60 protein-coding genes and 1 tRNA gene (2 of these 61 running past the window's edge) are annotated in these 54,065 nt (G+C 57.0%); 19 read left to right on the top strand and 42 right to left on the bottom strand.

The features are described 5' to 3' along the window. Positions 1–449 carry the 5' portion of a molybdate ABC transporter substrate-binding protein gene (locus B9Z43_RS12195; protein ID WP_108325953.1) on the bottom strand. 355 nt of this gene lie to the left of the window's left edge, so the window shows 449 of its 804 coding nt (coding positions 1–449); it begins with the start codon at positions 447–449; its stop codon lies off the left edge, out of view. 271 nt (positions 450–720) lie between these two features. Here B9Z43_RS12195 and B9Z43_RS12190 point away from each other — a divergent pair, with 271 nt between their 5' ends. After that, positions 721–3,489, top strand: a complete 2,769-nt coding sequence (locus B9Z43_RS12190) for a DNA methyltransferase (protein WP_233250153.1) — start codon at positions 721–723, stop codon at positions 3,487–3,489. 56 nt (positions 3,490–3,545) lie between these two features. Next, entirely contained in the window at positions 3,546–5,180 is a 1,635-nt protein-coding gene (locus B9Z43_RS12185; protein ID WP_108325950.1) for an AAA family ATPase, read from the top strand. Positions 5,181–5,204: 24 nt separating this feature from the next. Here B9Z43_RS12185 and B9Z43_RS12180 read toward each other — a convergent pair whose 3' ends face one another. The 3 genes from B9Z43_RS12180 to B9Z43_RS12170 are packed head-to-tail and all read right to left on the bottom strand — an operon-like array spanning position 5,205 to position 7,591. Next, a complete protein-coding gene (locus B9Z43_RS12180; protein ID WP_255417099.1) occupies positions 5,205–5,369 on the bottom strand; it encodes an AAA domain-containing protein in 165 nt (54 codons plus the stop codon). Between the two features lie 7 nt (positions 5,370–5,376). After that, positions 5,377–5,577: a helix-turn-helix transcriptional regulator gene (locus B9Z43_RS12175; RefSeq protein WP_255417098.1), complete on the bottom strand. Its 201-nt coding sequence runs from the start codon at positions 5,575–5,577 to the stop codon at positions 5,377–5,379. 22 nt (positions 5,578–5,599) lie between these two features. Then, entirely contained in the window at positions 5,600–7,591 is a 1,992-nt protein-coding gene (locus tag B9Z43_RS12170) for an AAA domain-containing protein (protein ID WP_199222307.1), read from the bottom strand. Positions 7,592–7,800: 209 nt separating this feature from the next. Between B9Z43_RS12170 and B9Z43_RS12165 the strand changes: the two genes are divergently transcribed. Together B9Z43_RS12165 and B9Z43_RS12160 are read left to right on the top strand one after the other, a co-directional pair. Continuing rightward, positions 7,801–8,430, top strand: coding sequence for a glutathione S-transferase (locus B9Z43_RS12165; RefSeq protein ID WP_199222306.1), 630 nt, complete (start codon positions 7,801–7,803; stop codon positions 8,428–8,430). Between the two features lie 284 nt (positions 8,431–8,714). Next, positions 8,715–9,056, top strand: coding sequence for a response regulator transcription factor (locus B9Z43_RS12160; protein ID WP_108325940.1), 342 nt, complete (start codon positions 8,715–8,717; stop codon positions 9,054–9,056). A 21-nt stretch (positions 9,057–9,077) separates the two neighbouring features. On the opposite strand, the gene B9Z43_RS12155 is transcribed toward B9Z43_RS12160, so the two are convergent. The 4 genes from B9Z43_RS12155 to B9Z43_RS12140 form a co-directional block, all read right to left on the bottom strand. Beyond that, a complete protein-coding gene (locus tag B9Z43_RS12155; RefSeq protein ID WP_158270111.1) occupies positions 9,078–10,310 on the bottom strand; it encodes a tetratricopeptide repeat protein in 1,233 nt (410 codons plus the stop codon). 29 nt (positions 10,311–10,339) lie between these two features. Continuing rightward, positions 10,340–11,845, bottom strand: a complete 1,506-nt coding sequence (locus tag B9Z43_RS12150) for a DUF4384 domain-containing protein (RefSeq protein ID WP_233250156.1) — start codon at positions 11,843–11,845, stop codon at positions 10,340–10,342. Positions 11,846–12,152: 307 nt separating this feature from the next. Next, positions 12,153–12,578: a hypothetical protein gene (locus B9Z43_RS12145; protein ID WP_108325933.1), complete on the bottom strand. Its 426-nt coding sequence runs from the start codon at positions 12,576–12,578 to the stop codon at positions 12,153–12,155. Between the two features lie 70 nt (positions 12,579–12,648). Continuing rightward, positions 12,649–13,110: a hypothetical protein gene (locus tag B9Z43_RS12140; protein WP_108325931.1), complete on the bottom strand. Its 462-nt coding sequence runs from the start codon at positions 13,108–13,110 to the stop codon at positions 12,649–12,651. Between the two features lie 233 nt (positions 13,111–13,343). On the opposite strand from B9Z43_RS12140, the gene B9Z43_RS17065 reads away from it, so the two are divergent. Beyond that, a complete protein-coding gene (locus B9Z43_RS17065; RefSeq protein ID WP_146183959.1) occupies positions 13,344–13,571 on the top strand; it encodes a hypothetical protein in 228 nt (75 codons plus the stop codon). Positions 13,572–13,667: 96 nt separating this feature from the next. Here B9Z43_RS17065 and B9Z43_RS12135 read toward each other — a convergent pair whose 3' ends face one another. The 5 genes from B9Z43_RS12135 to B9Z43_RS12115 are packed head-to-tail and all read right to left on the bottom strand — an operon-like array spanning position 13,668 to position 16,361. Next, positions 13,668–14,108, bottom strand: a complete 441-nt coding sequence (locus B9Z43_RS12135) for a PACE efflux transporter (RefSeq protein WP_108325929.1) — start codon at positions 14,106–14,108, stop codon at positions 13,668–13,670. 23 nt (positions 14,109–14,131) lie between these two features. Further along, positions 14,132–14,989, bottom strand: a complete 858-nt coding sequence (gene queF, locus B9Z43_RS12130; protein WP_108325927.1) for an NADPH-dependent 7-cyano-7-deazaguanine reductase QueF — start codon at positions 14,987–14,989, stop codon at positions 14,132–14,134. Next, a complete protein-coding gene (gene yaaA, locus B9Z43_RS12125; protein ID WP_108325924.1) occupies positions 14,986–15,762 on the bottom strand; it encodes a peroxide stress protein YaaA in 777 nt (258 codons plus the stop codon). Before yaaA ends, queF begins: the two co-directional genes overlap by 4 nt. A gap of 10 nt (positions 15,763–15,772) precedes the next feature. Beyond that, positions 15,773–16,081 (bottom strand): hypothetical protein, encoded by a 309-nt coding sequence (locus B9Z43_RS12120; protein ID WP_108325922.1) that lies wholly within the window; start codon positions 16,079–16,081, stop codon positions 15,773–15,775. Further along, complete coding sequence (locus B9Z43_RS12115) at positions 16,068–16,361, bottom strand: toxin (RefSeq protein WP_108325920.1); 294 nt, start codon at positions 16,359–16,361, stop codon at positions 16,068–16,070. Before B9Z43_RS12115 ends, B9Z43_RS12120 begins: the two co-directional genes overlap by 14 nt. Positions 16,362–16,474: 113 nt before the next feature. On the opposite strand from B9Z43_RS12115, the gene B9Z43_RS12110 reads away from it, so the two are divergent. The 3 genes from B9Z43_RS12110 to B9Z43_RS12100 all read left to right on the top strand — a co-directional run bounded on the left by B9Z43_RS12110 (position 16,475) and on the right by B9Z43_RS12100 (position 19,701). Then, positions 16,475–17,218, top strand: coding sequence for a pseudouridine synthase (locus tag B9Z43_RS12110; RefSeq protein WP_108325918.1), 744 nt, complete (start codon positions 16,475–16,477; stop codon positions 17,216–17,218). Positions 17,219–17,571: 353 nt separating this feature from the next. Continuing rightward, positions 17,572–18,693: an NADH:flavin oxidoreductase/NADH oxidase gene (locus tag B9Z43_RS12105; protein ID WP_108325916.1), complete on the top strand. Its 1,122-nt coding sequence runs from the start codon at positions 17,572–17,574 to the stop codon at positions 18,691–18,693. A 36-nt stretch (positions 18,694–18,729) separates the two neighbouring features. After that, positions 18,730–19,701, top strand: coding sequence for a tripartite tricarboxylate transporter substrate binding protein (locus tag B9Z43_RS12100; RefSeq protein ID WP_108325914.1), 972 nt, complete (start codon positions 18,730–18,732; stop codon positions 19,699–19,701). On the opposite strand, the gene B9Z43_RS12095 is transcribed toward B9Z43_RS12100, so the two are convergent. Together B9Z43_RS12095 and B9Z43_RS12090 are read right to left on the bottom strand one after the other, a co-directional pair. Beyond that, a complete protein-coding gene (locus tag B9Z43_RS12095; RefSeq protein WP_108325912.1) occupies positions 19,688–20,284 on the bottom strand; it encodes a DUF3501 family protein in 597 nt (198 codons plus the stop codon). The two genes, B9Z43_RS12100 and B9Z43_RS12095, sit on opposite strands and share 14 nt — an antisense overlap. 9 nt (positions 20,285–20,293) lie before the next feature. Beyond that, positions 20,294–20,716: a rubrerythrin family protein gene (locus B9Z43_RS12090; RefSeq protein ID WP_108325909.1), complete on the bottom strand. Its 423-nt coding sequence runs from the start codon at positions 20,714–20,716 to the stop codon at positions 20,294–20,296. Positions 20,717–20,923: 207 nt separating this feature from the next. Between B9Z43_RS12090 and B9Z43_RS12085 the strand changes: the two genes are divergently transcribed. Together B9Z43_RS12085 and galU are read left to right on the top strand one after the other, a co-directional pair. Beyond that, positions 20,924–23,821, top strand: a complete 2,898-nt coding sequence (locus tag B9Z43_RS12085) for a valine--tRNA ligase (RefSeq protein ID WP_108325907.1) — start codon at positions 20,924–20,926, stop codon at positions 23,819–23,821. Between the two features lie 29 nt (positions 23,822–23,850). Next, entirely contained in the window at positions 23,851–24,729 is an 879-nt protein-coding gene (galU, locus tag B9Z43_RS12080; protein WP_108325905.1) for a UTP--glucose-1-phosphate uridylyltransferase GalU, read from the top strand. 6 nt (positions 24,730–24,735) lie between these two features. Here the strand turns inward: galU and B9Z43_RS12075 are convergent, their stop codons facing one another. From B9Z43_RS12075 to cysM, 3 genes are read right to left on the bottom strand one after another with little or no spacing between them, the layout of a single operon-like run. Further along, on the bottom strand, positions 24,736–24,963 hold the full coding sequence (locus B9Z43_RS12075) for a sulfurtransferase TusA family protein (protein WP_199222310.1): 228 nt from the start codon (positions 24,961–24,963) through the stop codon (positions 24,736–24,738). Then, positions 24,963–25,520: an NUDIX domain-containing protein gene (locus B9Z43_RS12070; RefSeq protein WP_108325901.1), complete on the bottom strand. Its 558-nt coding sequence runs from the start codon at positions 25,518–25,520 to the stop codon at positions 24,963–24,965. The genes B9Z43_RS12075 and B9Z43_RS12070 overlap by 1 nt, the downstream gene beginning before the upstream one ends. Positions 25,521–25,534: 14 nt before the next feature. Further along, the gene (cysM, locus tag B9Z43_RS12065) at positions 25,535–26,437 is read right to left on the bottom strand and encodes a cysteine synthase CysM (protein WP_108325899.1); all 903 of its coding nucleotides are present in this window, start codon (positions 26,435–26,437) and stop codon (positions 25,535–25,537) included. Between the two features lie 136 nt (positions 26,438–26,573). Here cysM and B9Z43_RS12060 point away from each other — a divergent pair, with 136 nt between their 5' ends. The 3 genes from B9Z43_RS12060 to B9Z43_RS12050 all read left to right on the top strand — a co-directional run bounded on the left by B9Z43_RS12060 (position 26,574) and on the right by B9Z43_RS12050 (position 29,027). Then, positions 26,574–27,113, top strand: a complete 540-nt coding sequence (locus B9Z43_RS12060) for an outer membrane beta-barrel protein (protein ID WP_108325897.1) — start codon at positions 26,574–26,576, stop codon at positions 27,111–27,113. A 66-nt stretch (positions 27,114–27,179) separates the two neighbouring features. Next, positions 27,180–27,264 (top strand) — tRNA-Leu (locus tag B9Z43_RS12055). Between the two features lie 449 nt (positions 27,265–27,713). After that, positions 27,714–29,027, top strand: a complete 1,314-nt coding sequence (locus B9Z43_RS12050) for a hypothetical protein (protein ID WP_108325895.1) — start codon at positions 27,714–27,716, stop codon at positions 29,025–29,027. A 168-nt stretch (positions 29,028–29,195) separates the two neighbouring features. On the opposite strand, the gene B9Z43_RS12045 is transcribed toward B9Z43_RS12050, so the two are convergent. Further along, the gene (locus B9Z43_RS12045; protein WP_108325893.1) at positions 29,196–29,849 is read right to left on the bottom strand and encodes an MAE_28990/MAE_18760 family HEPN-like nuclease; all 654 of its coding nucleotides are present in this window, start codon (positions 29,847–29,849) and stop codon (positions 29,196–29,198) included. Positions 29,850–30,094: 245 nt separating this feature from the next. Here B9Z43_RS12045 and B9Z43_RS12040 point away from each other — a divergent pair, with 245 nt between their 5' ends. After that, entirely contained in the window at positions 30,095–30,460 is a 366-nt protein-coding gene (locus tag B9Z43_RS12040; RefSeq protein WP_233253961.1) for a helix-turn-helix domain-containing protein, read from the top strand. A 460-nt stretch (positions 30,461–30,920) separates the two neighbouring features. Here B9Z43_RS12040 and B9Z43_RS12035 read toward each other — a convergent pair whose 3' ends face one another. From B9Z43_RS12035 to B9Z43_RS12015, 4 genes are all read right to left on the bottom strand, one after another. Next, on the bottom strand, positions 30,921–31,634 hold the full coding sequence (locus B9Z43_RS12035; protein WP_108325889.1) for a ribbon-helix-helix domain-containing protein: 714 nt from the start codon (positions 31,632–31,634) through the stop codon (positions 30,921–30,923). A 348-nt stretch (positions 31,635–31,982) separates the two neighbouring features. Further along, the gene (locus B9Z43_RS17060; RefSeq protein WP_146186075.1) at positions 31,983–32,978 is read right to left on the bottom strand and encodes a hypothetical protein; all 996 of its coding nucleotides are present in this window, start codon (positions 32,976–32,978) and stop codon (positions 31,983–31,985) included. Positions 32,979–33,196: 218 nt separating this feature from the next. Then, complete coding sequence (locus tag B9Z43_RS12020) at positions 33,197–34,543, bottom strand: integrase family protein (RefSeq protein WP_108325885.1); 1,347 nt, start codon at positions 34,541–34,543, stop codon at positions 33,197–33,199. Between the two features lie 300 nt (positions 34,544–34,843). Continuing rightward, positions 34,844–35,314, bottom strand: a complete 471-nt coding sequence (locus B9Z43_RS12015) for a hypothetical protein (protein WP_108325883.1) — start codon at positions 35,312–35,314, stop codon at positions 34,844–34,846. A 128-nt stretch (positions 35,315–35,442) separates the two neighbouring features. Between B9Z43_RS12015 and B9Z43_RS12010 the strand changes: the two genes are divergently transcribed. Both B9Z43_RS12010 and B9Z43_RS12005 read left to right on the top strand, forming a co-directional pair. After that, entirely contained in the window at positions 35,443–35,829 is a 387-nt protein-coding gene (locus B9Z43_RS12010; protein WP_233250118.1) for a rhodanese-like domain-containing protein, read from the top strand. A gap of 15 nt (positions 35,830–35,844) precedes the next feature. Then, the gene (locus B9Z43_RS12005; protein ID WP_108325879.1) at positions 35,845–36,192 is read left to right on the top strand and encodes a rhodanese-like domain-containing protein; all 348 of its coding nucleotides are present in this window, start codon (positions 35,845–35,847) and stop codon (positions 36,190–36,192) included. Between the two features lie 44 nt (positions 36,193–36,236). Here the strand turns inward: B9Z43_RS12005 and B9Z43_RS12000 are convergent, their stop codons facing one another. The 15 genes from B9Z43_RS12000 to B9Z43_RS11930 all read right to left on the bottom strand — a co-directional run bounded on the left by B9Z43_RS12000 (position 36,237) and on the right by B9Z43_RS11930 (position 48,479). Continuing rightward, positions 36,237–36,959 (bottom strand): DUF4395 family protein, encoded by a 723-nt coding sequence (locus tag B9Z43_RS12000; protein WP_108325877.1) that lies wholly within the window; start codon positions 36,957–36,959, stop codon positions 36,237–36,239. 24 nt (positions 36,960–36,983) lie between these two features. After that, positions 36,984–37,982 carry an MBL fold metallo-hydrolase gene (locus B9Z43_RS11995; RefSeq protein ID WP_233250117.1) on the bottom strand — a complete coding sequence of 333 codons (999 nt, stop codon included), beginning with the start codon at positions 37,980–37,982 and terminating at the stop codon, positions 36,984–36,986. A 68-nt stretch (positions 37,983–38,050) separates the two neighbouring features. Continuing rightward, the gene (gene soxB, locus B9Z43_RS11990; protein WP_108325871.1) at positions 38,051–39,787 is read right to left on the bottom strand and encodes a thiosulfohydrolase SoxB; all 1,737 of its coding nucleotides are present in this window, start codon (positions 39,785–39,787) and stop codon (positions 38,051–38,053) included. A 60-nt stretch (positions 39,788–39,847) separates the two neighbouring features. Then, positions 39,848–40,504, bottom strand: coding sequence for a sulfur oxidation c-type cytochrome SoxX (gene soxX, locus B9Z43_RS11985; RefSeq protein WP_108325869.1), 657 nt, complete (start codon positions 40,502–40,504; stop codon positions 39,848–39,850). Positions 40,505–40,518: 14 nt separating this feature from the next. Then, positions 40,519–41,262 carry a sulfur oxidation c-type cytochrome SoxA gene (gene soxA / locus B9Z43_RS11980; protein WP_233250116.1) on the bottom strand — a complete coding sequence of 248 codons (744 nt, stop codon included), beginning with the start codon at positions 41,260–41,262 and terminating at the stop codon, positions 40,519–40,521. Between the two features lie 139 nt (positions 41,263–41,401). Beyond that, positions 41,402–41,713, bottom strand: a complete 312-nt coding sequence (soxZ, locus tag B9Z43_RS11975) for a thiosulfate oxidation carrier complex protein SoxZ (protein WP_199222305.1) — start codon at positions 41,711–41,713, stop codon at positions 41,402–41,404. 48 nt (positions 41,714–41,761) lie between these two features. Further along, entirely contained in the window at positions 41,762–42,217 is a 456-nt protein-coding gene (soxY, locus tag B9Z43_RS11970) for a thiosulfate oxidation carrier protein SoxY (RefSeq protein WP_108325862.1), read from the bottom strand. A gap of 69 nt (positions 42,218–42,286) precedes the next feature. Further along, positions 42,287–43,363, bottom strand: coding sequence for a c-type cytochrome (locus tag B9Z43_RS11965; RefSeq protein ID WP_108325860.1), 1,077 nt, complete (start codon positions 43,361–43,363; stop codon positions 42,287–42,289). Further along, a complete protein-coding gene (gene soxC / locus B9Z43_RS11960; protein WP_233250115.1) occupies positions 43,347–44,711 on the bottom strand; it encodes a sulfite dehydrogenase in 1,365 nt (454 codons plus the stop codon). Before soxC ends, B9Z43_RS11965 begins: the two co-directional genes overlap by 17 nt. 22 nt (positions 44,712–44,733) lie before the next feature. After that, positions 44,734–45,039, bottom strand: a complete 306-nt coding sequence (locus tag B9Z43_RS11955) for a helix-turn-helix transcriptional regulator (protein ID WP_108325857.1) — start codon at positions 45,037–45,039, stop codon at positions 44,734–44,736. A gap of 129 nt (positions 45,040–45,168) precedes the next feature. Beyond that, positions 45,169–46,512, bottom strand: a complete 1,344-nt coding sequence (locus B9Z43_RS11950) for an OmpP1/FadL family transporter (protein WP_108325855.1) — start codon at positions 46,510–46,512, stop codon at positions 45,169–45,171. Between the two features lie 24 nt (positions 46,513–46,536). After that, positions 46,537–47,109: a DUF302 domain-containing protein gene (locus B9Z43_RS11945; RefSeq protein ID WP_108325852.1), complete on the bottom strand. Its 573-nt coding sequence runs from the start codon at positions 47,107–47,109 to the stop codon at positions 46,537–46,539. A gap of 127 nt (positions 47,110–47,236) precedes the next feature. Further along, the gene (locus B9Z43_RS11940; RefSeq protein WP_233250114.1) at positions 47,237–47,560 is read right to left on the bottom strand and encodes a hypothetical protein; all 324 of its coding nucleotides are present in this window, start codon (positions 47,558–47,560) and stop codon (positions 47,237–47,239) included. A 117-nt stretch (positions 47,561–47,677) separates the two neighbouring features. Next, positions 47,678–47,986: a c-type cytochrome gene (locus B9Z43_RS11935; protein ID WP_108325850.1), complete on the bottom strand. Its 309-nt coding sequence runs from the start codon at positions 47,984–47,986 to the stop codon at positions 47,678–47,680. A gap of 112 nt (positions 47,987–48,098) precedes the next feature. Beyond that, positions 48,099–48,479 (bottom strand): rhodanese-like domain-containing protein, encoded by a 381-nt coding sequence (locus B9Z43_RS11930; protein WP_108325847.1) that lies wholly within the window; start codon positions 48,477–48,479, stop codon positions 48,099–48,101. 210 nt (positions 48,480–48,689) lie between these two features. Between B9Z43_RS11930 and B9Z43_RS11925 the strand changes: the two genes are divergently transcribed. Then, complete coding sequence (locus B9Z43_RS11925; RefSeq protein ID WP_108325845.1) at positions 48,690–49,307, top strand: bifunctional 2-polyprenyl-6-hydroxyphenol methylase/3-demethylubiquinol 3-O-methyltransferase UbiG; 618 nt, start codon at positions 48,690–48,692, stop codon at positions 49,305–49,307. An 18-nt stretch (positions 49,308–49,325) separates the two neighbouring features. Here B9Z43_RS11925 and B9Z43_RS11920 read toward each other — a convergent pair whose 3' ends face one another. Then, positions 49,326–50,027, bottom strand: coding sequence for a Crp/Fnr family transcriptional regulator (locus B9Z43_RS11920; protein ID WP_108325843.1), 702 nt, complete (start codon positions 50,025–50,027; stop codon positions 49,326–49,328). Positions 50,028–50,078: 51 nt separating this feature from the next. Continuing rightward, on the bottom strand, positions 50,079–50,564 hold the full coding sequence (locus tag B9Z43_RS11915; RefSeq protein ID WP_233250113.1) for a hypothetical protein: 486 nt from the start codon (positions 50,562–50,564) through the stop codon (positions 50,079–50,081). Between the two features lie 96 nt (positions 50,565–50,660). On the opposite strand from B9Z43_RS11915, the gene B9Z43_RS11910 reads away from it, so the two are divergent. Both B9Z43_RS11910 and B9Z43_RS11905 read left to right on the top strand, forming a co-directional pair. Further along, complete coding sequence (locus B9Z43_RS11910) at positions 50,661–51,725, top strand: YeeE/YedE family protein (RefSeq protein WP_233250112.1); 1,065 nt, start codon at positions 50,661–50,663, stop codon at positions 51,723–51,725. 86 nt (positions 51,726–51,811) lie between these two features. Next, positions 51,812–52,918: a YeeE/YedE family protein gene (locus B9Z43_RS11905; protein WP_233250111.1), complete on the top strand. Its 1,107-nt coding sequence runs from the start codon at positions 51,812–51,814 to the stop codon at positions 52,916–52,918. A gap of 12 nt (positions 52,919–52,930) precedes the next feature. Here B9Z43_RS11905 and B9Z43_RS11900 read toward each other — a convergent pair whose 3' ends face one another. Together B9Z43_RS11900 and B9Z43_RS11895 are read right to left on the bottom strand one after the other, a co-directional pair. Then, positions 52,931–53,551: a c-type cytochrome gene (locus B9Z43_RS11900; RefSeq protein WP_233250110.1), complete on the bottom strand. Its 621-nt coding sequence runs from the start codon at positions 53,549–53,551 to the stop codon at positions 52,931–52,933. Positions 53,552–53,627: 76 nt separating this feature from the next. Beyond that, on the bottom strand, positions 53,628–54,065 hold the 3' portion of the coding sequence (locus B9Z43_RS11895; RefSeq protein WP_108325837.1) for an FCSD flavin-binding domain-containing protein. It continues 837 nt past the right edge of the window; the window shows 438 of its 1,275 coding nt (coding positions 838–1,275); the start codon falls outside the window, past its right edge; the stop codon is at positions 53,628–53,630.

Below are 54,065 nucleotides of genomic sequence, written 5' to 3'. Positions count from 1 at the left end.
AACAGCGCCCAGGCGTAGTCACCGGCCGGGTCGGCCTTGGGGGTGCTGGTGCCCACACGCACCGCCGGATCGAGCAAAGCGCCCAGCAAACGCTCGGGCGTGAGGTTGAGGTTCGCTTGGGTGATCGCACACAGTTGGTTGCGCACAAACACGCGTGGCGGGCTCCAACTGCCGGCGTCGGCCAGCTTTTGCGGGTGCCCCATGTCGGCCGAGGCAAAGACCTGGGCCGCTTCGCCCTTTTCGATGCGCTCGCGCAGCAGCCCCGAGGCCGCAAAAGACAAGTTCAGTTTTTGGCCGGTGCGGGCCTCATGCGCCTTGGCGATGTCGGTCATCGCCTCGCGCAAGCTGCCAGCGGCCACCACGGCAATGGGGTCAGCACTCAAAGGCATTGGGGGCGTGGCGCAAGCCGTGAGCCAGCAAGTGGCCATCAGCGCAGTGATTGATCGCATGGTGTTGGAGGGTCATGGGGTTTGAAGGAAAGCTCAGGCATGTTACCCAGCCCCATGGCCCGTGCCATGCGTACAGACGCGTAGGTAATCCTTTGCATAGAGCCAGACGCTGCGAGCTGGCAGTGCGCCCGCCTGTGGGCAGACCGCCTGACCACCCCGTTACAACCGCAGCGCTACAAGAGGCCGGAAAGAGAATACTTTAAGTTACGATCCAAACTCACTTTATGAGTACCAAATGGGTCTTAATTGAAACGAAATCAAATCCAGAGCATTGCAATTCAGCAAAACCTGGGCCGACGCCTGCAACGAAGACAGCGAAGCCAAGCCCTTTTGGATCGACTTCTTTGAAATCTTTGGCATCACCAACAAACGCGTTGCCACCTTCGAGCTGAACGTCAAAAAGCTCGGCGGAGCGCAAGGCTTTGTGGATTTGTTTTGGCCCGGCGTGCTGTTGGTGGAGCACAAGTCTCGCGGCAAAAGCCTCGACGACGCGGTGGACCAAGCCATTGGCTACCTGCACAACCTGCCCGAGCGCGACCTGCCCCAGCTGGTGGTGGTCTGCGACTTTGCCCGCTTTCGGGTGCGGCGCCTGGCCACGGGCGAGACGGTCGAGTTTGAGCTTCAGCACCTGCACAAACACGTCAAGCTCTTTGGCCTGCTGGCGGGCTACAAGGTGCAAGACATCCAGGCCGAAGACCCGGTCAACATCAAGGCGGCTGAGCGCATGGGCCGCCTGCACGACGCACTGAAAGCCAGCGGCTACAGCGGCCATGCGCTGGAGGTGCTGCTGGTGCGCCTGCTGTTTTGCCTGTTTGCCGACGACACCGGCATCTTTCAGCCCGCGCAATCGTTCCGCGACTTTGTTGAAGAACGCACCGCGCCCGACGGCTCGGACCTGGGGCCGCGCTTGGGGCAACTGTTTCAGGTGCTCAACACGCACGAAGGCCAACGCAGCAAAAACATCGACGAGCAGCTGGGCAAGTTTGCCTACATCAACGGCCGTCTGTTTGAAGAAACCCTGCCCATGGCCGACTTCAGCACCGCCATGCGCGAAGCCCTGCTGGACGCCTGTGCGCTCGACTGGTCGGCCATCAGCCCCGCCATCTTTGGCAGCTTGTTCCAAAGCATCATGGACGAGAAGGCCCGCCGCAACCTGGGGGCGCACTACACGTCTGAGGCCAACATCCTCAAGCTCATCAAGCCGCTGTTTCTGGACGAACTGCACGCCGAGTTTGAACGCGTGAAGGGCAACCGCAACAAGCTGTTTGAGTTTCACAAAAAGCTGCGGCAACTGACGTTTTTTGACCCCGCCTGCGGGTGCGGCAACTTCTTGGTCATCAGCTACCGCGAACTGCGCGAGCTGGAGCTGAAAGTGCTGCGGGCCGACCACGAACTGAGCGCCCACAAAGGCCAGCTGACGGTGGACGTGCATGCCCTGATTGGCGTGAACGTGGACCAGTTTTACGGCATCGAGATCGAAGAGTTTCCGGCGCAAATTGCGCAAGTGGCCCTGTGGCTGGTGGACCACCAAATGAACCTGCGCGTGAGCGTGGAGTTTGGCCTGTACTTTGCGCGCATCCCGCTCAAAAGCTCACCCGGCATCCGTCACGCCAACGCGCTGCGGCTGGACTGGAACGAGGTGCTGCCTGCGGAGCGGTGCAGCTATGTGTTGGGCAACCCGCCGTTCATCGGCAAGAAAGAACAAACGCCACAACAAAAGGCTGACTTTGAGCCTGTGATGAGCGGCATCAAGGGCTTTGGTGTTCTGGATTTTGTGGCGGCTTGGTACGTCAAATCAGCCCAGTACTTGCGAAGCGTTGAGTCGCAAGATGGACCACGCGTGGCCTTCGTGTCCACCAACAGCATCACCCAAGGTGAACAAGTAGGCGTGCTGTGGTCCTGGATGTTGGCACAGGGCATTCACATTCAGTTTGCACACCGTACCTTTTCGTGGTCAAACGAAGCCAAAGGCAATGCAGCTGTGCATTGCGTGATCATCGGTTTTGGTTTGTGCAACCGCAGCGACAAAACTATTTTTGAATACGCGGACATCAAAGGCGAGCCGTTGGCTGTGCCTGCAAAAAATATCAATCCGTATTTGGTGGACGCAAATAACGTTGCACTCAGCAAAAGAAGCACGCCAATTTGCAATGTGCCAGAAATGCAATACGGGAGCATGGCGAATGACGATGGTCATTTGTTGCTCGATAGCAAGGAAAAGGAGCAGCTAGCAAGCACGCACCCCGAAGTACTTCATCTCATTCGCCCATTTATGGGTGGGCAAGAGTTTCTAAACGCTGAACTACGTTGGTGTTTGTGGCTTACGGATGCAAACCCAAGTCTCATTAAATCGACGCCAACGATTCTTGAACGAATTAACTCTGTAAAAAAATTTAGATCCCAAAGTAATCGCGAAGCAACAAAAAAGCTGGCTGAGACACCATCACTGTTTGGAGAGATCCGACAGCCTAATTCAAGCTACTTATTTCTGCCGAAAGTATCGTCAGAGAACCGTAAATACTTGCCAATCGGTTTCATGTCTCCCGATGTAATTGCCAACGGTAGTTCGCTCATAGTCCCTGGCGCTGGACTTTTAGAAATGGGAGTACTTCAGTCTGCGATGCATATGAGTTGGCTTCGTTCGGTTTGCGGTCGAATGAAGAGCGACTACCAATACTCAGCAAGCAATGTTTACAACAACTACCCTTGGCCCGGCTTCGCTGGCGAACCACTCAGCGACAAACACCGCAACGCAATCGAACAAGCCGCGCAATGCGTCCTCGACGCTCGCGCCCAATTTGCAGACGCGTCCCTCGCCGACCTGTACGACCCACTGACCATGCCCCCGGCCCTGCTCAAGGCCCACCAAAAACTAGACACCGCCGTAGACGCCGCCTACCAACCCAGCGGCGGCAAAAAGACCTACGCCTCCGACGCCGAACGCGCGGCTTTCCTGTTTGAGCTGTACCAACGAATCACCAGCTTGCTGCCCGCGACAGCCGCTAAGAAAACACGCAAACCCAAATCCATAGAGGCCTAGTAGGTATGTCTTTGCCCACGATAAGACCGTAAGAGAAAATTTCCGAAGGAATAAGTATGAAGACAGAAGAACGTCCAGCGCTCACACAGATAGAAATTCAAACCCAGTCAGAACCCGTGCAAGTAAGTGTCAGGGCAGGCAGGCCAGTATTTATTTTGGGACGCAATGGCACAGGCAAGTCTGCTCTAGTCAATTCGCTTGCTGCAAATTGGAATGGAAAGGTCATCTACATGCCAGGGTCACGACCGAGCTATTTCGATCACGAAAGTCTTTCGATGACACCGGCAAGTCGCCGTCAATTCACTGCCAACCAAAAACACTATGACTCCCAGCCAGAAAAAAGATGGAAACCCATAGAAGGTACAGCTACCAACGAGAAGGCGATTCATGATCTTCAGGCGGCTGAGACTCAGTACAAACTCGATGCCGCAAACCAAATAAAGGCCGAGGGATCGAGTTCCGTTGCGATCACTCGACTCCAAACTGATAACTCACCGTTGGACGTCGTAAATTCGTTGCTAGCTCAGGCAAATCTGACAGTACAGCTTAAGGTTGCTGATGGTGAATTAAGGGCGATACGGGGCGACACGCTGTACAGCTATGCACGAATGTCAGATGGTGAGCGGTCTGCACTAGTTATTGCAGCCGAGGTAGTAGCAGCAAAACCAGGTATGGTCTTCTTGCTGGACGAGCCAGAGCTTCACCTGCACTCCTCAATCGTTGTTGCTCTTATAAAGGCACTGATACTGCAACGGCCTGACTGTGGCTTTGTAGTCTGTACCCACCAACTTGATTTGCCTGCAGCAGTTAAAGGGGGCGAAATAGTTCTTGTGCGCGACTGCGTTTGGAAAGAGGAAAAAATCGTCTCTTGGGATGTCGATGTCATCCATGATTCAGAGCAAATTCCAGAATGGCTGTGGATTGACGTAATTGGTGCGCGACGCAAAATTTTATTTATTGAAGGAAATAACAAGACTAGCTTGGATCAACCTTTATATGCGCTTCTTTTCCCAAAAGTTTCTTTACGACCTTGTGAGAGTTGCAAAGACGTTATGAGAGCAGTTAAGGGCCTTCGAGATATCGAAGAAGTACACCGAGCAAAAGCGTTTGGTCTTATCGATCATGATGGCATGTCTCCAGAACAGATGAGTAAGTTTGAGGATGATGGTGTCTATCCGCTGCCGATCTTCGCTGTTGAAAGCCTGATCTACTCTTTGGAAGCCCAAACCGCTGTCGCAATAAAGCAAGCAGAGATATCTGGCATCGATCCTCAGGAAATGCTGAATGCAGCAAAGGACATAGCGATTGAATCACTCAAGGGACAAGGGACGAAAGAGCATTTAGCAAGCCGCGTTGCTGAGCGGCAGATGCGTGACCAACTACTTTCACAGATCCCCACACGTCAACAGTTGATAGCGAACGATTGTGACGATTTAAACATTCCCGTTAAATCGCCATACCCAGATGAGCTTGCGCGCCTTACAGCGTTTGTTGACATATCTGACATTCATGGAATTGTTAGCAGGTACCCGGTTCGCGACTCTGGCGTTCTTAATGGCATTGTCAAAGGTCTACGCTTTAATAGTCGCGACGACTATGAGAGAGCTGCGCTGCGACGCATTGGTTTGGACGCCAACCTGAGAGATGCTTTGAAGCAAAAGTTGGGGAAACTTGCAGCACAACTTGAATGACCGCATAGACGAATCGCCCACTGACTAAAGCTTGCTCCGTTCGCGGGTCATGCCCACGTTCATGCGGCGGATGTCAGAAAGGAAGCCGATCTCGCCTTGGGGGTTGCTACGCTTCAGAGTGATGGCAATGATGTCGCGTTCTTGGCCCTGAAACGAATCGACGGTGCCCACGCTGAGCCTGCGTTGCAGCAGCTGGTCATGCAGCCGTCAAAGGCTCCATGCGCACCACTGCACGCGCACCCACGGCACTGGCAAAGCGTTGGACTGTTCGCATGGATGGCGTGCCCCTGCCACTTTCGATGCGTGCTACCACGCTTTGGGTCGTGCCCATGCGTGCGGCCACATCGCCTTGCGTCAGGCCCGCTTTCATACGCGCTGCAATCAGTTCGCGGGCCAGCTCAAACTCGGGCGCTTGTGCGTCATAGGCTTGGCGAACGGCGGGGCTGGCCAGCAGTCCGGGCTGTACGGTAACCCCCCACTCCCTTCACATAAGTCAACAACTCCACAAAAAACGGATGCCTGCAAAGCGTGGACGAGTCGCCCACCAGCAGCAGCTTGCGCCGTGCGCGGGTCATGCCCACGTTCATTCGGCGGATGTCGGACAGGAAGCCGATCTCGCCTTGGGGGTTGCTGCGTGTCAAGGTGATGGCAATGATGTCGCGCTCTTGGCCCTGAAACGAATCGACGGTGCCCACGCTGAGCCTGCGTTGCAGCAGCAAACCATTGAGCACTTCGCTGTCTTCGATGGCGTCTTTTAGATAGTTGATTTGGGCGCGGTACGGTGCAATGACGCCGATGCTCAGCGGGCGCTGGTCGTGTTCACCAAGTTCATCTTCGTCGTAGGGCGCCAGCAGCTGCGCCAGGCGCTCCAGCAGCAAGTGGGCTTCTTCGGGGTTGGCGGTTGAACGGCTTTCGGGAATGGCCACTTCTTGATAAGAGCAGCCCGCCGTGTCGATGAATTCCACCGGCAGGTCGGGTGCAAAACGCAAGTCATAAGCCTCCAGGCCCGCGTGGCGCACGCTGGCGTGCGGCACCAGTTGGCCGCCATAAAACTTCTCGGAGCTGAAGCCCATGATCTGCTCGTGCATGCGGTATTGCGTAGTCAGCATGCGGGCCGTGTTGGGTTGGCGCTGGATGCACTTTTCAAACAGGGTTTCGCGCAGGCCTTCGCGGGCGGCTTGTTCGCTTTTCACGGTGGGCGGCAGCTGGTGGTGGTCGCCCGCCAACACAATGCGCTGGCCCTTGGCAATGGGTATCCAGCAACCTGGCTCCAGGGCTTGGGCGGCTTCGTCGATGAAGACGGTCTCAAAGCTCAGGTGGCGCATGTGGCGGTGGCTGGCGCCCACCAGCGTGCAGGTGATGACCTGCACCGATTCGAGCACGTCCTCGGTCATGAAGCGCTCCAAATCGTCGGCGGCTTGGCGCAGCGTGCGGGCTTCTTCGCGCAGCTGTTGGCGGTGCTGTCGCCCCTCAAAACCAAAATGGCGGACGCCTTCTTTGGCCAGCTCACTGGCCGTGACTCGGTGCTGCTCAGCGGTTTGGCGCATGGCGTGCATCTTGGCGTAGCTGGGGTGGGCCATCACTCCGGCGTCGAGCGTGTGCTTGAGCAGCAGGTCCGACACGCGGCTGGGGTTGCCCATGCGGATCACGTTCACACCGCGCTCGGCCAGTTTTTCGGTCAGCAGGTCCACGGCGGTGTTGGAAGGGGCGCACACCAGCACGCGCCGCTCACGCCGGATGGTTTCCAAAATGGCCTGCACCAGCGTGGTGGTTTTGCCCGTGCCGGGCGGGCCGTGGATGATGGCCACGTCTTGCGCCGCAATCACATGGCGCACCGCCACCAGCTGCGAGTCATTGAGCGCACTGGGGTAAAACAGGTCGTCGGCTTTGGGCTCGCGGTAGCTGGCCTGCCGCACGCCCAGCAGCACGTCGCGCAGTTCGGCCAAGCGGTTGCCGTGTGCGCCAATGACGTCGTTCAAGGCTTGGTGCATCTCGCGGTAGCTGACCTCGTCAAAGGTCAAGTCAATGCCTAACGTGCTTCCGTTGTGGGTGCTGCCGTTTGGGTTGTTGCCATTAATCACCCAGTCGGGCAGCTCTTCTTTGGTGGTGGCCAGCACCAGCTTGTTGCGCCGCACACTGGTCACCACGCCGCTCAGCACGGGCCGGTCAGGCCCCGAGTAGCCGGGCGCATTGCTGAACACACAAGCGTTTTTGCCCACCTGAAACAAGTGCAGGTCTTGCCGATGCGCAGGCCGCTCCAGCTCCAAGACCACCTTGCCCCCAAAACCAATGTCTTCTTGGGTGATGGTGACGGGGTACCAAGTCAAGCCGCGCCGACGGCGCTCTTTGATGCTGGCACTGGCGTTTTTGAGCTTGAACTGCGCCTGGTCTTCCTTTTGCTCCAGTTGCATGAGGGTGCGCACATGGCGTAACTCATGTTGAACGTCACGTTCGAAAGCGTGTGGAACGGTGCAAGGGGCGGCGGGGGTGGGGTCTTGGTCAGCCAAAGGGAATGGGATCGAGAGGCTGCAAGGACTTGAGCGCGCTCGGGATTGGAGGATGGGGGGGACTCTAACTGAATTGGCCTGGGCACCAGATGCAAGCCCTATCATTCCCCCTCATGCCCTCCCCCATCCTCTATTCCTTCCGCCGCTGCCCCTACGCCATGCGTGCGCGGCTGGCTTTGTTGGTCAGTGGCGTGGCTTATGAGCACCGCGAGGTGGTACTCAAGAACAAACCCGCGTCGATGCTGGCTTTGTCGCCCAAGGGCACGGTGCCGGTGTTGTGGCTGCCTGCCGATTCGCAGGTGATCGATCAGAGCCTGGACATCATGCTGTGGGCCTTGCGCCAGCACGATCCGCAGGGCTGGTTGCCCGCAGCTGCCGACGAGGCCGATGTGCTGCGCTGGATTGCGCTCAGCGATGGGCCTTTCAAGCAACACCTGGACCGCTACAAATACCCGCAGCGATCAGGCCTGGCCAGTGGCGTGGCCGACCGCGACTTGGGTGCGCAGTGGCTGGCGCAGCTGGATGCGCGTTTGCAGCAGCAGGCCTTTTTGGCCGGTGCGCGTTGGGGTTTTCTGGACGCGGCGCTGGCGCCGTTTGTGCGGCAGTTTGCGCACACCGACCCAGTCTGGTTTGCCGCGCAGCCTTGGCCGCGCTTGATCGTCTGGCTGGCCGCTTTTGAGGGCTCTGAGGCTTATGCGCAGGTCATGGCCAAGCACCCGGCTTGGCAAGATCCGGTGGCTTGATTCACTGCCGCGCTGTGCGGTTGTTGGGTGACACCGCGCCGGGGTGTCGGGTGCGCCAGGGGTTGATGTCCAAGCCGCCACATGCCAATGCGGATGCTTTTGTGCACGACCAAGTCCGTAGGAATGTGATGTCATTCACAGGCCGATGCACTTGTGGACTAAAGCACAGTCAAGCAGGCCATCATTCAATAAAATTTGCCCTTGGACAGGTGACATGCGTTGCAGCACTAGCCTTATTCGAATTTTAAAAAGGCATCCAAGTGCCTGCTACTTCAGGGGTTTGAATGACCAAAAATTCTTGTGTTTCACTGACCGAGTCGACGCGCGATAAGACCCAAACATTCTGGCCAGATGAGCCGATCCAGGTGTCTATCATCAGTGATGCTCTGGCTTTAGCCACGCAATGGACCCAAGATCAAGCGCAGCATTCACTGGAAAAATTAACCCCTCGCGAAGAACAAGTGCTGAAGATGGTGGGTGACGGCTACTCCAGTACCCAGATAGGTTTGAAGCTCGGCATCGCAGGTCAAACTGTCAACACACATGTCAAGAACATTTTTCGCAAGCTCAAAGTAAGAACCCGTGCACAGGCCATTTTTACTGCCTATGAATGCGGACTTCATTAAGTCAAATCGAAAGTATGTCGCCTATCGCCACACAGCAGGTAGCAGGTCGTATAAGGCAGTGGGCTCACGCCTGAGCCAAAAAGGCGCGGCTGGCTTGAGTTGCTGGGGAGCTTGCGTTGTCAAGTCAATGTCTTTCAGTTGCTGCATCCACGCGATATTGATTTGACCATCCGGACTGGGATTGGCATAAATCAGTTGCAGCATTTTTTCAGCCTGGGCGTTGCCCAGACTGGCTGCCAACCGGTACAGGCGCATGGCTTCGGTGAAGTTGGCCGGTACCCCTTGCCCACTGTGCAAGCGTCTGGCTTGTATGAGCAAAGCGGCTGAATCCTGGCCGCTGGAAGATCTGGACAGCGCCTGGTCTGGGTGAGGGCTGTTGCGCATGCGTTCGGACACGATTTTGGCATTGCTGGCCGCCACGCTCGATCGCGAGGCCGCCGCCTGAAAATGTGCCAAAGACTCAGCCATGCGGTTGTTGGAAGCGCTGACAATCCCCAATTCGATGTGGGCTTGGACATCGCCTTTGCTTGCGGCTTCGAGCAGCAACGCTGTATTGGACAACTGCGCGTTGGTGCTTTGTGGCTCGGGTTGACTTGAGGGCGTGCCGTTGCGTTCAGGGGTCATCTGGACGGGTGCCTTCAGGGACAGTGCCAGCCACTCCAAATAGATTGCGCGCGGCGCATTAACCTTTCGCAAAATGTTGATCGACGATTGCGCTGCCTCTGGATCTGAAGGGGCCGTGCATCCTTCCAGAGCGCACCAGGCCAAGCCAGCATGCGCAAGAGCAAGGCCTTTGTGCGCGGCAAGTTCAAACCACTTTTGTGCTTGTGCCTGGTTCATAGGCATGGCAATTCCATGCAGTGACAACAGGCCAAGAGTCCACGCGGCCTCTGCTGCCGACATCTTGGGGTCGACTTTTTTATTGGACGCAGCGGGTGGGGTCTTGTCTAAAGCCAAAGACTGCAGACGTGCCACTTGGCGTGCTTGCGCTGCGGAGGGTGTTCCCGTGATGTTGCGGGGTGCAGTGGGTTTGACCTCGCGCAGCAAAGGGTTGGCATCCAAAGGGGGCGGACTGACCGCATGCGTTGCGGCCATCAGTGCCGTGGCCTGTGCGCCGCCGCGGACCTCCACCACCTTGTCTTGTGCCTGCGTGAGTTGACCGCCGCACATGAGCAGGCCCACCACTGGCCAGCACCATGACAGCCGACTGTGCACGGGGCATACAACACGCGCGTGCAATTTGAGAATATGCATATTGGGTTCCATGGGTTCACTTGGCTCGTTCACCGCTTTGTGCTGGCCGCTGCTGAAGGCGCTGCTGTCGCAGATGACGTTGTTGGTGCCTTGCGTGCGCTCACATCCCATGTCACCGTGGCCGATGTGTAGCCTTCTGTACCCAGCGCGCGGTTGTACAAGGCCAGTACATCTGGCAAATCACGGATGCCTGTGAGGGGTCTCAGTGCTGGACCGTTCAAGGGCTCTGACAATTCGTTGCTGACATCTTTGTCTGTGGCCATGCAAAGAAGGCCTTCGGTACCCGCACCGGATGTTTCGATCACATAACCAGGATTTGGACTCATCCAGTCGGGCAGCCGGATGGCTTGGTTTGCGGAAATTTGGGCTTGTGGCGTCACGGGGTTGGGCAACAAACGCATGACTTGGCCAGAAGCGTTGGACAAATAGCAAGCCAGGTGTGATTGACGTGAAACGGTCAGCGACAAGAAAACCTGTTCGCCCACTTCAAATTGTTTGCGCCCCATCAGGATGTTTTCAATTTGCAAGTCGATGCTGCGCGGAAGCTCATTGACGCCGTACACTTTTTCCGAGATGGTGGGCGAAAGCTTTTCATTGGCACTCAAGGCTTTCGGATCGGCCGAGGTCGACAACCAGCCATAACGAATGAGTTGCCCCTGTGCATTAAGAGCTACATAGTCGCGCAATGCTCGTTCATAGGTGCTGAAATCGACGGTGCCTGTCACGACCATGCCGTTGTCGGCTTGGAACTTTGATAAGGCCGTGCGAAATGTCGTCAAGGAAGGGGGCTGCACGTTGCTCGAGGACAGATAGCCTTTGCTGACCAGCGATTGACGAATCAAAGCTTCGTGGATCCCGATGTTGCCCTCGTCGTACCAGTCTCTCAGTTGTCGCTGAAAATTCGGGTGGGTTTGCTCCATGGTGAGGCATTGCCAATACGGCACGCGGGCCCATTTCCCGGTCAACTCGATCATCGCCAGTTCAACCAATGTGCGAACCGCAGCACCAGATCCCTGTGCATAGTCTCGTCCGACGTTGAATTGCCAACCGTAATCGCGGATGCGACCCGCCAGGTCCAGGCCCTGACCACCATTGCTGATGATCACTTCGTTGGCTGAGTCCAGTCCAGGGATCATGGTGCGGGTGCGAAAGTCGCCCAAATGCAATTCCAAACCGATGATGGTCACTGTTCTGTTTTGGCTGTAGCCGGTTTCAAAACGTGCGCCAGAGGTGCCAGCATCGAAACGGTTGTTCAAAACGTTTTGATCCACAAATGCCACCGATCCTGAAACGTAGAGGGCCGGTCGCTGCAGTTGGATCTGGTTATTGTTCAGCAAAATATTGGTCAAGTTCTGAACGGTGTCTTGCCTGGCAATGTCCACCTCGTAGTCCACATAACGGAATGCGTTGGACAGTCGCGACATCTGCAGCAGCGCCGTGATCACCATGTCTTTGGTCGCAACAGGTACGCGTGTGGAAAAGTCTGGAATCTGCTTGCTCGTGATCAATGTCGTGGGGATTTGCGCGTCCCGCATCAACCGATCCATGCACTGCAATGAATCTGAAAAACTCGACATGGATCGCATGGGCCTTTGCGTGGGCCTGTCGGCAGCATGACCGTAACTTTGAAAAGCCGCGTCCTTTCGTGCATCCATGGGGGTGCTGCATGCCGTCAACGCAAGAATTAGCATCATCAACAGGGCGTGTCCTGCGCGTTTTTTGAGCAAGTCGCACAAAGTCAGATGGGGTGTGCTGAAGGTCATGACGGTTACCAGAGAGGGAGGGGGCGTACGACAGACACCCCAAATTGACATCGAAGGATTCATCGACGCAAGCAGAAGTTCACCTGCAGATGTTGACCAAATCACCTCGAAGGACGACCACTTGGGGGTCGTTTTGAGGGCCATAACGGCCCGACGAAAGTCCGGTGGTGTTGGTATTGCTGCCTACATCTTGTGTGCAGACTTTTTTCAAACCATCATTGGTGGTCGAAGTCACCACGGATTCGTCGGTGATGATGCCGGTGGTATCAGCTGAAAATGCCTTGGCTTGAAACCTGGCCAATTTGGCTTGCACCCACCCAGGTATTTCTTGTGAAGCGCTCATGACAGTGGATTTTTGTGCATTGTTCAGCGGCAGCATGTTGTAGCTAACTCGCTGCTGTAGAACAACTGGATCCTCACCAGGTGCCAACTGCGCTTGAGCGGGCAAAGCGATCCACAGCACGGTGGCCTGGGTCACAAAGATCAACAGAGCTTGTGTTTTCATGATGTTCTTCCGAGTCAAAAATGGTGACTGCCGCAAGCGGCAGCCACCCCTGCATCAACGTGCAGATCGATCAGTCGGTACAGCTCAGGCAATTGCTGTTAGACGAAAGGTTTTGCAAGGCCTTGCCGCCCCAACTGGCTTTGTTGATCACGGCGGAGTCTTTGATGTACGCCACTTGGTAGGTCGAAGAATTCAGACCGGAATGACCAATGTTGGAGGCGATGTTTTGTTCTGCCTGGCCACCAAGGCCGCTGTTCATGATCATTGAGTTTTTGGCCATGACCAATTGCAGTTCTGTGCCGTTGGGTGTGAAGCTGCCCACATTGGATGCCAGGTTTTGCTGTGCGCTACCGCCATTGCCAAACGCGCTGTTGATCACGGCGGTATTGACGAGCATCGTCGCTTGCATGGTGGGGTTGTTTTGCTGTGCGCTTCCACCGTTTCCGGAACCATGACCGGAGCCTTGGTTGCCCGAATCGGCGAATGCGGTGGTGGCGAGTGTTGCCAAGAGGATCAGTGTGAATTTTTTCATGATGATGTCCTTGATAAATGAAGTGAAGTGATGCCATCGGCATTTGCTTTTGGCCTTGTGGATTCATTCAATGAAGTCAACGAAATTTCAATTCGCCAACCTTCCTTCACGAATCCGCTTGCAGTGTCTTTCTTGGTCAATGGATTGACAATTCCGTGTACTGAGTAACTCAACGTGGTTACATCGAAGGATCTAAGCAACTTGCCTTTCGATGACAAGCAACGCGAGACCGATTGCCCCAATTCCAAGGGCCTGTTCGCATCATCGAGCCCATCCCTTCGCCCAAGGCCGCGCCGTTAAAACGCGCCTTGGCACAGGTGGGTTACGAGCGAGTCAAAGAAATAGAAAAACCCGAACTGGCCAGTGCCCACGCCCCCGCCCGTGAGTTGTTCCAGGCCAAAGGTTGCCCTCAAGCTGGATCGAAAAACGGCGGCGCTCCATCTCCGTGCGCGGGGAACTGACTGACGAGCGGAAAGCGCGGGGCGTGGCTGAGCACCATTGCAGGCAATGCGCGTATGACAATTTCCATGGGCACAGAGCGCAAAGCGCCCACATCATCAGCTTTTTTCCAGATCGCCCGCTTGGGCAGAGGCAGGCAATCCGAAGACCCGGTCAAAGCACCAGGTGAAGGCGATGGCATAAAAGAAAAAGAAGGCCAGCAGTCCCAAATTGGCCACCAAGGCAGCGATGAGCGAAATGTCCAGCCACAGCGACATGACGGGCACAAGAATGATGACCAAGCCGCCTTCAAAACCCGCCCCGTGGGCCAGCCGCCTGGCAAAAGAGCGGCCCCGCACCGATTGGCGCGACTCCCAACGCTCAAACAGCCAGTTGAAGACGTAGTTCCACGTCAGTGCAATGCTCGACAACACAACCGCCAGGCCGAATGTGGAGGCGGTGGACTTGTCAAAAGCCAAGCTCAACACGGGCCCGACCACGGCGATGGCCATGGCCTCGTACAAAAGGGCTTGGACAACGCGGCGGGTGGTGGGGGTCATCTTGGGGAACGGGGTGAATGCCTTCACTGCCGCGCCGTGCGTACATTGGGCGGCACCGCGCCCGGTGCGCTGGTGCGCCAGGGGTTGATGTCCAGGCCGCCGCGCCGGGTGTAGCGGGCGTACACCGTCAGCTTGGTGGGTTTGCAGCGCGTCCAGATGTCCATGAAGATGCGCTCGACGCATTGCTCATGGAATTCGTTGTGGTTGCGAAAGCTCACGATGTATTGCAGCAAGCCCGCTTGGTCGATCTGTGGGCCGCTGTAGGTGATTTGCACGCTGCCCCAGTCGGGCTGGCCGGTGACCAGGCAGTTGCTTTTAAGCAAGTGGCTGACCAGGGTTTCGCTGACCGGTGCTTCGTCGGCGGTGGCGCTGAGCAGGTCTGGCGCGGGTTGGTAGCGGCTGCACTCGATGTCCATGCGGTCAAGGTTCAGACCGTCCATTTCATGCACGGGCTCGGCGTCAAACATCTCAGGCATGAGGAGCTTGACGCCCACGCTGGCTTGCACCGCGCTGCCGTGCCAGATGGCGGCGCTGATGTCGCGGCGGATGCGGTCGCGCACTTCGTCGGCGCTGTCGATGCGGGTGTTGTTGAAGCTGTTGAGGTACAGCTTGAAGGATTTGCTCTCCACAATGTGCGTGCTCTCGGCCGGCACGGTGATGTGGGCCAGCGCCACTTGCGGCTTGCCTTTGGTGTTGAGCCAGGACAGCTCAAACGCGGTCCACAGGTCGGCCCCAAAAAACACGGGCTGCGCGGTGATGCCGATCTCGGCTCGCTTGGTGGCTCGCGGGATGGGGAACAGCAAGCTCGCGTCGTACTGGTCCACATAGGCGCTGGACTTGCCCAGCTGCGATTGTTCGGGGGTGTTGTTGGGGGTGCTCATGCTTGCAATTTGCGGCGGAAGACCAAGCGGTCGGGTTCAGACACGGCGGCGTCGTACGCGTAGCCTTCGAGGTCAAACTTCAACAAACCAGCGGGCTGGGTGATTTTGTTTTGCACCGCATAGCGGGCCATCAGGCCGCGGGCGCGTTTGGCGTTGAAGCTGATGATTTTGTATTTGCCGCCTTTGAAGTCTTCAAACACGCATTCGATCACGCGGGCCTGGAGCGTTTTGCGGTCCACCGCCTTGAAGTATTCCTGCGAGGCCAGGTTGACGATGACGGGCGTTTTGTCTGCGGCCAGGCGTTCGTTCAAATGCTCGGCAATTTGCGGGCCCCAGAATTTGTAGAGGTTGCTGCCTTTGTCGGTCTGCAGCGTGGTGCCCATCTCCAGGCGGTAGGGCTGCATCCAGTCCAGCGGGCGCAAGACGCCGTACAGGCCGCTCAAAATGCACACATGGTTTTGCGCCCAGTCCAGCTCTTTGGCATTCAGGGTTTTGGCGTCCAGGCCTTCGTACACATCGCCGTTGAAGGCGAGCACGGCTTGCTTGGAATTGTTGGCGCTGAACTTCGGGCGCCAAGCTTCATAGCGGGCCACGTTCAGCGCCGAGAGCGCGTCCGACAAGTCCATCAGCTCGGCAATTTGCTGAGGCGACTTTTGGCGCAGCACCTCGATCAGGGCCTGCGATTGCGGCACAAACTGCGGCAGCGTGTGCGGCACATCGCCTGCGGGGGTTTCGTAATCCAGCGATTTGGCGGGTGACAATAAAAAGAGCATGGCGAGAACTTCAGTTCGTGGAGTTTTTTCGGTTGGCCGCAGTGCCGGGCACAGCGCGCTCGGTCAAGCGGCCTGAGACGTATTTGTGCAAGACGCTGGCGATCAGGGTTTGGTAGGGGATACCTTCTTCCAGCGCTTTGGTCTGGATGTCAGACAGGTCACCCGAAGACAGGCGGATGTTGACGCGCCGGTCCTTGATGGAAGTGGCTCGCGCAGCCGCTTTGAATCGGGCCAACTCGCTTTTGCTGGCCACGGACTTGAGCTGCCCCTTGTCAAACAAATCGAGCAGTTCGGCTTCTTCACGGTCAATCTTGGACATCGTCTTCACCTTGCTTCAAATAATCACGGGTGGCCTTGCGGCTGGGGATCACGGTTTTGAGAAAGAAATGGTCTTCATCTTCCACAAAAGGCACCAAGTAGGCATAGCCTGCGTGCGCCACCACCAAAATGCGCTGGCCCGGGTACTGGGCGGCATTGGGGTGCTCCAGGATGTCCAACAAGCCCTGCCCCTCAATGGCCACGACCATGCTTTCAAAAGAAACACCCCGCTCGGATTGGAGCCAGTTGTTTTTGTCGGCGTTCCAGCGCATGGGTTTCATGGGCTTATCTTAGCCGATGTGTGCTTTTTGTCATCACACTTCATCCTTCACCTTGCCAGTTGCTGGGGATATAGCTCGAACACCCGCATGCTGACAACGCGACAATCGAGCCCATGTTGGACCTTCTTTACCGTGACGATCACTTGGCCATCGTGCACAAGCCCGCAGGCTGGCTGGTGCATCGCACCCCGCTGGACAAGGGTGAAACGCGCTTTGTGCTGCAAGCCCTGCGCGACCAGATCGGCCAACACGTCTGGCCGGTGCATCGGCTGGACAAGGGCACCAGCGGCGTGCTGGTCTTTGCCCTGAGCGCCGAGGTGGCCCGCACGCTGGGCCAGGCGTTTGAAACCGGCGAGGGCCTGCACAAGACTTACCGCGCCATTGTGCGGGGCTGGCCTTTGGACCAAGGCTTGATTGACCACCCCTTGAAGCGCATGCCCGACGACATGCGCTCTGAGCGCGAGGAAGTGCAGCCCGCGCAGACGCGCTACGAAACCCTGCGACGAGGCGAGCTGCCCATTGCGCAAGGCGACTTTGCCACCCTGCGCTGGGCCGAGGTGCAGCTGCAACCCCTGACCGGCCGCCGCCACCAACTGCGCCGCCACATGAAGCACATCGCCCACCCCATCATTGGTGACGCCACGCATGGCAAAGGCCCACTCAACCGCGCCGTGGCCGAGCACCTGGGCCTGCAGCGGCTGTGGCTGCACGCGCTGCACCTGGACCTGCCACACCCGGTGAGCGGCCAACTGTTGCACGTGGCATCGCCCTTGCCCAGCGAGTGGCCGCTGTGGGGCGCTTTTGCCGCTGACAGTGATGCATGCAAAGGCATGGGCCCCGGATCAAGTCCGGGGTGACAAAAGAGATTGAAACGTCAGTGACAAAGGAGAGCGAGACGTCAATGACAAAGGAGAGTGAAACGTCATCCCGGGCTTGACCCGGGATCCATGGCTGCAAGGGAGATGGACCCCGGATCACGTCCGGGGTGACAAAGGGGGTAAATCAAGTCAGGGTTGACAGGGGTCATGTCGCCCAACGGATAAGCATCCTCGCCGTTTTCCATAAGATTCAGGTTTTAGTCCGTCATCGCGAGCGAACTTAACCCCGTCATCGCGAGCGAAGCGTGGCGATCCAGTCTCTGTGCATGCCCGTACAACTGGATTGCCGCGCTTCGCTCGCAGTGACAAGTACTTTCCAACCGACTGTTTCCATGAGCCTGCTTTTCACCCCCTTCACCTTCGACGCCCCCAGCGGCCCCCTCACCTTGCCCAACCGCATCGTCGTGGCGCCCATGTGCCAGTACTCGGCTGTGGATGGCCTGGCGACCGACTGGCACCTGACGCATTGGACCAATATGCTCAACAGCGGCGCGGGCTTGTTCACCATCGAGGCCACTGCGGTGTCGGCTGTGGGCCGCATCAGCCCCGGCTGCCTGGGCCTGTGGGACGATGCCACGCAAGCGGCATTCGCGGACAAGTTGGACCGCGCCCGCAGCCAAGCGCCGCAGGTGCCGGTGTGCATTCAGATCAGCCACGCGGGGCGCAAGGCGTCGAGCGCTGCTCCGTGGCACGGCGGCATGCTGATTGCCCCCGAGGACGGCGGCTGGCCCACCGTGGCGCCCAGCGCCCTGCCCCACTTGCCACAAGAAGCAGCCCCCACCGAGTTGAGCCTGGCCGACTTGGCGCAAATCAAGGCCGATTTTGTGAACACCGCACGCCGCAGCCAGGCTTTGGGCATTGAGGCCGCAGAGCTGCACGCCGCGCACGGTTATTTGCTGCACCAGTTCTTGTCGCCTTTGTCGAACCAGCGCACCGCCGCGTATGGTGGCTCGTTTGAGAACCGCATCCGCTTCCCGCTGGAGGTGTTCAAAGCCGTGCGCGAAGCCTTTGGCGGCACGCTGGGCATGCGCATTTCGGGCACCGATTGGGTCGATGGCGGCTGGACGATCGACGAGACCTGCGAGCTGTCGGTTTTGCTCAAAGCAGCCGGTGCGCAGTTTGTGCACATCTCTTCGGGCGGTGTGTCGCCCTTGCAAAAAATCACGCTGGGCCCGGAGTACCAGGTGCATTTGGCCAAAGCCGTCAAAGAGCGCTCAGGGCTGACCACGTTTGCCGTGGGCCTGATCACCGAGCCCGCCCAGGCCGAAGCCGTGCTGCAGCGCGGTGACGCCGACTTGGTCGCGCTGGCCCGTTCGTTCTTGTACAAACCGCGCTGGGGCTGGGAAGCCGCCGTGGCCTTGGGCGGCACCGTCGACGCGCAGCACCAGTATTGGCGCAGCCTGCCCCGCGAAGCGAAAAACATTTTCAACGACGCCAAGATCGGCATGCGCTGATTGAGCACCCCCTGCAAAAAAGAGAGAGAGACAAAAATGAACACACGTCGCAAATTGACCCGCTTGCTGGCCCTGGCCAGCCTGTGTGCCCCCATGGCCCTGATGGCGCAGGCCTTCCCCAGCAAGCCGATCAGTCTGGTGGTGCCGGTGCCGCCGGGCGGCCTGGTGGACACCTCGGCCCGCCTGATTTCCGAGCCTTTGGGCCGCCTGATCGGCCAATCCGTTGTGGTTGAAAACAAGGGCGGCGCCAGCGGCAACTTGGCTTACCAACAAGTGGCCAAGGCGCCCAAGGATGGTCATACGCTGTTGGTGTCGTACTCGGGCTACCACGTGGCCAATCCGATCTTGATGAGCAAGCTGCCTTGGGAGCTGAAAGACCTGACGCCCGTGGGCCTGATCACCGTGGCCACCAACGTGGTGGCGGTGCACCCTTCGGTGCCGGTGAGCAACATGAAAGAGTTCATCGCCTACGTGAAACAAAACCCGGGCAAGCTGAACTACGCCTCGCAAGGCAATGGCTCGGTCTCGCACATCGGCACCGAAATTTTTAAACAGCAAACCGGTGTGGACTTGGTGCATGTGCCCTACAAAGGCTCGGGCCAGGCCATTGCCGACGTGTTGGGCGGTCAAGTGCAGGTGTTCATGACCACACCACCTTCGGTGATGCAACACATCCAGGCGGGCAAGCTCAAAGCCTTGGCCGTGACCGGCAAAAAGCGCCACGCGGGCATGCCCCAAGTGCCCACCATGGCCGAAGCGGGTTACCCCAACTTTGACCTCGAGTCATGGGTGGCGCTGTACGCCCCGGCTGGCACACCGGCTGCAACCATCAACCAGTTGGCCGATGCCGTGAAACGCAGCCTGGACTTGCCCGAGAGCAAGCAGCGCGCCGACGTGGCGGGCATCGAGGTGCGCTTTGTGGCTCCAGCCGAGATGACCAAGCTGCTCGATCGCGACATCGCCGACTGGACGCAGGCCATCAAGGCGGCCCACATCAAGTTGGATTGAGGTCGCCCGCCAGGCTGGCCAAGGTCGGCGCGGGCATGTCCATGTGCGCGGGGTAATGCGTGTGGTCGCAGCCCAGGCGCACACCCGCACCAGCTTGGACAAAGGCGGCCATGGCCGCGTCCAGCTCGAAACGCAAAAAGTGCACCGCTGAGGTTTTGGTGGCGGTGTCACGCACCTGGTCTTCGTCGGCGATGGCGTAAATCCGGGGGTGACCCTCCACCTCGACAAACACCCGGCCGGCCACCCCGATCAGCTTGGCCAGCTCGCGCTGGCGCTCGTGGGCGTCGGGGTACTCCAGCATCAAAGTCGCCTTCCAGTTGCCACCGTCGGGCACCAAGGGCGCATAGGCGGCAATCTCGTGCAGGATGCCGTCCTCTTCAAAGATCCTTTCGATGCGCAGCATCTCCTGAATCTGGTAGCGCACGGTGGCTTCGTTTTCGAATTGCACCCGCAAATGCTCGCCCAGTTGCACGCTGCGCAGCTGGCGCAGGGCGATGAGTTCGGCTTGATGCACTTTGCGCCAGCGGGCGTAGGCCTCCAGCGACATCAGGTTCTCGGGGGTGATGTTTCCGTGCAGGTCCATGGGCTGCGCTCAGTCTTGCAGGCTGTCGATGGCTTTTTGGTAGCGGTTGGCGTGCGAGCGCTCCGCCTTGGCCAGGATCTCGAACCAGTCGGCAATCTCGTCGAAACCTTCGTCGCGGGCGGTCTTGGCCATGCCGGGGTACATGTCGGTGTATTCGTGGATTTCGCCCGCCGCTGCCGACGCCAGGTTGAGCGCAGTGGTGCCGATCGGCAAACCGGTGATCGGGTCACCGGCCTGGGCCAGAAAGTCCATGTGGCCATGCGCGTGGCCGGTTTCGCCATCGGCGGTGGAGCGGAACAGGGCCGCCACGTCGCTCAGGCCTTCGATGTCGGCCTGGTTGGCAAAGTACAGATAACGGCGGTTGGCTTGCGCCTCTTCCGAAAAAGCCTGTTTCAGGCATTGTTCGGTGCGCGATCCTTTGAGGGTGGCCATGTGCTTCTCCTGAGAGGAATGAGGGGACTTTTCGGGTCTGGACAAACAGGCGGCGCCGGTCAGTGCCAACGCCTGTGCCGTGATTGTCCGCCCAGAAGCCGCCCGGGGCAGACCTGAGGGCTACAAAAGTTAAAATCATGGCCATTCGACTTGTGTCGCCCCCATCGGCCGCCATGAAGCGGCCGACCTTCTTTTTCAAAGATCCCCATGAGCAACGCACCCGCCACCCCGGTCCAACAGCCCGGCCTTGAGAGCCTGTCCAAATCGTTTGAACCCGCCGCCCTGGAAGCCCATTGGGGCCCCGAATGGGAAAAGCGCGGTTACGGCGTGGCCGGTTTCCGTGGCACCCAGGCCGCCAAAGATGGCGCACCGGCCTTTGCCATTCAGCTGCCCCCACCCAACGTGACCGGCACCCTGCACATGGGCCACGCCTTCAACCAGACCATCATGGACTCGTTGACCCGCTACCACCGTATGCTGGGCCACAACACGGCCTGGATTCCGGGCACCGACCACGCGGGCATTGCCACGCAAATCGTGGTGGAGCGCCAGCTGCAGGCCAAAGGCATCAGCCGCCACGACATGGGCCCCACACCTGCCGAAGCCCGCAAAAACTTTGTGGCCAAGGTCTGGGAGTGGAAAGAAGAGTCCGGCAGCACCATCACCAGCCAGATGCGCCGCATGGGCGACAGCGTGGACTGGAGCCGCGAATACTTCACGATGGACCCCAAGCTGTCCAAGACCGTGACCGAAACCTTTGTGCAGTTGTACGAGCAAGGCCTGATTTACCGTGGCAAGCGCTTGGTGAACTGGGACCCGGTGCTGATGAGCGCGGTGTCGGACCTCGAAGTCGAGAGCGAAGAAGAAGACGGCTCGATGTGGCACATTCGCTATGACTTGGCCGATGGCAGCGGTTCATTGACCGTCGCCACCACCCGCCCCGAAACCCTGCTGGGCGACGTGGCCGTGATGGTGCACCCCGAAGACGAGCGCTACAGCGCCCTGATCGGCAAGCAAGTCAACCTGCCTTTGTGTGGCCGCACCATCCCGGTGATCGCAGACGACTACGTGGACAAAGCATTCGGCACGGGCGTGGTCAAGGTCACGCCAGCGCACGACACCAACGACTACCAAGTCGGCCAGCGCCACAAACTGGAGATGATTTGCGTGCTGAACCTGGACGCAACCATCAACAACAATGCACCCGAAAAATACCGGGGCCTGGACCGCTTTGTGGCCCGCAAGGCCGTGGTGGCGGATCTGGAAGCCGCAGGCGCTTTGGTCGAAGTGAAGAAGCACAAGCTCATGGTGCCGCGTTGCGCCCGCACCGGCCAGGTGATCGAGCCCATGCTGACCGACCAGTGGTTCGTGGCCATGAACCAGGTGGGCCAAGGCGATGCCACCGGCAAGAGCATCGCGCAAAAAGCCATTGATGCGGTGCAGTCTGGCGAAGTCAGCTTTGTGCCCGAGAACTGGGTCAACACCTACAACCAATGGATGAACAACATCCAGGACTGGTGCATCTCGCGCCAGCTGTGGTGGGGCCACCAGATCCCGGCGTGGTACGACGAAGACGGCAAGGTGTATGTGGCCCGCAATGAGGCGGAAGCACAAGCCAAAGCCCCTGGCAAAACCCTCAAGCGTGACGAAGACGTGTTGGACACTTGGTACTCGTCAGCACTGGTGCCTTTCAGCACCATGGGCTGGCCCGAGAAGACGCCCGACTACGACCTGTACCTGCCTTCCTCCGTGTTGGTGACCGGCTACGACATCATCTTCTTCTGGGTCGCCCGGATGATCATGATGACCACGCACTTCACGGGCAAAGTGCCGTTCAAACACGTCTACATCCACGGCCTGGTGCTCGACGCGCAAGGCAAGAAGATGAGCAAGTCCGAGGGCAACGTGCTGGACCCCGTCGACCTGATCGACGGTATCACCTTGGAGCCTTTGCTCGACAAACGCACCCAAGGCCTGCGCAAGCCCGAAACCGCGCCCAAGGTGCGCAAGCAGACCGAAAAAGAATTCCCCGAAGGCATTCCGGCCTACGGCGCGGACGCTTTGCGCTTTACGTTTGCAGCACTCGCGTCATTGGGCCGCAGCATCAACTTTGACAGCAAACGCTGCGAGGGCTACCGCAACTTCTGCAACAAGCTGTGGAACGCCACCCGCTTTGTGCTGATGAACTGCGAAGGCCAGGACTGCGGCCTGAAAGAGCACACCAAAGCCGAGTGCGAAGTGGGCGGCCCGGTGCACGGCTACCTGGCCTTCAGCCAGGCCGACCGCTGGATCAGCTCGCAGCTGCAACGCGTCGAGGCCGACGTGGCCAAGGGCTTTGCCGAGTACCGCCTGGACAACGTGGCCAACACGATCTATGACTTCGTCTGGAACGAGTTCTGCGACTGGTACCTCGAAATCGCCAAGGTGCAAATCAACACCGGCGACGACGCGCAAAAACGCGCCACGCGCCGCACCCTGATCCGCACGCTCGAAACCATCATGCGCCTGGCGCACCCCATCATCCCCTTCATCACCGAAGAGCTCTGGCAAAAAGTGTCGGTGGTGGCAGGTCGCCCAGGCGAGTCGGTCAGCATCGCGGCCTACCCCGTGAGCCAGCCCGAGCGCATCGACACCGCCGCTGAAGCCCATGTGGCCAAGCTCAAGACCTTGGTGGACGCTTGCCGCAACCTGCGCGGCGAGATGAACGTCTCGCCCGCCACCCGCATGCCCATGTATGTGTTGGGCGACACCGCCTTCATGCAAAGCGTGGCGCCGGTGTTGCAATCGCTGGCCAAGCTCAGTGAAGTCAAAGTCTTTGAGACCGAAGCCGAGTGGATTGCGGCCGCACAAGCCGCGCCCGTGGCCGTGGTGGGTGAAGCGCGCCTGTGCCTGTTCATGGAAGTGGACGTGGCGGCTGAAAAGATCCGCTTGACCAAGGAGGCCACGCGCCTGGAAGGCGAGATCACCAAGGCCAACGGCAAGCTGAGCAATGAAGCCTTTGTGGCCAAGGCACCGCCAGCGGTCATCGAGCAAGAGAAAAAACGCGTGGCCGACTTCACCGCCACCGTTGAAAAAATCCGCCAGCAATTGCAACGTCTGGGCTGAACCGCCCCGTCAAGTCAGAGGAAAAGACCATGAGCCACAACGTCATCCGCAAAGCCGTCTTCCCCGTCGCGGGCCTGGGCACCCGCTTTTTGCCCGCCACCAAAGCCGCGCCCAAAGAGATGCTGCCCGTGGTGGACAAGCCGCTGATCCAGTACGCGGTGGAAGAGGCTTATGCGGCGGGCGTGCGCCACATGATTTTTGTGACGGGCCGCAGCAAGCGCGCCATCGAAGACCATTTCGACACGGCCTATGAGCTCGAGACAGAACTCGAAGCCGCGCACAAGGAAGAGTTGCTGGCCTTGGTGCGCTCGGTACAACCGGATGACATGGTCTGTGCCTATGTGCGCCAAAACCGTATGCTGGGCCTGGGCCACGCGGTGCTGTGTGCCGAGCCTTTGGTGGGCAATGAGCCTTTTGCCGTGCTGCTGGCCGATGACCTGATGGTCAACCAAGGCAGTTCCGTTTTGTCGCAAATGGTGGACGCTTACACCAAGCAAGGCCGGTCGGTCTTGGCCGTGCAGGAAGTGCCACTCGACCAGGTCAAGCGCTACGGCATCGTGGCCGGTGAGTCGGCTGGCAAACAACTGATCCGCGTCGAACAGATCGTGGAAAAACCCAGCCCCGACAAGGCGCCTTCACGCATGGGTGTGGCGGGCCGCTACATCCTGACGCCAGGCATTTTTGACGAGATCCGCAACCAGCCCACGGGCGTGGGCGGCGAGATCCAGCTGACCGACGCGATCGCACGCCTGATGCAACGCGAAGCCGTTTACGCCTTCCAGTACGAAGGCAAGCGTTACGACTGCGGCAGCAAGGAAGGCTTCTTGGAAGCGACCGTGGAGCTGGCTTTGCAGCACCCACAGGTGGGCGCGTCCTTTCGCGAATACCTCAAAGGCCTGAGCCTTTGAAAAGACTCAGCGGCGTTTGAGCCCAAACACAAACGCCGACTCGGTCTTCTCCTGCAGAACCAACTCGTTGCCGGTCTGTCTGGCAAAGGCTTCAAAGTCACGCCACGAACCTGGATCGGTCGCGATGACCTTGAGCACCTGACCCGTTGTCATGTCGTTCAAGGCCTTCTTGGCCTTCAAAATGGGCAAGGGGCAGTTCAGGCCGCTGGTGTCTATTTCTTTGTCAATCTGCATCATGCGTCCTGATTTTGTTCTTGGCTTTGCGCGGCACGCTCTTCCCATGTCATGAACTTGGGCTCGATGCCAATGGTGCGCAGCCAGTCGCCCAAAGCGTAGCCGGTGCCTGCGGGCCAGCAGATCAGATCCTTGAAATCAAACATCTTGTGCTCGGCCAACTCGGGCGACAAACGCACCTCGCCTTCGGCCACGGCATGGTAGGCAATGATCACCTGGTTCATGCGCTGGAAGTCGTACACACCGATCAGCTTGAGCGACTGAACCTGCAAGTTGGTTTCTTCAGCAATCTCGCGTGTGATGCCTTCTTCGGGCGTTTCGCCCGCTTCCATGAAACCGGTGATCAAGGCAAAGCGCCGACCGGGCCAGGCCGCGTTGCGGGCCAGCAAGATCTGATCGCCCACCTGCACAATGCCGGCCAGCACGGGCGTGGGATTGTTCCAGTGCGTGAAGTCGCAGGCGGTGCAACGCAGGCGCATGACCTCGCCGCCGTCTTCCATCTGGGTCAGCCAAGACAGAGGGGTTGCACACTGAGGGCAAAAACGAAATTCAGCCATGGTTCATCCTGGGTTCAGGCGGGAAAAACGCCTGTAGACAAGTAGCGATCACCGCGATCGCACACGATGAACACAATGGTGGCGTTTTGTACGGTTTTCGCAATCTCCTGGGCGACCCAGCAAGCGCCTGCGGCCGAGATGCCCGCAAAGATGCCTTCGGTACGGGCCATTTGTCGGCAGGTTTCTTCGGCATCGCTTTGGCTGACATAGACCAGCTCGTCCACGCCCGCCGGATCGTAAATTTTGGGCAGGTATTCTTGCGGCCACTTGCGGATGCCCGGAATGCGCGAGCCCTCGCTGGGCTGCGCGCCAATGATGCGGATGGCCGGGTTCTTTTCTTTCAAATAGCGAGACACGCCGGTGATCGTGCCGGTGGTGCCCATGGCGCTCACGAAATGGGTGATCTTGCCGCCGGTCTGCTCCCAGATTTCAGGGCCGGTGGTTTCGTAATGGATGCGCGGGTTGTCGGGGTTGGCAAACTGGTCCAGGATGCGGCCCTTGCCTTGCGCAGCCATGTTGTCGGCCAAATCACGGGCGTACTCCATGCCGCCGCTCTTGGGCGTGAGGATCAGCTCGGCGCCAAAGGCCTTCATGGTCTGGGCGCGTTCGATCGACAGGTCCTCGGGCATGATCAAAATCATGCGGTAGCCCCTGATGGCCGCAGCCATGGCCAGCGCGATGCCGGTGTTGCCCGATGTGGCCTCGATCAAGGTGTCGCCAGGCTTGATCTCGCCGCGTTCTTCGGCCCGGCGAATCATCGACAAAGCTGGACGGTCCTTCACGGAGCCTGCGGGGTTGTTGCCTTCGAGCTTGCCCAAAATCACATTGCCCTTGGGGCCCATGTCACCCGCTCCCAAACGTTGCAATGCAACCAGGGGGGTCTTGCCGATGGCGTCTTCAATGGTGGGATAAATCATGGCCGTACTTTGCCATAAGTCGGGTGCCCGCTGTGCGGCAACACACTGAAGCCCTGGCAAAGCTTTCTTATCTTCGAAGCACTGGTGACCTGCGTGAGGTGGCCAGCTCGAAATACTTCCAAAGAAAGAGGTTGATATGAAAGTCAAACAAGCATGCATGGCTGCCCTGGTTTTGTCTGCGGCTGCGGCCCAGGCGCAGTGGTATGGCGAAATTGGTGCCACCCCCTTGTCCGTCAAAGGCACCGTGGAAGGCAACACCCTCAAAGCCCAGCCAACCATGATCGGCATCGTGGCAGGTTATGAGTTCCATCCCAATCTGGCGGTAGAAGGGATGTTGGGCACCAACGCGAATTCGGACACCATCAGCCTCAATGGCACCGAGGTTCCCGGCACCAGCTTGAAGGTGAACCGTGCCTATGGTCTTTTCATCAAGCCTAAGGTCATGCTGTCGCCTGATTGGGAACTGTTTGGCCGTCTGGGCGTGGTCGAAAACAAGACGACCGGCCAAGTCGGCAGTTATTCCATCACGGACACAGACCACGACGTGGCCTATGGCGCAGGACTGAGCTATTACTTTGACAAGACCACCTATGGCTCGCTGAGCTACACCAACTTTTACGACAAACAGGGCACCAGAACCCAGGGGACGACGTTGAGTGTGGGCATGAAGTTCTGATTTTTTGAGCCGGGCGCAGCCAAGCACCCGAAAAATGTGCCATAATTTGCGTCTTCACAAATACCTGCCCGGGTGGTGAAATTGGTAGACTCAGGGGACTCAAAATCCCCCGCCGCAAGGCGTGCCGGTTCGAGTCCGGCCCCGGGCACCATCTTTGGAAACCCAGCAACCATGCGGGTTCCAAGCGAATCAAGGCCAACCTTCACGGGTTGGCCTTTTTTCTTGTCTGAAGCTCTTACAGACTGTTTACAGACTGGAGTACAAGGTATTGCAATGTTCTTGACCCCACAACTCACTGAATTAAGCAGTTGCGCTTCGCAGTAAGTGGGAGACCCACGTTCTGAAACCATCTTCTCAAAGTTTGAAGCCGCCTCAAAATCCGAGGCGAGTCACTATCTGCCAGGCAGTTGTCATCGGCATGTTCGTTCAGTAGGGCCGTTAAAGGCTGGGAGTAGACCATCGCTGCTAGCATATGACAGGCCGAGGCTGCCCGTTAGCAGACATCAGTCGAACTAGACGTGGCGTATGGACGTAGACGGTTGCTTGTCGAAATATGACCGCACGGTGGTAACGTACCGAACCTAAGCAGGGAGCACTTACATGACACCCGTAGAGGGAGCCACGATCTTTCAAAAATTCAGTGAGGCGGTCAAAGACCTACCGGCATGGATCTTCTCCGCTTTTGCAACAACCGCTGCGGTTTTGCTCTTCGTCCCGCTCGCCAACGCGGAGCTGCCGATGGAATACCGACCATGGCTGGTCATCAGTCTCGTTCTGTTCGGCGTTCTTGCCATATTTAAGTGGGTCGTAGTCGTATTAAGGGCTTGGAGGGCATTCCAGGCTGAAGCGCGAGTGCGCAAGACCTTTCATCTCACGCCCATTGCGCAGCAGTGCCACTGGAGCGTATCTAAGCAAGCTGACGGGTCGATGGTCACGCAGATAGTCGCGAACTTCGCTGTGAAGAATCAGAGCTCTTCACCTGTTGGGCTCGTCGGGGTAAGAGTCATCAAGCCAAAGATCAAGGGCGATGTTCTACACGATGACATATTGGTTCGCCAGCAGCACGGGCGTATGTACGGTACTGCGCAGGTGTCAGATTACCGCATCGCTCCCGGCACAACGCTCCCAGGCCAAGCAATGGTGATGATTCGAGGGGAGCCGGGCGGATCAAGGGAACGAGACCTTGATGTAACGCTCGGAATCAAGGATGAAGACGGAAATGAGCAGCGAGTGGCCGTGCTTTGTTGGGGAGTGAAGAACGCGAAACCGTCTGATGATCCCATCCCCGTAGAAGCCTTGTACAGCATCACTGACCCAATAGAGAAAGACGTGGCCGCCGTGCTACAGGCTGAGATGGTTCGGTACGAGAAGAACAACAGATCACGAGGCGGCTTTGGCAGCTTTTACATGACATACGACGGCCGTTCGGATCTTCAGATACCTGGCGATAGCTGGGTGATGAACACTGCCCGGAACCAAGAAATTTCGGAAACCGCCGAGCAGAACGTGATCAGGTCGGATAGCCTGGATGCTCTGTTGACCATTTACTCCCGGCTTGAAACGTCCGATGAACGCGAGCGCTATACCAACGTGCTATTGAGTCGGCTGCACGAAGATCGGGGGTACGCGAGGGTCGCCTATTTGATCGTGATGGCGCTCTGGAAGGTGGGGCTGCTCGGCGCGGCACTGGACGCTGCAATGTTCGGCCTGCCCGAAGATGATCAGCGGACTTTCGGAATGAGCAACGTCTTAATGCTGCTCAACGCGATGCTGCGATTTCAACACTTCCAGTTCACTAATGATGAGCTGGACACCATTGAGCGCTTCATCCAAACCAGCGGCGAACATACGTTTCGCATCCCTCAAAAGATCTCTGCCATTCGGGCATGCCGCATCATTAAGACGGCCGGTTAGGCGCGTGTGGACTTGTCCGCTCACTTATGCCAGCGACTACGGTTAACGGCATCGCGAAGCGGAAGTTAAGCAAATCGGCAGAGACGTGACAACTGCAGCTCCCGCCTGGCATGTCGTGAGTGTCATTTTGCGATACGAAGCCTTTCGGAACCCGGTCGGCTTACCCGCCTAGGCCGCCACCGGCCGCTTGAAGGCGGAAAGGGCCATGGCGTTCTCAATATCGGTCTTGAATTGCCTAAGCATTTGCAAGACCTCCTCAGCCAGTTTGGCCCAGTCCTCCTTTGCCACGTCAATGTATTCACCGTGGGCTATCGTGTTGCGGCGCTTCAAAAGGCTTTCGTCGATGAAGTGCGTCTTCGCTTCGTATGGCGCAGTCTCGAACCCCACCGCGTGAAGAATGTTCTCGAACACCGATGCGCTAAGGTTGGATTCCGTGTTGATGGCTGTGTCGATCTTCAACTTTGACTTTTCGTCCAGACCGTCCCGAAGAAAGTCAATGAGCGTGGCGTTAACGTGAGACTGCTTCGATTGCTGGACATCATATAAGGCTTTCTTGAAGCCGAGCACTACGAAGCAAGTCTTCAACTCCGAGTAGCAGAGACCCTGGTTGTTGACATAAGTTACATAGCCCGTTGCCGCGGATTTTATGAATCCTTCCCAATGCGCGTAGAGAAGCGCGACGGACGCGCGCACCAGAGTTTGTTCTGAGATGAAGACGGAGCTCTTTACCGCGGCTTTGAGAGTGGATATTTCTTTGATGCGCCAGCTCAACTCTGCGTCCAGGAAATCCTGGAGCTGGTTTTGGGTTTGCAGCCGTTTCATGGCGCGAAGAACGCTTGGCCTATAGGGAGCAGGTTCGTTAGGCGGGTCGTCCCCTGCCAAAGTCCCTCTGATGATTGTGAAGCGCCTGAGGACGAACTACCTCCACCACCTCCTCCGCAGGCAGCAAGAAAGGACAAGGTAAAAGCCCCCAACCATGACTTTATTGACTTCATTTGATTCTCCTAGGTTACATAATCTACGTTATTCGTAGAGCATGATACACTCAAATCTACGAAACTCGAAGGGTGAGTCAACTGCGCCCTTCTCCATCCACCAACGCATCGGTATTCGCACGCCGACTGCGTCAGGCAAGGCTGCGCATGGGTATTGCTCAAGACAAGTTGGGGGTCCTGATAGGACTCGATGAAACGGTGTCCAGTGCCCGCATGAGTCGCTATGAAAGCGGTGTGCACGAACCACCGATCAAGACTGCCCGGGACATCGCCCATGCACTCGGCGTACCGCTTGGATACCTGTACTGTGACGATGACCGCTTGGCCGAGATCATCATGGCTGCAAGCGAGTTGCCTGCCTCCGATCAGGAACAACTGCTCCAATCCCTGCGGACACGGCTGGGGCAGTTGAAATCAGCATCACCTCGAAAAGAGTGAGCTCCCGGTCATTCTTCAGGCAGAATCAGCATCCGTACTCGGTACAGCCACTGCGTGTACCGATAGAGCCTGTATAGGGATTGAAGTTGCCGCTGGTGCCGTAATTGTTCAGTGTTGAACTGTCCGGGGTCGTCCGGTGGTATCCCTGAACATAGGAACCGCTGTTTGTGACATGAGGCTGTACGTAGGTGGAGGTGGAGCTGCTGCTGGAGCCAGTGCCACTGTATGTACTGGTTGTAGCTCCTCCTCGATAGTGCCCCTCCACAAGCGTCCCGTTGGAACGAAAGTGAGGCTGGACATACGTTTGAGCGTAGGCTCCGAACGAGAAAGCAAGCAAGCAAAGGGCGATAAATTTCATGTGAAACTCCTTAGGTAGATGTTCTTTCTGCAGAGCCAACTGCTTGCAGTGAACGAATCATCTGGGAGTTGCACCTCAGAAAAACATGTTCCCCGGAAATGTTTAGATCAATTGCGCCAGGGTCCGCCGGCAGTGCTCGGACACAGCTTTCAGTCCTTGTGCTTTAGTCACCTCCTCAAGCCTTTGCTTGAGCAAAGCAGGCATGTGAACTCGCGTCCCTTCGCCAGCCTTTCCATGCTGGCGAATAAACTCACTTCGACGCGCAGGGAGTACCCGAGGGGGAGACTTTTTTATTGACAAATCATCGCCTTGATAGGGCCGACAATGGGAAAACCTAATTTCACCCGCCTCGTATGCAACCGAAATATCTTGCGTTGCCTTGCGCTTGGGGTGCCAGCTTCCTTCAGCAGTCCACAGCTCATATCGGACGCGCCCGTACACATACAGCAAGAGGCTGTTGCGTATGACATCACTCTTGGTCAGTTCGTGATATTCCGCCAGCTCATCGATTTTCTCCTCCAGCTCTTCAGGCAAATGCACTGTCAGGGACGCATCGTCCACACGCAGCTTTGCACCATCGACGTCAGGCAGCGCAACCGATACGGCCTGTGGATTAAGAATTCCCAACAGATGATTCAATACCAGCTGCCCACACTTTTGACTCAGATCGGTCACATTGGGCACTGCCACTCCCTCAAGCAAGTCGACGGTAGGCTTCAAAAGCTGTAGGTTCAGTACAGACGTGTCCAATCCCCGCGTCCCTTGCTGCGGCTGAAGGTGGTGAGCAGTCAACTGAGCCAATGCATAGTCGTTCATACCACCCCCAACAAGCGCTTCAGTTCAGAGACCGGCCAAGCAAGACGTCCATTAAGTCGGATAGGACGCAAGGGCCCATTCTCGCTGCATGCCCAGCCCCGGAGGGTTTGAGGCTTACGGTTGAGGTGAAGTGCGGCATCTGCAGTGGGCAGCGCGTAACGAGATTCTTGATCCAGCGGTTGGAGATTGGATTCATTGGTGACCATGTTTCGGAGCATTTGTTTGTTGCGATGGTCCTCATCATCGGGGCGCAATACGGGGGGAGCGTCAATCCGCAACCCGTTGCGGGCGTCCAAAGCCTTGTACTGAAAGGCTTTTCAATCAACAGACGCAAGGGGTTGCGGTCTATTAGCGACGTTTACCCAGTCCTGAAAAAGGACTCGCACTTTTGGGGGCTGGTTCATTCCGAGATCTAAATTGGGCTAGAAGACGACGCACCAATGCTCCAGAGATTTCAAAGTGCTCGGCCGTCTTTTTCTCCGTATGCTTTGCTCGATAATTTTGGAGCTCTAAAAGCCTCTCATCTGTCCAGCGCTTTTCACTTCGGACTTTTGGCTTACTGCCTACCGATGAAGATGTGTGTCCTTGCGAGGCGATGTTCATGATCATCAAACTTTCCTGGCTCGCCCAACCGAACCACTCAGCTTCAAACCCTAGTGCTTCTGCCCATTGAATGAAAAAATTTGGACTTTGCCTACTTTCAGTGTCATGGACTGATGAATACCAGCGTTGAGATATGCACAGCAACATCTCTTTGCGAAGACTGAATTGCATCCGTTTCAGTCTTTCCAGCTGATCGAGTGCAGAATCTTGATCCAACTCGATTTTTCTTAAAAATTCCTGTTCCTCATCTCCTAAACCCCATTCTCTTGAGTCTTCTACTGCGGTTAACAGCATACTCTTAGGCTGTCCTGGAGCATGCGTATGCGGTAGAGAAAATGTAGTCGTCCAATCTGCAAAAAAACCGGCTGCTTCAATGATTGGAGATATTCCGTTTGCTTCAGAGGAATGTGGGCTGGTCCATTTGATTGAACTTCTAGCTGGATCAATTCCAGCCAAAATAGCTAATGCTTCTTTGGGGGTCCAAGTTTCACGCTCAAGCCATCTGCCCAGGCTCGAATAGTTAAGTACATCCCTGATCCGCTGATTTCGGGCGTCCAAAGCTACCCATTCAGTAGCAGCTGCGGACAAATCTTGCAGCTTGATACGACCAGCTCTGTAGTCGACAACCTCCCCAGTCTCCTTTGTTAATTCAATCAGTTCAGGACGACCTAGTTGATTATTGATTGCATCAACTGAGGCAAGGAGTTCATTAAAGTGCTTTGCGTCAAGACTGGCTTTCATCTACAGCTCCTGGCTCTTTACCGCCACTCGCCCCTGTTGTAGCAAATCTCGCAATTGTGGTTAAGAGGGCCATCAAAAGGGGCGGTGGCTACTTAATGGTCTGTTGTCCCGTGTGATCAGTGCAGCCATTCCGTTGCAACCAGTCTGACTGCAACGTCACTGCAGTCATCATAGCTGGAAGCATAATTCTGCTGAGGCAGTTTCCTCAAAGAACGAAATCACTGATCAGCAATTCGTGACGAAATTTGAATCACACTGGCGCTGGCCTCTGTGAGAAATCGGTACAGCGTCTCCAAGGCTTCCAGCTTTTGCGGAGCGTAATCATGTCCGTCATAGCTTGCCGCTTGCACCCCTGTCACACCATGGCTCAGCAAGTGCCCCCGGATTTCTTGGCTGACGCGCAGACTGGCCAATGCAGTCTCCACGCCAGAACGGATGCGCTTGGCCTGAAACTGACCCGCAGGTTTGTCGGTCGGGACCCACTCCAGTCCAGTGGCGGCATCTTTGGCCCAATCCGCAATCGCTTTGGCGCTCACGGGTGACGCGCCACCATCCACAGACAAAGGGAACTCGCCAGGGTTCAGTGCCAGCAAAGTATTCAAGGCCTCCCGGGCGGAAGGCAGCAGCGGGATGGTGTGCGGCCTTGCGCCTCGGCCTGTGCGCCCTTTGGCATCCAGCAGGGTGATAGCGCCCTCGCCCACGTTGGGCCTGACTAACTGGCGCAGTTGCTCGATGCGCTGGCCACCTGTCAACAAATGAAGTCGCAACACGGCCCCCCGAACACCTTGCAGAGGTTCAATGGCTTGCCAGTACTGGCGCAGGTGCACGGGCATCAACGGGTTTTTGTCGGGCACCAGCTTGATGGCCACGGTTTCAGCGGCTGGATTGTGTTGAACCCCGTAGCTCTTGAAATGCACGGGCACCAGCAGGCTCAGTTTGGATGTGCGCGCCATCTCAAAGGCAGCGCGGCAGTAACTTCGCAGCTTTCCGGCGGTGCGCTCTTTCCCGGCTTCACGCAGACCACGCAGCAAGTCAGCCACCTGTTCCGCGGTCACCAGTGCGGCGGCAGTGTTGGCCAGCTTTGGGGCGCCATCCATTAGGTGCAGTTTGACCATGCCCCGCACTTTCGCGTGCGAAGTCTTGCCCTGGCGCTCCAATTCGTTGGCGTAATCGGCCATCAGTGCCCCAAAGGTGAATTTTGCGGCGCGTTCTATTTCGGCCTTGGCTTGCTCTTTGGCCGACCGCTCCAACGCCTCGCCTGCCCTTGGGTCGATGCCTTGCTCAGCCAATCCACGCAAGCGGTGAGCTTCTTTCCTTGCCACATCCAACCCCACAGCGGGCCACTCGCCCAGCGCACGGGTGAACAGCTTGCCCTTGATGCGGGTCTCAAACTGCCAATGTTTTCCCCCGGCTTTGGTCACGCGCAGGCGCAAGCCCTTCTTGTCGCTGTCTTTCAGCAAAACGAAGCCCACGCCATCAGGGCAGGCAGAACGCTCCAGCAGGCCATGCGTCAGGTCGTGGGCGGCGGTGTAGTCAATTGCGGCTGTTTTGCTGGGTCTTGCCATGATTGCCTCTTAGCTTTTACAGACTGTTTACAGACTGATCCCCTCAATAAAGGGGCATTCCAATCAACATTTGCGGCTGTAACTTTGTCCAAAATATCGGCGTAAGTTGTTGATTTATATAGATTATATCCACACCAATCAACATAGCAAAATAAATAAATCAGGGGACTCAAAATCCCCCGCCGCAAGGCGTGCCGGTTCGAGTCCGGCCCCGGGCACCATCTTTGGAAACCCAGCAACCATGCGGGTCCCAAGCGAATCAAGGCCAACCTTCACGGGTTGGCCTTTTTTTTGGTCGCTTCAGCGGCGCATGGCCTCTTCCAGCAGCGTTTGGTATTGCCCACGGATATGGGGCGCCACCACCTTGGGGTAGACCGGGATGAATTGATACCGATCCCCCTGCCCCAGAAACCCTTCGACCCACGCACCGCACATGACACCGTCTTCGCGCAAAGGGGCGGCTTGGCTGGGCCATGCTGCGTGCAGTTGTTTCACCGCCTCCGATCGGCGCTGCGCTGCTGCTGCCAGCACGCCAGGATCGCTGGGCGAGGGCTGCTCTTTCAGATAGACATCGGTCAGCACGTCCACGCCTTTGGAAAACCTGGGGCCTTTGCCTGGATCATTTGAAAATGCTTGCGCCAAAACGCTGAAGATGGCGGCGCAATGCATGGCCTGTCCCGCCAAGCGGCTCTCTTGCGCAGACATGGCGTTGGAAATGCCAGGCATCACGACCAAGAAGCCCAGAGCCAGACTTGTGACGTTTTTTTTCATCGCTTTCCTTCCTTGTGAGGGTCAAACATCGCTCAAAGAGTTCAAGCCAATTGCGCTGCGCTGGCCCGACACAGAATCCCAATATATCTACAATCGCTTATATTAATCCCACAGGAACTGATACAGCGATGCAAAAACTTCTTCTCCTTATTGTGATGGCGGTCCTCACCGCGTGTTCATCGGCCAGCGATGTGGACAAAGTTTCACTGGAGCAAGCACGCACTGATCACGAAGCGGGAAAGATCACCCTGATCGACATTCGCGAATCACCCGAGCACCGCACAGGTGTAGCCCAGGGTGCTGTGCTGCTGCCCATGAGCGAGCTCTCGCGCAAACTGAACTTGATCCCACAAACGACGGACAAGCCTGTCCTGTTGATTTGTAACACCCAAAATCGCTCGAAAGCCACACTCACCGAACTGAAAAAACGCGGCTATCAAAACATCCGCTATGTAGAAGGCGGGATGAGCCAATGGGCAGCCAAAGGATGGCCCTTGGTGGCCCCACAACCCTGAACCCAGGAGAAGACCATGGATGCGTTGAAAAACTATTGGCCCATGTTGGCGCTGGCCCTTTGGCTGGGCTACAAATGGTGGAATGCCAGACGTGTGATGCGTTTGTTGCCTCAACTCAAACAAGAAGGCGCCACCTTGGTGGATGTGCGGTCTGCCTCAGAGTTTGCCTCGGGCAATGCGCCTGGCACCATCAACATTCCGCTCCACGAATTGGGCTCTCGTTTGGCTGAAGTCCCGCGCACAGGCCCAGTGGTGGTGGGCTGTGCCAGCGGCAGTCGCAGCGGGATGGCCAAATTGGTGTTGAAGAAAAACGGTTACGCCAAAGTGCACAACATCGGGGCTTGGCGCAATTTCATGGGCTGAACAGGGCCCATAACGCCAGCCAATCGGGCTGGCGTTGCATCGCATCAACGCGGCGGTCCGAAGTCCAGGTTGTTGCAGGCTTCGCACTCGTCCTGAAAAACGCCCAGCTTCACCAGCAAGGCATGAACTTCACAGCCGAGGCAATAGCCAAGCACCGCTTCTAACCACATGAAGCCCAAACACACCCAGACCATCACCAAGGGCAACCAGCGCGGCAAATATTGCTCGGTCGTTGGCAGCACTGCAGATTGAAAGATGAAGTTGATGGCCGCGGCGAATTTTTCGGGGTGAAAAAACACCAAACAAACACTGATCATGGACGCGCCAATGGTCCATGCAAATCTTTTGGGCGCCAAAGGTTTCCACACGGGGCGTGCACGACGGGCCAGAAATGTGGACAGCCAGATGGTGGGCGACAGATAAGCCGTTTTGACACTCATGCCGGCCAGCATTTCAAACAAGGCATAAAACAGCAGCCATGTCTGAACGGTGTAGTCATAGGTTCTGCGCACGGCCTCGACCATGTAAAGAATGCGGTTGTCAAAGTCGAGCTCGAAGGTGTCTTTGATCACCTCGCCAGTCACGATCCAGCGGCTGCCGTACACGATGTCCCACAGCGTGAAAGCCATGAAGATCGGAATGGCCAGCATGATGCCCGCACGGATGCGCACGGCGGTGTCGTTGATGAAAGGCGTGACATCGTCACGGCTTCTGAACCAAAGCAAGGACCAGGAATTGCCTGCTGTCATGCCATTCGTATCTGCCATTTGTCTCCCCTTTTTTATGAAAAATCAGAACGCTTCTTTTTCTGCTTCCAGGTAAGCCAGGCTGATGTATTTGCCGATGTTGCCTTCAAAGCCCTGCATGGTCTTGGCACGGGATGTCACACGCACGTCTTTGAGCACCATGCTGCGCGCCTCTGACTCCGACTTGCCGTCCTTGACCGCTTGCAGACAAGGCTCCCAGATGCCCGCCATGAACTCGCCATAGGTCTTGAGCAAATCTTGACTGCCTTGACCATGGCCCGGCACCCAGAGCTGATCGCCTGTTGCCGCCGTGAGGGCTTGGTAGTACTTGAATGTGCCCGGATAAGAGCCTTCGTCCATGTTGGCGATGCGGTTGGCCATGGCGATGTCGCCCACGGCCGTGAGTTTGTCTTGCACCACCTCCACACACAGGTCCGATGGCGTGTGGGCGTTACCGTAATGGTGCATGCGGAATGTCACATCACCGATTTGGATCACCTGGCCATGCTTGACGGCTGTGTTGGGCAAGACCACTTCGGTGCCCAAGGTGGACTGGTTGGTCCACCGTTCCATGAGGCCGCGCCAAAGGTTGCCTTCTGCCCCCTTGAGCTTGTCGATCGTGCTTTGCAGGGCATAGATCGGCAACTGTTGGCCATAGGCTTTGACAAAGGCGTGGTTACCCAGCCAGTGATCGCCGTGATAGTGGCTGTTGAACACCGCAACGACCGGCTTATCGGTCACTTTTCGGATCATGCGGATGGCCATCTGTCCGATTTGAAGCGATGCCCCTGAGTCGATCACGACCACGCCCGCCGAGGTCACCACGAAGATGACGTTGGACATCATGCCGCGGTTTTCCGGGGTGGGAAAACCATCCGGCGAAAAGATCATCCAGACATGTGCTGACAATTGCTTGGCTGGGATATCACCGACCGGCGGGCCTTCGATGAAGTCCTGTGCTTGTTGCGCCAACAAACGGGCTTCTGGCCAAAGTGCTACCCCAGCGCACACAGCACTGGCGGCCAACATATGTCTACGTTTCATGCGTCATCACCTTTCAAAGCCAAGTTGATCTGCAAACCGGTTGCAGATCAACTCCCTGCATCTCCCCATCAGGCCACGTAGCCCTGATTGGGCAAGCCACCTGTGATCTTGGGCGCATTGAGCTTGCGCGGCTTGACACGGCCACCGGGCTGCGTCTTGAGCCAAGTCTCCACGACTTCCCACACTTGCTTGTTGCCTTGGTTGCGGGCTTCTTCGGCCACGGGCGCCCAACCGGCCACCTTGTATTTTTTGCCCGCGTCGATCAATTGCCCATTCAGGCGCATGTCGCCAATCCGTGTACCCATCTTGCCCAGCGGATTGCAGCTGTAGCTCAAGCCACCCACGCGCACCATGTCGCCACCTTGTTGGTAGTAAGGGTCGGGGTTGAAGAGGTTGTCGCACACGTCTTCGAGGACGGTCTTGATGGTCTCGCCGGTCATCTCGGTCACGGTGGCGTACGAGTAAGTGGTGGCCGTCATGTCGAGCAGCCACTCGCGTGTGATGGCCTGGCCCGGCAAGAGCGATGTGCCCCAGCGAAAGCCTGGCGAGAACGCGATCTCGGCCCCTTGCACATCCAGCAAAGCATCGACCAGCAATTGGTCGCCCGTGCCATTGAAGTTGCCACGGCGGTAGAGCAAGCCTTCCGAGATGCCCAGCTTTTCGGACAGCTTGGCTTCATAGGGTGCGCGGATCTTGGTGATCAGGGCGTCCATCTCTTTGTCGGCGGGCAGCATGTTCGAGAACACGGGCAACAGCTTGTAGCGGAAATCGCTGACCTTTTTGTCTTTGACATCGAAGTCGAGCACCCCCAGGAACTTGCCATTGGAGCCTGCATTGGTGACGATGGTTTTGCCGCCTTTGTTGGACACCAGGGTAGCCACAGGCATGCCGTCGTGTGTGTGACCGCCCATGATGGCGTCGATGCCGCTCACGCGGCTGGCCATTTTCAGGTCCACGTCCATGCCGTTGTGGCTGATGACGACGACGACCTGCGCACCTTTGCCGCGGGCTTCGTCCACCATCTTTTGCATGTTGTCGTCCTGGATGCCAAAGGCCCAGTCGGCCACCATGTAGCGGGGGTTGGCAATAGGCGTGTAAGGGAAAGCCTGGCCGATGATGGCGCAAGGCACACCGTTGATCTCACGGATCACATAGGGCTTGAAGACTGGATCGCCAAAGTCGTTGGTCTTGATGTTTTGCGCGACAAAGTCCACCTTGCCCGCAAAGTCTTTCTCGACGATTTCTTTGACACGCTCCATGCCCAGCGTGAACTCCCAGTGGCCGGTCATGACGTCCACGCCCAGCAACTTGCAGGCGTCGACCATGTCTTGACCATTGGTCCACAAACAGGTGCCCGAACCTTGCCAGGTGTCACCACCGTCCAGCAACAATGCGCCTGGACGGCTGGCCTTCATGCGCTTGACCAGCGTGGCCAGGTGCGCGAAACCGCCGACCTTGCCGTAGCGGTTGGCCGCTTTTTCGTAGTCCAGATACGTCAGCGCGTGCGCCTCGGCTGAACCAGGGCGGATCTTGGCCACTTTGAGCAAGTGCTCCCCCACCAAATGCGGCAAATTGCCCTGCATGGAGCCAATGCCCATGTTGATGCTGGGCTCACGGAAATAAATGGGCTTGAGCTGCGCGTGGCAATCGGTCATGTGCAAGAAAGACACATTGCCGAATTTGGGGATGTCATAAAGGCCGTTGGCTGCTGTGGTGGCACTGGCTTCTGAAAACTTGCCCATGCTCATGCCGGCCATGGTGCCGGCGCCCATCACTTGGATAAATTCGCGTTTGGTCAGGTTCATATTTGCACTCACTGATGTATTGGAAGCAAAAAAACCCGGACGTGCCGGGTTTTCAAGGCGTCACTGGTTGACGGGTGATTTGGTATCGAGCAACAAGCCGACAATGTGGCGAACCTGTGTCTCATCCAAGATGCCCATGTGACCTGCGCGAGGCATGTTGGAACAGGCGTTGTAGGCCTTGGCGTTCCAGATCTTGCCCCAGGTGTATTCCACGATGGCTTTGGTGGCTGGGCTGTTGGGGTCGGTCACGCCACGGATCTTGCCGTAGTTGTAGAGGCTGGGCCCAATCGTGCCGAAGGAAATCTCTTCCTTGCTGATCTGATGGCAGTTGTAGCAGTTGCCACCATTCACGTCGCCTGCTTTGTCTGTCCAGGTCAGGCCGCGACCGCTTTGGGCGATTTTTTCGCCCTCTTTCCAGTCACCGATGAACTTGCCGTCCGAGGGCCACTTGATGGCTTTCAGATTCATCTCTTCAATGGCCTTGGCCGTTTTTTCGTCCAGTGGCTTGCCCGCCACATCGGCATCACTGCAAGCGCGGTTGGTCTCGTCGGTGGCCGTGATGCGTTCGACTTTCACATGACTTTGGTCACGGAAAGAAGCTTTCACGATTTTGTCTGTCAACGTGTTCAGCTCAGCCAAGGAAGGACCGGATGCGCAACCTGCGGCCACCAAAGCGGCAGCCACGCTGGCCAAAACGAGTTGGGTCTTTTTGTTCATGAAGGTCTCCTGTTTCAACGCTTGATGGCCGGGGCAACTGAGGCTGCGCCCTTGGCATTCACGCCCAAGTAGGTAGCCAAGGCAACGGTCGCATCGCTGGCAAAGCCGGGGTAGGGAAAGCGCTGCTGGCGGTAGCAGTCGTTCAAGCGCAATTGCATGCTCCACATTTGACCATTCGACACACGGTAGGCGGGCCAAGCGGCAAAGCCGACGCCGTCACCCGGGTTCTTGGTCAGCATGGGCAAGTCTTGCAAGCGAATGCGCTTGCCTTCTTCGCCATGGCAGGATGCGCATGAGAAGTCATGAGGACCACCGCGCTGAAAGAACAGGCGCTTGCCCACTTCATAGAAGATTTTTTCTTGCGGGTGAGCTTGTGACAAATTGAATCGCAGGCCCTTGGACTCGGCCGAGATCCAGGTGGCCAAGGCCGTGACATTGGCCATCTCGCCACGACCAAATGCAGTCTTTGAAATTTCGGCGGCATTGAAGCCTTGCAGGGTTTCCATGCAGGTCACCAAACGCGACTCGAGGTCTTGCATCTTCTGGGTGTCTGCAAAGTAGCGGGGCAACTCAACGAAAGCCCCTTTGACCACGCCAGGGCCTTTGCCCAGGTCGCACTTTTCAAGAGAAGCGTTTTTGGGACCGCGAACTTTTTTCCAGAGGTCTTCACCTTTGGCCTCAAAAAGCTCAGCGGGGTTGCCGTCTTGCAGCATGGCACGGTATTCGTCAATGCCTTGGCTGGCGGTTTTCTGGGCCATGGCCGGCACCATGCAAAGGGCCAAAGCCGCTGCAATGGAGAGTGTTGATGCTTTTATCATTGTCACCTCTGTTGAAATTCTTGAAACGAAAAAAGGGTGAAGCCCAGAAAACTTCACCCCTTTGAGCACGCGAATGCTATCAGGACACAGTCGCTTCGTCTGTGCGGGTATCGCCCTTGTTGTCTTTCCAAGTCACAGCGACTTTGTCGCCCGCCTTGGCACCCTTGATGGCAAATTGCATGAAGGGGTTCTTGGACACGGCTGGGCCCCATTCAGCGGCCAGCACTTGCTTGCCGTTCAAAGTGGCGGTGACTTCCTGGATATACCAAGCGGGGACCAGTTTGCCGGCGGCGTCTTTGCGCTGACCGGATTCCATCTCGTGGCTCATGAGAACACGGACAGTGGCTTTGTCGCCGGAGGCTTGGGCACGAATGCGCATTGGATCTGCCATTTTTTTCTCCTAATCTTTCAATGATTCTGTTGAAAAGCAATTGAGCGATTAACCGCCGCAACCGCCCAAAGTGACTTTGACTTCCTTCTTGGCGAAGAAAGCCTTGCCGTCGGCCATGATGGCCACAGCGTAAACGTCAGACGACTGGCCCATCTTGGCGCGGGTCGCAAAGTTGGCTTCAACAGCATCGCTCACGTGGAACATGGCCACCAAAGCTGCAGGGTTCTTTTCGACCAGGATCAACAATTGTTTGACGCCAGCCAAAGTAGTGCTGGCACCCAAGGGCACCACGGCTCCGTTTTCAGCGATGTCCGGACCGGTGATGGTCACATCCTTGCTTTCGGCCAGGCTGGCAGCGCCATAGGCCTTGGCTGCATCCTGAACGGATTTGGCATCAAAGCCGGCTTTGTTGAAAGCAGCGTGGGCGAACTGAGGAAAGCCAGCCGACGCCAGCAAGCCGGCAACAACAGCACTTTGCTTGAGTGTCTCGCGACGAGTTTGCATCTGAAATCTCCTTGATGATTGAATGATGCTAGTGAAATTGGTTCAGCAACACTACGGGAGTATCCCGCATTACTTGCTGGCCCCCTTGGAAATCCATTCGGCAATTTTCTTGGCGTCTGCATCAGGCAGAGTCTGTTGGGGCATCGGGATAGAACCCCAGACACCCGAACCACCGGCCTTGATTTTGCCAACCAAATAGTCAATCTTGCCTGAGTGCTTCTTGGCAATCTCATTGAAGCCTGGGCCAACCACTTTCTTGTCTACACCATGGCAAGCGGTACAACTGTATTTGTTCAGCAAGGCGATGGCTGCTTTGGCCTCGGCGTTTTCTGGCTTGGCTGGCGCTGCCGCAACAGGGGCTGCAACAACAGGCATGCCGGCCTTGGCTTCTGGCTTGGTGGTGTCCACCCCGTGCTGCTGGCCCACCAGGCGGTTTTGTTCCGCGAGGTTACCGTGCGCGTTGCGGGCGAAGTCGGGCAAGAAGGACGCCAATTTGGGCTCAGGCGTGCAATCTTTCATGCAGATTTTGTTATCGGTATCTGGCTTTTTAACGCCACCAAATTCCTTGCCGGGCCACATGGCGTGCTGGGTCGTCATGCCGTTGCGATTGGGCATGCGGTTTTGCACGTCAGCGATGTTTTTGTCCGACAGCACGAAGTCATCAGGCACCACATTGCCCAAGTTCAACAAGAACGCCGTCACCGCATAGACTTCTTCTGTCGTCAAAGACTTCGGAGCGGTCCATGGCATGGCGCGGTTGATGTAGTCCCACAAAGTCGACACCGTCGCCACCTTCATGATGGTGGTGCGGCCTGGATAGTCCGAGCGATTCAAATTGGCCACGCGGCCTGTCTTGACGTCTTCGGCGGTGGTGCCACCAATCAGCGGACTGAACACCTCACCAGACTCACCGAACACGCCGTGGCAGTGGGCGCATTTGCTTTCCCACACGTCTTGGCCTTTGGCCACAGAACCCGAACCTGCAGGCAATCCTTTGAAGTCCGGACGCACATCAATGTCCCACTTGGCGACTTCTTTGGGCGTGGCATCACGACCCACACCAGGATATTTGGTCGCTTGCGCAGAAGCCAAACCTGCCACCGCCAGCAAGGCGGCAGTCAAAACGGCATTACGAAACCTGGACATTTTTCACCTCACCGTTTTCCTGAACCAACCACGACTGGATGGCGTTGTTGTGATAAATCGAGCGCGTTCCGCGAACACCGCGCAACTGCTGGTATGTGGGTTGCACATGACCTGTTTCGTCTTGAGCACGGCTTTGGATGATGGCGGGCTTGCCATCCCAGACCCAGTCCAGATTGAAACGCGTCAAAGCTTTGGAGAGCACTGGCGTTTCCAGACGTGCCTGACGCCAGTTTCGACCGCCGTCTGTGGACACGTCCACACGCTTGATCTTGCCTTTGCCCGACCAGGCCAGGCCAGTGATGTTGTAAAAACCCTTGTCCAGCAAAACCTGGCCGCCAGAGGGCGTGGTCACAACGCTCTTGACTTCCTGGATGTTGGTGTACTGACGGTGCAAGCCACCGGGCTGCAAATCGATGTAGTGAATCGCTTCGTCTTTGGCGGCGTAAGGCTTGTCGCCCACTTCAATGCGGCGCAGGTACTTGACCCAGCTCACGCCCTGCACGCCCGGCACGACCAAGCGCAAGGGGTAGCCATTTTCCGGGCGCAGCATTTCACCGTTCTGCCCATAAGCCACCAGAACTTCGCCAGAAGTGATCAAGCTCATCGGGATGGTGCGCGTCATGGACGAGCCATCTCCGCCTTCGGCCAGAATGAACTTGCCGTTTTTCAAGTCAGCACCAGCCAATTCCAAAAGAGTGATCAAGGGTACGCCCGTGAACTCGCTGCACGACAACATGCCGTGGGTGTATTGCACCGTGGGGACAGCCACATTGCCCCAATCGACAGCGGTGTTGGCACCGCATTCGATGAAGTGAAAGCGCGACACCGATGGCAAACGCATGATCTCGTCCATGGTGAACACCATGTTCTTTTTGACCATGCCGTTGATCATGAAGCGGTGCTTGGACGGATCGATGTCCCACCAGCCTTGGTGGTGACGCTCGAAATGCAAGCCACTGGGTGTCACGATACCGAACAAGGATTGCAAGGGTGCAAACGACACCGAGGCCTGCGTGGTCTGTGTCAGACCCGGGCTCTGACGACGTTGCAAGTTGGCTTCAAATTTGGAAGGCTTGCCGTAACCTTCAACCGCCACGCCCTGCCCCAGATTGGTCGCATGCTCAGGCAAGTTCAAGATGTTGGGGTCGCCGCCTTCAGTCGGCACAGGGTTGCCCTGGGCCATGGCCATGGGGGCAGCTGCACCGGCAGCCGCCGCTGCAAAAGCGTTGCGAATGAAATCGCGGCGGCCTTTTTTGCCTTCGGCATAAACCTCTTTGATGCCAGTTTGGGTCAGGAAGTTCTCCGGTGCTTTTTGCACCCTCCCTGAGTTGATGTTGTCTTCTTTCACACAAACTCCTCGTTTTGAGTTGTCAATTCACGGCCACGTCGGTGGCGACTTGTGTACACACCGCACGGCAAACCACCACAGCTGTCTCGTCTGCAATCCGATAAAACATTTGAGCACCTTGGCGACGTTTACCCAAAACGCCTGATCTGTACATGATGTTCAGATGTTGGGACATATTGGGTTGCGCCACATCAATGCTCTCGAGCAATTGCCCGACATTTTTCTCACCCTGACACAGCTGGCTGATGATGCGCAGACGAATCGGCGTGGACAGTACGGCAAACAACTCTGCCGCCTTGTCGAAAACCTCATCAACCTCATCGCTCATGCACTGCTTGCCATTAAGTTCGTATATTCGGATGTGCGAATATATACGATAAATGATGAATCTGAACCAGGGATTACAGGGGCAACAGCAACTGATCAGGATAAACCCTGATCAGTTGCACCTGCGGACTCAATAGCGGTAGCTCAGCAACATCTGATAGTTGGTCTGGCTGTGGCTGATGGTCAAAGGCATCTGCCCCGATGAATTGACGACCGTCACAGTCGGCGCATGGGACATCGCAGCATCCACGCTGACCGACTTGCTGAGCTTGTAGCCAAAACCTGCGGTGTAGTGGTTCTTCACAATCGCCGGAAACAAGGGATTGACGGTGCCGTCAGGAATGGGGTTCGATGCATGGTTGTAGCCCGCACGCAAGGTCCAGACGTCATCCAATTGGTAGGCACCACCCAAGGCCACAACCGTTTGGTCTTTCCAGTTTTGAGGCATGGTGAAGTTGACATTGCCCCCCATGGTGGCGCTGTCGTAGCGCATGGAAAAACCCTTCATCACACTTGACCAACCGAGGCGCTTGACATCTGCTGCCACCAACAACTTGGGGCTGGCTTGCCATGCCAGGCCCACTGTGGTGGATGCCGGCATCTGGAAGTTGATCACCGAAATTTTTCCGGTATCGGAAAAAGCCCCTTGCCCCATGTCCGGCGCACTCATGCTAGCACCGGTCGCCGCTGTCGTCATGTCACTGAGGCTGGTCTTGAGATGATGACTCACGCCCAGTGACAGATCTTTGCTTGCTTGAAAGACCAGTCCTAACTTACCAGTCCAACCAGCGCCTTTGGCTGCACCCGTGTATTTATTGGAATTACTGAAATCAATACGTGCCCAAGGAGCTCCAGCCAGCATTGGGGCAGCCATAGCAATATTGCCCGAACCACCCGTGACCATGCCACCCAACTGTGCACCACTGGCGGCCATCTTCATGTCCAAGCTGGCCCATGAATAGTCGAGAGAGGCGCCAATATTCAACTGCTCATTGACCTTCAAGGCCACCGGGAAAATCACGCGCCCCACTGCCAACTCGGAACGCACGTCCTTGCCGCTTTGCATGGCCAAGAACGTGTCAGCGCCGTATTCAGTACCCATCCCACCTTGACCAAAAACACCCACACCCCAGGTCATGCGGTCGTCTTTGCGAACCCAGCCCATGGCGGGCATGACATAAGAAGTTCCGCTGGACGATGCCGTCGGCATGCCGGTCATGCTGGATTTGACGTTGGGTCCCAAAACACCCAACGCCACATCCAGGCGAGAACCATTGGCCCCCAATTGCAAAGTAGCGGGGTTGTTCATCATGGCCGCCGTGCCATTGTCAAACGCCGTGGCAGCGCCGCCCATGGCCAGCGATTGCGGGCCATAGCCCTCCATCAACATGCCGTTGGTGGCATGTGCCGACAAAGAAGCCAACAGCAGAGCCGATGCAGTAACCGTTGCGCGCAGTGTGTGTGTCGTTTTCATGTTTTGTCTCCTCGTGTTTTTAAATCAGAACTCGCCCTTGGAGCCACGCTCCATCATTTCCCAGATGGTGTCGCGCACAGCGCGGGCCTCTTCCTTCAGGGGGGATGGCAACTGACGCCCCATCTTGACCATCATGTCCATGTTGAGGGTGTACATCCACAGGCCGTCTTCTTTCTCCACCAAGGAAATTCGGCAAGGCAAATACGCGGCCATGTGCGGGCTGAAGTCCACCATGCGGCGAGCGGTGGTAGGGGTGCAGAACGAGTACACCGTCAGCAGTTTTTGTTTTTGGCCGGTGCGTGCTTCCAGCTCTTTCGACAAAGGCAAGGTGCCCACGTCTTTCATGTTGCGCTCGGTGGCCACTTGCTTGAGCACTTGCTCAACTTCATTGGCGGTCACACCGGCCTTGACTTTGCGCTCCCAGGTGGTGGCCACTGCGATGTCGCCATTGCCATCAACCCAGCGGTCCCACATGCGACCAGCCTCTGCAGCAGCGCCTGTCTCGAGCTTGCCCATCGTGCTGATGGTGCCGCAGCCGGTCAACCAGACCGAACTGGCCAAAACGCCCCACTTCACCCAGGTCCAAGATTTGCGCATGTGTATCTCCTTCAGATTTGCTGCAATCAAACGTGGTGTCACTGCCCACGCACGGACACCGTTTGATACAAATCATCAGGGATATCGCCAAAAGCTAATATAGGAAATACCCTATATAAGCAAAGGTTTATTTAAATTTGTAGTGCTCTCGGTTCAAAACAGCAGCCACCGCATTGACCTCTTCAGGAAACATGCCCATGTTGAGTTCTGTGTTGCATTGCTCGACCATGCCGCGCAACAAACCGGCCGTGTTGATGCGTCCCTTGGGCTTGTAAATGGCACTGCCATCACCGGGAACTTTGGAGGCATGGCATTCCACGCATTTGTTTTCTGCGATCAGCTTTTGCCCCAACTTGAGGTCTGCATCTTTGAAAATCGAGGGCTGGGCGTGCGCGGTCATCGACAGCAACAACAGTGGGCCCACAAGCCAGGAAGTCTTGATCACGTTCATACTTTCTATCCCCAAAAAAAACCGCTCCCGAGTCGCCCCGGAAGCGGAAGGATAAAGCCACGAGTACCAGTCGGGCTTTTCAATTTTTCATCCAATTGCAAGCAATTGGAGTGGACATCACTTGGCGCCAGCCAGGATCCAGGCGGCCAAGGTGTTGGCATCTGCATCACTCAAAGCAGCTTGTGCAGGCATGGGGATCGGACCCCACTTGCCAGAGCCACCTGCTTTGATGCTCTTGGCCAGATTGGCTGCAGCGTCTTTTTGACCCGCATATTTCTTAGCGACATCTTGGTAGGCAGGGCCCACCACTTTTTTGTCAACGCCATGGCATGCCATGCAAGCGTTCTTCTTGGCCAGATCCAAATTGGCGAAAGCGGGTGCAGCGAAAGCAGCAGAGGCCGCAATGAGTACAGAAATCAATTTCATGGGAGCTCCTTGTGTTGAATATCAATGGCGACTAATTTAACGCATAAATCAGCTTCGGGGTTGACGAAATGCATCCCAAAAAATCAGTGCTTTCACTGATTCAGCCTGGTTTTTAATCAAATGAGGGTTGCTCTGGCTTGACCACCGGCTTACCAGCGGCCAGCCAAGCATCAAAACCCCCGGCAATCGATTTGACACGCAAATAACCCATGGCTTGCATGCTCTGCGCGGCCAGCGCAGCTCGGCCACTGGTCTTGCAATACAACACCACGTTGATGTCTCGCGCAGCCAAGGCGGGCGTTGCACTGAGTTTGAACTCCAGCAAGCCGCGAGGCATCAAAACTGCGCCAGCCAAGTGGCCAGCGGCAAATTCATCGGCTTCACGCACGTCAATCAACACATCGGCTTCCCTGATGGCTTGTTCAGCGTCTTTCAATGCGATTTCTTGTGTACAGCTTTTGGCATCGGCCACCAAATCATGTGCGGTTTTCATGGGGATTCCTTCAATGTTGGGGGAGGTGATGTGGCTTTCAGGTGGGCGTCCATGCCACCTTAGGCTTTCCATTCAGCGTAGCCTCCTTGCAGGATGCGAACATTTTCCCATCCTGCGAAGCAAACGCACATTGTTCATCTTAAACTCCATAAGTTTTCACGAATATACTCAATTCTGACGCCCACACGCAAAAATCACACCCTCTCCACCATGACGGCATTCAACAACCCACGCCACACTTGGAACCAACGTTTTGCCACCGAGCAATACATCTTTGGGGAAGAACCCAATGCCTATTTGCGCAGCCAATCGGCACACCTGCAAGCAGGTTCCGCTTTGGCAGTTGCTGATGGTGAGGGGCGCAACGGTCTGTGGCTGGCTGAGCAAGGCCTGAACGTAGATGCTTTTGATTTTTCTGAAAATGCGATCCAAAAAGCACGCCTGTTGGCCGAGCGACGCTCGCAGTCGGTCAATTGGCGTTGCTGCGATTGGCAGTCATTTGACTGGGCAAATGCTCGTTATGCCAATGTCATCGGCATCTTCTTTCAATTTGCCGCCCCCCAAGATCGCACAGCACTGTTTGCCAAGATGGACAAAAGCCTCAAGTCCGGCGGCACCCTGATCATTCAGGGCTACACAGCAGCTCAACTGAAGTTCAATACGGGCGGGCCAGGCAAGCTGGACCACATGTATGACGAAGCCATGATGCGCGAGGCTTTTGTCGATTACGACATCATCGATTTGCAGACCTATGAAGCGCAGATTGACGAAGGCACGGCCCACAAAGGCATGTCAGGGCTGCTGGGCCTGACTGCGAGAAAGCGCTGAAACCCCAGCCAGTGCCGTTCAGATCATCAGCATTTTTTCGTCCAGTATTTCATACCGGCGTCCCTGCTTGTCGCAGGCTTTCAGAGCACCATCACGCACCAAGCCAGAAATTTCACGGCTGACGGTTTCCAGCTTGAGATCGAGCATCGCCCCCATGTCGTCGCGCGCAAAAAAAGCGGTGAAACGGGGCTCTTCAGGCTCTCGCATTTTCAAGGCCAGGCTCGCCACACGCTGACGTGCAGTACCGAAATTCAGTTCAGCCAACCAATCGTCGGCATCTTTCAAGGCTTGCTGCCACTTTTGCATCAAGCGCAAATGCAAACGGGGAGAGTTCGCAGACAGATGGTTGATGACCGACAAAGGAATTCGACAAACACTGACATCCACCATGGCAACGGCTTCGCTGTCATAGCGGCCGGTCACCAAGGCCTCCAGCCCAATCACATCGCCAGGACGCAAAACCCGAACAATCCGCTCACGACCATCCACGGTGGCACGCACCAACTTGACGGTGCCCTTTCTCAGCGTGAACACACCTTGCGCTGATTGACCTTCAGAGTACAAGATGGCGTCTGACTGAAAGCTCAGGTCATCAATGGGCGTGTGCATGTCGCTGAAGTCTTGCTCATTGAGATCGGCAAACAACACCATGTCTCGGATGCCGCAACTGCGGCAATCCGAGGTGCCTTGCCAAGCGGAATCAATGCGAATTGGAATCATGGCTAATTGTTAAGTAGGCGAGTAGCTTTTGACAGCACACAAAGAACTCGCTCAAAGCGCCTGCCGAGCCTTGAGCAATCGCTCTTCCAGATAGGGTCCATAAAAGTCGGGCAGGTAACCGCCCTCCATTCTCTCTGCAACTTCTTTACCACCTGGACCGAAAAACAGCAAAGTCGGGGCAACAGAGATGCGCCACTGCTTGATCAATTGATCGTGCGTGGTCGCACGTCCTTGGAAATCCAGAACACCCTGAACACTGCGCATGTCCAGCTGCACGATGGGCGTTCCTGCTTTTTGCATGGGCACCAAATGGCTGCTGCGGGCAATACGGCAAAAGGCACAGCCCTCCAAGCTCACCATGACGATCAGGGCTTGCTTTTGCTGCAAAGCCTTGGCCAATTCAATCTGCAGGGAGGGGGGAGATGGCAAAAGGGCTGGCATGACCGATTGGGCGCCCCCAACTTGGGCCCACGCCAAAGTCACCAGCCCCAAAAACTGGCGACGGTGCGAGGCGAAGTACAAAATGGGCTCTTTCATGAATACCGATCAAAAAACCAGGAAAATACACAATGTATTGTCAATCAGTTTAGGCAAGACGAAATATAAGCAATTATCAAATTATTGGAGATCAATGTGAATCTTGCAAGCCTGCTGGAAACCTGGGGAGACGCCAATGTGCTGGCCGCAGGCGGCGCGATCATCGGCTTGGTGTTTGGTTTTGCGGCCCAACGTACACGTTTTTGCGCCCGTGCCGCAGTCCTGGAATGCTGTGAAGGCCAGGCTGGCGAGCGCCTGAGCGTCTGGCTCCTGGCTTTTGGTGCCTGCTTAATGGGTGTACAAATCCTGGTGGCCTTAGGCTGGCTTCAACCTTCGGTCAGCCGTTTCATCGCGCAGCCGGGCAGCATATCCGGGGCCGTGTTGGGAGGCTTGTGCTTTGGTGCCGGCATGATTTTGACGCGCGGCTGCGCCAGTCGTTTGTTGGTGCTGTCGGCCAATGGCAATTTGCGCGCCCTGCTGTCTGGTTTGGTGTTTGCCGTCACGGTACAAGCCACGATTGGCGGTTGGTTGGCGCCCTTGCGCAGCACATTGAGCCAGTTGTGGCCCGTGGACGGCGGGGCATCGCGCGATTTGTTGGTCCTCAGCGGGATGGGTTCGGTGGGTGGCTTGATTCTTTCGACCTTGGTTTTTGTCGTTGGCCTGGCGTTCTTCATGCGCCACCACGCGGGTCGCTGGGCCTTGGGCTTGGGCGCGACAGTGACTGGCCTGACCATCGCGATGGGCTGGGGGCTCACACAGGCCGTTGCAGGCGCATCGTTTGAACCGGTGGCGGTACAAAGCCTGAGCTTCAGCGGCCCCTCCGCCGAGTGGTTGATGCGGGTCCTGTCCACGGCCAACGCGGCCAGTTGGGGTTTTGACACCGGCGTGCTGCCCGGTGCCTTTGTGGGCTCCTTGATCGGGGCTTTGCTCGGTCGTGACTTCAAATTTGAAGGCTTCAAGACCGAGAACAAGCTGGGGCATTACTTGTCCGGGGCAATATTGATGGGCTTTGGTGCGGTCCTCGCTGGTGGCTGCACGGTCGGTGCCGGCATGACCGGTGGTGCGATTTTTGCACTGACCGCTTGGCTCACACTGATCGGCATCTGGATCGGCGCAGGCATGGCCTGGCGTCTGAGCAAGGGCATGGGCTGGGTGGTCTGAGTTCGCTTCTTGACCTCCATCAACGCCTAGAACGACTTCGGGCTTAGGATATACATCATTCAACAATGATGTAAATGGAGATTGCCATGCCCATGGCTCAATGGCTGGAAGCCTACGGAAACCCCACGGTGCTCGCCACGGGTGGCGCGGTGATCGGCGGCTTGTTTGGATTTTTTGCCCAGCGCTCGAGATTTTGCTTGCGAGCGGCAGTGATCGAATTCTGGCACCGACGTTTTGGCGACAAGCTTTCAGTTTGGTTGCTGGCCTTTGCCTCTGCTGTGATCACCGTACAGCTCATGGTCTTGATGGGCTGGCTGGATACCAACAACGCACGCCAAATCTCTGCCACCGGCAGCCTGTCCGGTGCACTCATCGGTGGCTTGACCTTCGGCATTGGCATGGTCATGACCCGCGGCTGCGCCAGCCGACTGCTGGTGCTGTCGGCCAATGGCAATTTGCGAGCCCTGCTGTCGGGCCTGATATTTGCTGTCACGGCCCAATCAGCACTCTCAGGCGTTTTGTCGCCTTTGCGCCTGGCGATCAGCAGTTGGTGGACCATCCCTGGCGGTGCAGCGCGCGACCTGCTGGCCATCACAGGTCTGGGACACGGAGCGGGCTTGGCCATGGGCGGCGTGTGGCTCATCGCCGCCCTGTATTTTTCATGGCGCTCACCTCAGCGCAGTTTATGGATGTGGGTGGGGGGTATCGGCACGGGACTGATGGTCGCCGCTGCTTGGGGGTTTAGCCAGTGGGTGGCGCGAGAGTCATTTGATCCGGTGCAAATTCAGGGCTTGACCTTCAGTGGCCCTTCTGCCGAATGGTTGATGCGGGTGGTGCAATGGCCTTGGCCACCGATCGGCTTTGAATTCGGTCTGATGCCAGGCGTTTTCCTGGGCTCTTTGATCGGTGCGCTGATCGGCAAAGACTGGAAGCTGGAAGGCTTCACCGATGGTTACAGCATGCGCCGCTACATCGGCGGCGCGATTTTGATGGGATTCGGCTCCATGCTGGCTGGCGGCTGCGCTGTCGGAGCAGGCGTCACTGGCGGTGCCATTTTTGCCCTGACCGCATGGGTTAGCCTGGTAGGCATGTGGGCAGGAGCGGGCCTGACCGACCGTTGGCTGGATGGCGGCACATCGGCCGGCACCAAGCCATCGCAGCCAATGCCCCTTTCAGGATTTACCGCACCCTGAGACTGAGCACCGTCATTTGCCGCTCAGGTACTCCGCCACAGCCGCCATTTCCAGCGGCGTCATCTTGCTGACGATGGCGTGCATCACGGCGTTGTCATTGGTGCGTTCGCGCTTGTTGAACTGTTGCAACTGCGTGGCGATGTAGTCTGCATACTGACCAGCAAGGCGAGGTAAAGCCGTTGTCCCTTTGGCTTCCGCCCCATGACAACTGGCGCAAGCGGCCAGACCGCTGTACTTGTTGCCCTGGTGGTAGATGTACTTGCCAACGGCCGCCAGACCCTGGTCTTTGGCAGGCTCCACGGCAACGGCTTGTTTCTCAAAAAATTTACCCAAAGCCACCATCTCATCGGCTGTCAACTTGGCCACCATGTCAGCCATGGCTGTGCTCTTGCGCTTGCCACTTTTGAAGTTCTCGAGCTGCTTGGCGGTGTATTCCCAGTGCTGACCGGCCAGACGCGGGAACACTTCACTGGACGATTCACCCTCTGCGCCGTGGCAAACAAAGCAAACTCCACCCACGATTTTTTTGGCGCGCGCTTCATCCGCCTGGGCCATGGCTGAATTGCCCAGCGCCGCAAAACCCAGCAGCAAAGCTGCTTGCAACAGGCGGCGGGATGTGACTGTTTTTTTCATGATGTACCTCGACTTGCAAAAATGGCCGTAAAAAAACGCCGCGAGTCTGGCGACTGCGGCGTTTTCCGATTGAACCTCACGCCAGCGTATCGGCCCAAATGTTACGCGACCAAGCGTGGGCATAGCGGCCCTCCAATTCGTTGGCTGCGCTGGACACACCACCGGAGCCCGGCACCGTCAGCATGGTTTTCTTTTCCGCATCGTAGCGGTGCACGCTGGCCACGTGGACCACGTCTTCCGAGCTGACAAAGCTGTAGCAGGTGTTGTTGTAAATCGGCATGGGATTGACCTCTTTGCCCATCAACAAAGCGATCACCGCTGCAGCGCAGGTTTTGCCGTGTTGGTTGGCCATGTGGCCAGACTTGGGCATACCCGGGGCAATCTGGATCGAGTCGCCAAGCACATGGACGTTTTTTGCAGCCTTTGACTCGAAAGTCAGGAAGTCGACCTCGCACCAGCGCTTGTTGGCAGTAGCCAGACCTGCGTTGACGGCGATGTCACCCGCACGCATTTC

Origin of the sequence: Limnohabitans sp. MMS-10A-192, from assembly GCF_003063335.1 — a bacterium.
GTDB lineage: Bacteria > Pseudomonadota > Gammaproteobacteria > Burkholderiales > Burkholderiaceae_C > Limnohabitans_A.
This window is presented reverse-complemented; position numbering and strand designations above follow the sequence as displayed.

What these genes read in the sequence shown, in the direction of transcription:
- B9Z43_RS12185 (WP_108325950.1), top strand. Translation starts at nt 3,546, where the DNA reads ATGAAGACAGAAGAACGTCCAGCGCTCACACAGATAGAAATTCAAACC.
- B9Z43_RS12170 (WP_199222307.1), bottom strand. Translation starts at nt 7,591, where the DNA reads ATGCAACTGGAGCAAAAGGAAGACCAGGCGCAGTTCAAGCTCAAAAAC.
- B9Z43_RS12165 (WP_199222306.1), top strand. Translation starts at nt 7,801, where the DNA reads ATGCCCTCCCCCATCCTCTATTCCTTCCGCCGCTGCCCCTACGCCATG.
- B9Z43_RS12160 (WP_108325940.1), top strand. Translation starts at nt 8,715, where the DNA reads ATGACCAAAAATTCTTGTGTTTCACTGACCGAGTCGACGCGCGATAAG.
- B9Z43_RS12155 (WP_158270111.1), bottom strand. Translation starts at nt 10,310, where the DNA reads ATGCATATTCTCAAATTGCACGCGCGTGTTGTATGCCCCGTGCACAGT.
- B9Z43_RS12150 (WP_233250156.1), bottom strand. Translation starts at nt 11,845, where the DNA reads ATGCGGGACGCGCAAATCCCCACGACATTGATCACGAGCAAGCAGATT.
- B9Z43_RS12145 (WP_108325933.1), bottom strand. Translation starts at nt 12,578, where the DNA reads ATGAAAACACAAGCTCTGTTGATCTTTGTGACCCAGGCCACCGTGCTG.
- B9Z43_RS12140 (WP_108325931.1), bottom strand. Translation starts at nt 13,110, where the DNA reads ATGAAAAAATTCACACTGATCCTCTTGGCAACACTCGCCACCACCGCA.
- B9Z43_RS12135 (WP_108325929.1), bottom strand. Translation starts at nt 14,108, where the DNA reads ATGACCCCCACCACCCGCCGCGTTGTCCAAGCCCTTTTGTACGAGGCC.
- queF (WP_108325927.1), bottom strand. Translation starts at nt 14,989, where the DNA reads ATGAGCACCCCCAACAACACCCCCGAACAATCGCAGCTGGGCAAGTCC.
- yaaA (WP_108325924.1), bottom strand. Translation starts at nt 15,762, where the DNA reads ATGCTCTTTTTATTGTCACCCGCCAAATCGCTGGATTACGAAACCCCC.
- B9Z43_RS12120 (WP_108325922.1), bottom strand. Translation starts at nt 16,081, where the DNA reads ATGTCCAAGATTGACCGTGAAGAAGCCGAACTGCTCGATTTGTTTGAC.
- B9Z43_RS12115 (WP_108325920.1), bottom strand. Translation starts at nt 16,361, where the DNA reads ATGAAACCCATGCGCTGGAACGCCGACAAAAACAACTGGCTCCAATCC.
- B9Z43_RS12110 (WP_108325918.1), top strand. Translation starts at nt 16,475, where the DNA reads ATGTTGGACCTTCTTTACCGTGACGATCACTTGGCCATCGTGCACAAG.
- B9Z43_RS12105 (WP_108325916.1), top strand. Translation starts at nt 17,572, where the DNA reads ATGAGCCTGCTTTTCACCCCCTTCACCTTCGACGCCCCCAGCGGCCCC.
- B9Z43_RS12100 (WP_108325914.1), top strand. Translation starts at nt 18,730, where the DNA reads ATGAACACACGTCGCAAATTGACCCGCTTGCTGGCCCTGGCCAGCCTG.
- B9Z43_RS12095 (WP_108325912.1), bottom strand. Translation starts at nt 20,284, where the DNA reads ATGGACCTGCACGGAAACATCACCCCCGAGAACCTGATGTCGCTGGAG.
- B9Z43_RS12090 (WP_108325909.1), bottom strand. Translation starts at nt 20,716, where the DNA reads ATGGCCACCCTCAAAGGATCGCGCACCGAACAATGCCTGAAACAGGCT.
- B9Z43_RS12085 (WP_108325907.1), top strand. Translation starts at nt 20,924, where the DNA reads ATGAGCAACGCACCCGCCACCCCGGTCCAACAGCCCGGCCTTGAGAGC.
- galU (WP_108325905.1), top strand. Translation starts at nt 23,851, where the DNA reads ATGAGCCACAACGTCATCCGCAAAGCCGTCTTCCCCGTCGCGGGCCTG.
- B9Z43_RS12075 (WP_199222310.1), bottom strand. Translation starts at nt 24,963, where the DNA reads ATGCAGATTGACAAAGAAATAGACACCAGCGGCCTGAACTGCCCCTTG.
- B9Z43_RS12070 (WP_108325901.1), bottom strand. Translation starts at nt 25,520, where the DNA reads ATGGCTGAATTTCGTTTTTGCCCTCAGTGTGCAACCCCTCTGTCTTGG.
- cysM (WP_108325899.1), bottom strand. Translation starts at nt 26,437, where the DNA reads ATGATTTATCCCACCATTGAAGACGCCATCGGCAAGACCCCCCTGGTT.
- B9Z43_RS12060 (WP_108325897.1), top strand. Translation starts at nt 26,574, where the DNA reads ATGAAAGTCAAACAAGCATGCATGGCTGCCCTGGTTTTGTCTGCGGCT.
- B9Z43_RS12050 (WP_108325895.1), top strand. Translation starts at nt 27,714, where the DNA reads ATGACACCCGTAGAGGGAGCCACGATCTTTCAAAAATTCAGTGAGGCG.
- B9Z43_RS12045 (WP_108325893.1), bottom strand. Translation starts at nt 29,849, where the DNA reads ATGAAACGGCTGCAAACCCAAAACCAGCTCCAGGATTTCCTGGACGCA.
- B9Z43_RS12035 (WP_108325889.1), bottom strand. Translation starts at nt 31,634, where the DNA reads ATGAACGACTATGCATTGGCTCAGTTGACTGCTCACCACCTTCAGCCG.
- B9Z43_RS17060 (WP_146186075.1), bottom strand. Translation starts at nt 32,978, where the DNA reads ATGAAAGCCAGTCTTGACGCAAAGCACTTTAATGAACTCCTTGCCTCA.
- B9Z43_RS12020 (WP_108325885.1), bottom strand. Translation starts at nt 34,543, where the DNA reads ATGGCAAGACCCAGCAAAACAGCCGCAATTGACTACACCGCCGCCCAC.
- B9Z43_RS12015 (WP_108325883.1), bottom strand. Translation starts at nt 35,314, where the DNA reads ATGAAAAAAAACGTCACAAGTCTGGCTCTGGGCTTCTTGGTCGTGATG.
- B9Z43_RS12010 (WP_233250118.1), top strand. Translation starts at nt 35,443, where the DNA reads ATGCAAAAACTTCTTCTCCTTATTGTGATGGCGGTCCTCACCGCGTGT.
- B9Z43_RS12005 (WP_108325879.1), top strand. Translation starts at nt 35,845, where the DNA reads ATGGATGCGTTGAAAAACTATTGGCCCATGTTGGCGCTGGCCCTTTGG.
- B9Z43_RS12000 (WP_108325877.1), bottom strand. Translation starts at nt 36,959, where the DNA reads ATGGCAGATACGAATGGCATGACAGCAGGCAATTCCTGGTCCTTGCTT.
- B9Z43_RS11995 (WP_233250117.1), bottom strand. Translation starts at nt 37,982, where the DNA reads ATGAAACGTAGACATATGTTGGCCGCCAGTGCTGTGTGCGCTGGGGTA.
- soxB (WP_108325871.1), bottom strand. Translation starts at nt 39,787, where the DNA reads ATGAACCTGACCAAACGCGAATTTATCCAAGTGATGGGCGCCGGCACC.
- soxX (WP_108325869.1), bottom strand. Translation starts at nt 40,504, where the DNA reads ATGAACAAAAAGACCCAACTCGTTTTGGCCAGCGTGGCTGCCGCTTTG.
- soxA (WP_233250116.1), bottom strand. Translation starts at nt 41,262, where the DNA reads ATGGCCCAGAAAACCGCCAGCCAAGGCATTGACGAATACCGTGCCATG.
- soxZ (WP_199222305.1), bottom strand. Translation starts at nt 41,713, where the DNA reads ATGGCAGATCCAATGCGCATTCGTGCCCAAGCCTCCGGCGACAAAGCC.
- soxY (WP_108325862.1), bottom strand. Translation starts at nt 42,217, where the DNA reads ATGCAAACTCGTCGCGAGACACTCAAGCAAAGTGCTGTTGTTGCCGGC.
- B9Z43_RS11965 (WP_108325860.1), bottom strand. Translation starts at nt 43,363, where the DNA reads ATGTCCAGGTTTCGTAATGCCGTTTTGACTGCCGCCTTGCTGGCGGTG.
- B9Z43_RS11955 (WP_108325857.1), bottom strand. Translation starts at nt 45,039, where the DNA reads ATGAGCGATGAGGTTGATGAGGTTTTCGACAAGGCGGCAGAGTTGTTT.
- B9Z43_RS11950 (WP_108325855.1), bottom strand. Translation starts at nt 46,512, where the DNA reads ATGAAAACGACACACACACTGCGCGCAACGGTTACTGCATCGGCTCTG.
- B9Z43_RS11945 (WP_108325852.1), bottom strand. Translation starts at nt 47,109, where the DNA reads ATGCGCAAATCTTGGACCTGGGTGAAGTGGGGCGTTTTGGCCAGTTCG.
- B9Z43_RS11940 (WP_233250114.1), bottom strand. Translation starts at nt 47,560, where the DNA reads ATGAACGTGATCAAGACTTCCTGGCTTGTGGGCCCACTGTTGTTGCTG.
- B9Z43_RS11935 (WP_108325850.1), bottom strand. Translation starts at nt 47,986, where the DNA reads ATGAAATTGATTTCTGTACTCATTGCGGCCTCTGCTGCTTTCGCTGCA.
- B9Z43_RS11930 (WP_108325847.1), bottom strand. Translation starts at nt 48,479, where the DNA reads ATGAAAACCGCACATGATTTGGTGGCCGATGCCAAAAGCTGTACACAA.
- B9Z43_RS11925 (WP_108325845.1), top strand. Translation starts at nt 48,690, where the DNA reads ATGACGGCATTCAACAACCCACGCCACACTTGGAACCAACGTTTTGCC.
- B9Z43_RS11920 (WP_108325843.1), bottom strand. Translation starts at nt 50,027, where the DNA reads ATGATTCCAATTCGCATTGATTCCGCTTGGCAAGGCACCTCGGATTGC.
- B9Z43_RS11915 (WP_233250113.1), bottom strand. Translation starts at nt 50,564, where the DNA reads ATGAAAGAGCCCATTTTGTACTTCGCCTCGCACCGTCGCCAGTTTTTG.
- B9Z43_RS11905 (WP_233250111.1), top strand. Translation starts at nt 51,812, where the DNA reads ATGCCCATGGCTCAATGGCTGGAAGCCTACGGAAACCCCACGGTGCTC.
- B9Z43_RS11900 (WP_233250110.1), bottom strand. Translation starts at nt 53,551, where the DNA reads ATGAAAAAAACAGTCACATCCCGCCGCCTGTTGCAAGCAGCTTTGCTG.